The following is a 57,671-nucleotide window of genomic DNA, read 5'->3' on the forward strand; positions in this document are numbered from 1 at the left end:
ACAATCCTTACTGGCTAGATGAAAGAAAGTTTAACGAGCTTTACATTTTTCCAGCAAATTCATCTAAGTTGAGTTTTCCAACTCTTTTTTTCGTCTATAAAACTTCTATAATTAAACTTAATACGAAATCAATTGTAATTGTACAAGCAAAAAACGTATCTCTACCTATTATAATAGAGACTCACTTCGCACCTTTACTGTCTATTGCAACAGTCCTTATTATCATATACAAAATAGATTTTAATCCCACTTATATATTTCACCAATCGATGAAATATGTGATTTGTTTTTCCATCCCTAGTTTCTTTAAGATGTATAAGAAAGAGTTTTGCTTTTTCTTCATGAAAGGAGCTGCATCTTGAGAAATTTTCAAAATAACTTCATTACTAATACGGCTACGATTCGATGGCTGAAAATTTTAATGGCATTCGAAAAAAATCACCATTGCTCAACTGTCGGCTTAGCAAAAACATCAGGAAGTACGACTCGTACGATCATGACAGATATTACGAATTTAAAAGAACACTTCGGTGACTGCCTTATGATCGACTCTTCACACAAAGGGTATTTTTTTTCTATAAAAAATTCTTCTGATTACCTTACAAAAAAACGTGCTTTGATTGCCGATGAGATTTTATTCCATATCATTGAAAGTATTTTTCATCACGATTTACTTACTTCTTCTGAATGGGCAGAAAAATATCATATATCTGAGAGTACTGTTTTGCGGTATTTGCGAAAGGTTCAACCCATTTTTTCCTCTTATCGTTTGGAAATTCAAACCAACCCAGTCAGCTTTGTTGGGGAAGAAATCAACATTCGCAAATTTTTTCATGATTTCTACTATGAATCCGAGATTACTGGCCATACGATTTTTCCGCCCATCGCGATTCAAAACATCACTGCCAGTGCATTTTCAAAGTGCTATCAGCTGAATCAACATACTTGCTCTTTCGGTGAGTTTAATTACTATTTGTATATCACCTTCGAACGGCATTGCATTGGTCAGCCTATCTCCTTACCAAAGCCAGTCAAAGCTATGTTCGAAAACTACAATGATTTCAAGTTATTTTCCGAAATCAACGAATCCATCGAGGAGCAATACCAAAGAGATCTTCCTTATGAGGAAATGCTCTATTTATTTTTATTAGTGAAAACGCGACGATCGATCAGCAACCTGACCATTGAACATACGTTTTGCAAAGAATACAACCATTGGCCTGAACTCAAAAAACTTGCGGCATTATTTGTAAACGACTGCATACCAGATTCACCAGATCCTGCTCGCGATCAACTTTTGATCGAATCATTCTTTACCGTAGCAAAAATCAAACAATTATTATCGCCTTTGCTAAACCACATGATTTCTGATGCCATCCAATTTGTAGAAGATAGTTACCCGGATGATTTTCAATTATTTAAAACTTACTTGTTCACGCAACCTATAGCTCGTGATACTTGGGATAGTGAGACATTGAATCACTTGAGTACAAGTTTAACAATGTACATCTCCTCCATCAGATCGTTGTATTGGCAAGAAAAAAAGAATATTGCCTTTTTATTTGAAGGTCCTTATTATCTATGCCAATTACTAAAGTGCAAGTCTGTCCGTTATTTGCGCAGTTTTCGTACCTTTTATTTCCCGGATTCCAACGAATTGTCGCAAGCCTATTTAGAAAAGAATCAGATCGATTTGATCGTAACGAACTATACGGAATACATCACTGAGTACGCCCAGAACATTGATTACCTGCTCCTTAAAACCTTTCCGGATGACTATGACTGGGAAGCTTTAGAAGCGAAACTAAACACGAATTTCAATAGTTAATTTTGCTACTGGTGTCTTTCTTCTTTTCTCTTTGTTATTATTTGGCAGTCTGAGGTGAATCTATAATGATCGTTCTTGCCGGAAACGATCATCTATGGGAATTGAAGGGATTGTGATTTATTTAACATAGATATTTTGACTGACTAAAGATAATCAAACAGAGTGCTAGAAATGACCCAAAAATCAGGTATTTACGGCACTCTGTTTTATTGAAGAAAAGCCAAAAAAAAAGAAGCAGGCCTCTGCTTCTTTTTTATGATTAATCTAAGATCGTGACTTTTACTTGACGACGTCCCCATTGGATACATTGTGCTACATTATCAAAGTGAACATCGATAATGTGCCCTTTGATCGCGCCACCAGTATCAAGTGCTAGTGCTACGCCATAGCCTTCAACATTGACTAAAGTGCCTAGCGGAATCACGCTTGGATCAACGGCAACTGCCATTGGATTTTTACGTAAATCTGTACCACTTGCGGTAAAGAAGCTCGCACCAGCTTCTTTATACGAGTAGGCAGTTGATTCCATCATCAATGTCCGACCACTACTTGTATCGCTATTGCTAGTATTGTTGTTGCTTGTATTGCTTGAACTGCTATTCGAGCTACTATTACTGTTACTGCTTGAAGAGCTATTCGATGATGACGTGCTGCTTTGAGTCGTGTTGCTGCTAGATGATGCAGACGATTGTGATTCAGAAGAACTTGAACGTTCAGCCGCTTGTGCTGCTTCTTTTTCCTCTTTTTCTTTCGCTGCTTGTTCTGCCGCTTCTTTGGCTGCACGTTCTTCCGCTGCTTTTTCAGCGGCTAAACGAGCAGTTTCAGCTTCTTTGCTTGAAGCGATTTGAGCCAAGGTTGATTCATTTTCTTTCAACTGCGCTTGAAGATTGGCGATTTTTGAATCTAGCGCTTTGGCTTCTGATTCTAGTGCTGTTTGATTTTCTTTCAACGATTGCTGAGTAGATTGCGCTTTTTCTTCTAATGTTTCAAGCTTTTCTTTCTCAGCCGTCAATGAATCGATCTTTTCTTTTTCCAAGTTTTGCAGCATCGTCATGGCATAGGCACGATTGATGAAATCTTGGATGTTCGATGATTCTAATAGGACGGTCCAATCTCTGGTTGCCCCACCATTGACTTGGATATCTTTCATACGTTCCGCAACGACTGCTTCACGCTTTTCAATTGTTTCTTGTGCAGTTTTGATTTCTGCTTTGGTTGTTGCTAATGATTCTTCATTTTCAGCGATTTGAGCTTTTAACTCTTCTACTTCGCTGTATTTCGCATTCACATCAGTCAATGCAATCTGCACTTCCGTACTGATTTCCTGACTTTGCTGCATGACGGCACTTTCTTGCTCTTGCAATGATTCAAGTGACTCAGCCTGCGCAAAGATGGGAGAAACGATTCCTGCCGCAAAGACAGCGACAACGATTGTTCGTAGTTTCTTTGCCTTCAAAAAATTCCCTCACTTCTCACTATGGTTTCCAACATATCCTATTATACAAATTCTTAAGAAGAATTTTATTGCAAGACCTTTACAATTTGTTACAAATTATCGTAAAAGTGGGAGTTTTAACAGTCTTTTCCATTGGATTTCAGACAGAAGTGGGAAGAATCAGCTTTGATAAGGGTTTATTTTCTGTAACACTATCGTAACAATGCTATTTTTTTCTGCGAATAGCCTCGATGAAGCGCGACAATTCTTGGCTGCTTTTTATCTGATTGATTTCTAACTTTTGAAAGTTTTTTAAGAGTCTTCTTTGATGGAAATTCAACTTCGGTAGATTCTGTTTTAAGATGCGCCATTCTTCTGGAAATGCTGCAAATCGCCCTTGCCAATCATTTTTATATTGCTCAATGTTTTCAGCCAACTCTTTTTTGTGTTGTTCAAAGGCTTGATTGACTTGTTGCACAGCTTTCTGAAAGGCAACCAAATTTGCCAAAGTATACCCCATATCAAATGAAAGGATCATCAACAAGAAAACCGGCAATAAAAATCCTGTACGTTCTACTAATGTTTGAACAAAAACAAGCATCTGGGGATGAATAAATCGAACGATGATCACGCAGCACGCTCCCCAAAATACGGAGATTGGCAGTGCTACTCTCCCATTGATATTCAAAGGGACATTATTATAGTCCCACCATGAAGCGTGAAACAGTTTTTCCAATAGAAAACTCGTGGCATACTCCAAAATAGTTACTAGGATTGCGGCTGCAAAAAAAAGTAAGACAATATGTTGATGAATTGATCGTAATAGGTAGACAACGCCTAAAATACCAAAGCCATAAATCGGTGTGATGGGACCGACCAGAAAACCTCGATAAACAAAATGACCTGCTTTTATCGAGCAATAAATCGTTTCCCACAACCAGCCAATAAATGAATAGCAAAAAAACAATAAAATAATTCGTTCAAATTCGAACATACGTATTTACTCCTTTCAAAAAATGATGACGTATTATTGCGGTACTTTTCCTATTCATCATACCACAAAGTAAGCTATCTCATTTTCAGTTCAAAGTGACGTTCTCTCAGTGAACAGCTCATTTTATTGTTTCCTATGCTTTTATTGATTCCCAAAAATAATGGATGGATGGACTTGTTCCTTTAAACTATACCCACATAATTCTTTGTTGAAAGTAAAGTGATCTTGTTCTACGTTGGCAATGATTTCCTCCTCTGAAAATCCATGGAAATCGTAATCATTGATATAACTACGCAACAAGACCAATTTTGCATCAATCAGAAGTACTCTTTGGATATCTGTCCAAAAAGTTGTTTCTCGATTCTTTAAAATTTTTTTCAGTTCTGCTTCTTGTTCTAACCAATAAGAATAAACAACTGGCATATCCTCTCGAATATCAGCTGGCGATAGACCTTCACGCATTTTTTTTAAGTATTCATTAACTGATGGATATAGCAATTTCATTCCCCCTAAGTATATTATTGAACCAATTTTCCCCAATAGAGATGACTGTCGTTCTGCGATGTTCGTTGATTTCTCGGGGAAATCTTATTTTACTTTCGCTTGAAATTCCCCATATAAAGTAGTTTTTATGATAAGAACATAAAGCATATATTTTGCATCAATAAAGAAAAAGAATACGATCAATTTTTAGATGCGTTCCATGCAATTTTCAACTTCACCATTTTTTTTATGCTTCCTTTCTTATACTAAGCATATCAAAACTACTCTCATATTTATAATCAACTTTTGCATCCATCTAGGAAAAAAGTGAAAACAAGCCTTTATAATCTTTTATTTTTTGACTTTGTTTCATTATTTTCATCATCAAGAAAAAGAAATTTCACCTTATTCATGCAATAACTGAGAATATTTTATTGCGTTATTTTCTTTCCTATTATACGATTAACTAAATAATGTTGGTTATTTGAAAGCACATACGAAGGGAAAAGTGAGAATAATGAAAAAAAGTGTTGTTTTAAGTTTGTTGGGGTTTACACTTCTTTTTGCTGGATGTACACAAAAAAAAGAAAATTCGGCGGGAGAAAGTTCGCAAAGTGCAAGCACTTCAAGTATGGCCATGACATCTTCCACAGAAATGAATCAAGAAGCAACGGCCTCATCTAGCGAAGCTGCTTTACCGAGTTCAGAACAAACCATCACAGGGGTCAGTGGTACAAACTACAAGATTGCGTTACCTAGCAATTGGCAAGAAGTACCAGATTTTACTTCATTGAATCCTGACAATGATTTTATGTTGTCAGATGCATTAGAAACGAAGTACTTAGCTGCTGTCGTTGAATCAAAGCAAGATTTCGCCGATTTAGAAACTTATCTCGGGTTGGTTCAAGAAAATTTGGCAACGAGCTTTGATACGACTGCCACCTTTTTACCAATTCCTGACACCAAAGCCTATTTCGTTGATTTCCCAGCAACCGTTGAAGGACTAAATATCCACTATATTTATTATGTCCTTGAAACAGAAAATAATTATGTGCAGTTATACGGTTGGACATTGGAAAGTTTGTATGACTCCTCAAAAGATGAACTGACAGCGATCATGAATAGCTTCAAAGAAGAATAATTAAAAAACATCTGTAAACCACTTTTGCGTCCAATCGCAAAAAATGATTACAGATGTTTTTCTTTTTTATCTACTTACTACTAGTCGTTGCCCTACCACAATCAATGAACCAGAAAGATTGTTCCACTGCAACAACTGATTTACTGTTACACCGTACCGTTGCGAGATTCCCCACAAGGTATCTCCCGAACGCACCGTATGAGTGGTGCTACTTGAAGAGGTGTTATTTTCTCGAACATAGGCGGCACTTACCCACCCACGACCTTCAATTCGATACCAGATATTGTTGCCGTTGACACTCGTCCCGGTCTTTTGGGCAACGGCTCGAAAAGAAGCGTTGTTTGATAAGGAACCGACAATGTTGGCACTAGTAGAAGCGTCTGAACGGATGTTTAAGGTCGCCGTTGTTCGAAACTCTTTATTGATGCTTTGCTCGGTATTGTTACTTCCTGAGCTTACTTCGCTGACATAGGCGGCACTTACCCACCCACGGCCTTGGATCCGATACCAGACATTGTTGCCATTCACACTGGTTCCGGTCTTTTGAGCGACAGCTCGAAAGGTCGTATTATTCGCCAACGAGCCGACAACTGAGGCGCTAGTTGATGCATCTGAACGGATATTTAAAGCCGCCGTTGTTCGAAATTCTTTATTGATACTTTGTTCGGTATTGTTGTTATTCCCATTATTGTTATTACCATTCCCACCCGTATTTGATGAGATCTCTGTCACATGAGCGGCACTTACCCATCCACGACCTTGAATCCGATACCAAGTCGTATTACCGTTGACACTGGTTCCGCTTTTTTGGGCAACTGCTTGGAACGTCGCATTGGTAGCCAGTGAACCAACGATCGAGGCACTGGTGGAAGCGTCTGAACGGATATTTAGCGCTGCATTTGTCCTGAATTGCTTATTGATGGCTTGTTCAGAATTGTTATTATTGTTGTTATTATTCGAACCGCCACCGCTTGAGGTATCGTATTGGGTCAAATTGTAGGTTTCGATCAAGTTATTCAGCTTACTTGCATAAGACGTGTCGGTTGCATAACGTCCTTGCAGCCACTGTGTCGCATCACGATAAGAACTGGTATTAGACTTCCATGCCCCATGGTAGAAGAAAACACCTGGCGAAAATGAGGTGGTTTTCAAAACGTGGGCATTGTCTTGAAAGGATTCTTTTAGCGAGGGATATTTACGAAACTTAGCAATAATCGGATAAAGATTGCCATTCCCGTCATCTTCCATCGTTTGCATCTCTACAAATTGTCCATTGTAAGATCCCTTGATGCCAAACATATTATTCGCAAGAGTGGTCAGTGTGGACTGGCCCCAACCGGACTCTAAGATTGCTTGGGCAATCATGACCGAAGCATACAGATCATTTGCTCTCGCCACTTCTTGGGCCATCGGCCCTACTTGCTGAATAAAGGCTTGTTGATTGGTAGAACGTGCCATTGGATTGTTGTAGTTCGGCATCACCTTCGTTTCAATGGCAATCCGCTCTTCTTCTGAAAGAACCGGGATGTCGCTCCCTATTTCTGTCTCTTTTTGTTCGGAAGCCGTGTCATCTGCCGGTGCCCTTTCAGGTACGTCTTCGCTTTCTGGCACTCCCACAACGTCAACGTTTGAGGAATCGGAATTGTCTTGTGTTCCTGATTCAGCATTCGTTGCGTTGTCTTCTACAACGATCACTGAATCTTGTGTTGAGTTATCTTGCGATGAGTCAGCTGTTTCAACGACCCGAACGCCATTTTGCGCTTCTGTTGACTCAAGCGTATCAGCTAAGACACTCACTGGCAAAATATTCACCGTGCTAACAAGTACAGCCGTTGTGGCTGCACTTTTGCGGTAAAACACTCCTCTTTTTTGTTTCATCGCTCGTCTGCGAATCATTTTTCTTTCTTCCATTTGTCTCTCCTTAAAACCACATCCAGCTAAACCTTACATTCTCACTGCAAAACTAGGTGTAAAGTAAGCAGTGCTACCAACAGAAACGTTCTGTCCTGGTCGTGGTGCGTGAATATATTGACCACCGCCTAATGCAATGGCTACGTGATACGTACTTCCTGATGAACCCCAGAATAAAAGATCTCCTGGTTGCGCTTGGCTGACTGGAATCACTGTACCGGCTGTTTCTTGTGGTACCGTCCAACCGCCAATATCTCTACCTGTTACTTGTAAAAAGACATAGCGAGTAAATCCAGAACAGTCAAAGCTGTCAGGTCCTTTGGCACCCCAAACATATGGTTTTCCGATATGTTTATAGGCTTCGGCAACGATCGCGGCACCATTTGTTGAAGCTGGTGCGGAAGGCGCTGTCGGTGGCGTCACGATTGGTGTTGGTGCAGGTGTCGGCGCAGGCGCTGGTGTCACTGGCGTCGGTGCAGGAGTTACAGGTGCACTATCCGCTGGCGTCTCCGGTGCTGCTGGTGTTGTTGGTGTTTCTGGTTCTTGAATTTCTGGTGTATCTACTGGTGTTTCCTCTGGAGCCTCTGGTGTTTCAGCCGACTCAGATCCTTGCGTTTCCTCTGGTTGTGTTTCTACTGGCGCTTCTGGCTCTTCCACTGATTCCTGGCTTTCTGCTCCTATTTCAGGTTCCGTTGAATCCGCCTGAGCAGCTGCTTCATTCAAGGCTGCTTCTTCCGCAGCCGCTTGTTCTGCTTGCTGTTGCGCCGCTTGTTCCGCTTGGGCTTGTAAAGCAGCAACGCGAGCTGCTTCGTCACGAATTCTTGCTTGCTCCGCTTCATAAGCTTCTTTTTCCGCACGCAGCTGTTCTTTCTCTTCTTCTTTTGTTGCTTCTTCGTAGGCTAGGTTACTGACTAGCACATTCAATTCTGCTTGAGTGGCTTCCAAGACACCTTTTTGCGCTTCTAGATGACTCTGTGCTGCTTGCAATTCTGCGACTTTTTCTTGTGATTCTGCGCGCTTTTCTTCAACGGCTTTTTGGTCAGCTTTTTGCTGTTCAATCACTTCATTATTTGCTCGGATGATCGTCGTCATGGCATGCACCCGACCGACTAGGTCACTGACAGACTTCGCTTCTAATACCGCTGTTAAAAAATGATCGCCTTTGCCATTGATTTGTGTTTCTCTGGCTTGCTTTTCGATGTTTTCTGAGCGTTTGGCGATTCGCTCTTCTAATTGACTGATTTCTTGGTCTAATCCTTCTATCTCTTGCAGCAAATCACCTTGCTGCGCTAAAATGGTCGCTGCTTCTTGATTCAGTGAATCAATTTCCTCAGACAATCCGTCAATTTCCCCTTGTACGCTCTGGCGCTGCTGTCTCAACTGATCAATCTCGTTATTTTTTTGTTCGATCAATTGGTCATGATTCGTTGCAAAAACGGTCATAGGGCCGCCGAACGATGACAAGACAATGCCACACATACATACTGTTGCAAAGATTTTCTTCTTCATCTGATCCTCCAAATTCAATTTAAAAACTTTTTTTTCATTTATTTGACCATTTTCATTTTAACATAGTTCATCTACAAACCCAATCCGTAAGCGATTTACATTTTAGTTACACAAATATCAGATGTTTTTTTATTGATTGTTCCCCTGTAAAAAAAGTCGTTAAAGTTGAGTCAATCCCTATCTATCAACTCTTCAAGAAAACTTCATAGAAAATCTTCTTTTTCTTAAGAAAAAATAAATCATGTTTTAGATTTCACTTTTATTACATTAATTTTTTGCAAAATATGCTTGATTTACAAAATCTTATTCATAAGAAAAAGCTCTTTCCTAGTGTTTTCTAGAAAAGAGCACGTGTTTTTTGTCTGTGCTAGTTGCGATATGGTAGTAATTGCCGCATCACGGCGATTTGGTCATCAATGGTCTGTTCTGTGATATGACCAGTCAGAGCCAAAATTCCCAATCCTTCGATCACGAACATATAGTTTTCGGCAATCACAGCCAAGTTTTCATCTTTTAACACACCTTGCTGAACGCCGACTTGAAAGATCTCATGGATCGTCCGTTTCGTCTCAGAAAGTTGTGCTTGCTGCAGTGAACTGGAGGCTTCAGTTTTATGCGTATAGTAATACTCGTAGACGGCTCGCAGCATACCGTCAGAAATGCTGTGGAGTAGACGCTTGCGATGGTCGGAAAAATATTTGTTTAAAATCGTTTCAAAGGGTACTTGCTCCATAATCATCTCTCGTACATCATCAAATTTTCGTTTGGAACGCTGCTCTAACACTGCCAAAAAAATCTCATCCACCGAACGAAAGTACAAATAAATGCCACCGCGACTAATGCCGCACTCTTCGATAATGTCCTTCATTGTCGCATCGATCAAGCCTTTCTTACTAAAGACGACTTTGGCACTTTCAAGAATCAAATCACGCTTTTGTTGTTTTTTCTTTTCAGCTGTAGTCAATTCGCTCTGCTGCTTCTTCGCCATTTTTTTGGCTCCTTTCATCACATTATGAATGACACAAGTGTCATTTTGTTGTATAATCAACCTAACTTAAAAATGACACGAGTGTCATTATAAAAAAGGAGTTTTTACAATGAATACAAAAAGCAAAACCTATCGCCTTGTCATTCGTGCCATTTTGACAGCTATTATTATTTTACAGACGATGGTACCTTTCCTTGGATTTATTCCGATCGGTATCACTAGTTTAACGATCATCCATATCACGGTGATCGTCGCTGCCATCGTTTTAGGGACAAAAGACGGGATGTTCATTGGCTTAGTCTGGGGTATTTTTACCATGATTCGCGCCTTTACCTCTCCAACAACGCCCTTAGACATTGCCGTTTTCACCAATCCAATCATCTCGGTGATTCCCCGTGTGTTGGTTGGCTTAGTGGCTGGTCTCTTATTTACGATCATTTACAAGAAGACCAAAAAAGTCGTCGCTGCGTCGATTGTTGCAGCAATCTTTGGGACCATCACCAATACGGTTCTGGTCTTAACCTTAATGGGAACCTTGTATACTAGCTTAGTTGCTAATACCTATGGTGTCGATGCTTCGGCTTTGTTCGTGACCCTCGGCGGAATCGCTGTAACAAATGGAATCTCTGAGGTGATCACAGCTGCGGTCTTAACCCCAATTCTAGTAAAAGCCTTATTTGCGGCAACCAGTTTACGTCCAGAAAATCGTTAGTCCCTTCTCTTATCCTATCATTTTTTTCACGTTCTGAGTACTCTTTGCCCAAACATTAAAAGAACCCCGAACACAGAAAGCTTCTATTCTATAGAATAGCTTTCTATATTCGGGGTTTCTTGTATTATTGGTTAAAAAAAGGTGGACAGCAAGGCAAGGATCGCTAGACCGCCTTGGGTCAAAATAATTTTCTTGTCGCTAGTCAAACTGCCATATGCAGCCACTAAGATAATGTAGATCAACAGCAAACGACTGATTTCCAAAGGCGCTGAAGCAAAGGTGATGCTATACAGTAACCCCAAACCGATCAGCCCATTGTAAACTCCTTGATTTTTGAACAAGGTCACCACGATCGGTCGCTCAAGTTCTGTCTTCGTCACGTTGAAGACCCGCGCCGTTGCTTTGGACGTAGTAGCAAATGTTTCTAAATAGAGAATATAGAAAAACTCTAAGGCAACCAGTAGAATCAAAACCGTCGATAAAATCGTCATCTTTATTCTCCTTGATGAGCGACAACGATTTCGCTCGGTTTGGCTGCAAAGTCAGGCATTTGCTGGAATAATTGTTGCAGCAGCGGGTTTTGATTGTGGGCGGTGATCGCTTCTTGATTCGCCCATTTTTCGACCATGACAAACCGATTGTTCTCTTCCAATGATTCATAGAGATGATAGCCGTGGCAGCCATCCTCAGTTCTCGCCGATGCTAATAATGGGGTAACAGCGGCTAAAAAATCTGCTCGCTTTTCTTCTTTGATGTAAAACGTTGCATTGATGATTTCCATCGTTTTTCCTCCTCTTATAGGAATGTCGTAATTTGTTCTGCGTCCAACCGAACGGATTCATAGCCTAATTCTTTGGCTTTTCCGACTGAAAGGATCATGACAGGAACATAGCGCTCTTTGTCTAAGCCAAAAGCTTCTGCTAATTGATCCGCTTCAAAGCCACCGATTGGGTTGGTTTCATAGCCATGTGCCCGCGCGACTAACATAAATTGCATCGCTGCTAAACTAGCGTCGATCTTCACCACATCATTCATTTGTTCTTTTGTAAGATTTTCGTAATGCGGAATGATCGCTGCTAATTGTTGGTCACGAACCTCCGCTGGCATTTTGCCTTCTGCTACTGCTTTGTTATAAATTTCTTCTCCTAGTTCATGACAAAGCATATCGCCAAAAATCAAGACCATTGCAGAAGAGGTATCATTTTGACGGACGTTGAAACGAATCAATGGTTTCAATTTTGCTTTTTGCTCATCGCTTTCCACAACGACAAAACGCCAAGGCTGCATATTGACTGAGGAAGGTGCTGTCGTTGACTCTTGGATCATGGTCAACATTTCTTCATGGGGGATTTTGTAGGTTTCATCATAGACACGGACCGATTTTCGGCCAAAAGTAATCTCTGAAAAATTGTTGTTGCTGTATTCTGTCATGGGTTTGCCTTCTTTCATGGAACTAATTTCATAAGTAATGTTAGAAGCTGTGCTTCTTCTTCTTCGGTCAAATTGATGCCTAACGACTCCTCAGAGCTGGCATGCTTTGAAGCACAACTAGCCAAATCGGCTTGTGCTTTCGGTGTCAAAGAAACAAAAATCTCGCGGTTATTGTCTTTGTTTCGTTCGCGTGTCACCAATTGTTTTTCTTCGAGAATCTTCAAATGCCGCGTGACCGCTGCACTATCGATCTTCAATTCATTCTGTACTTGATTTTGGGTACAGCGTCCTTGCTCATTCAAAAACTGCAGCAACTGATAACGGGTCAGACTAAAACCGGTCTCTTTTTCAAAGATCGCCGTTAATTCTTGGTTCACGATTTTCATCCGATACAGCAATCCGCTTAGCTCACGTAAATTCATTGCATCAACCGCTCCTTTCATCATTGACTAGTCAACTGTTGACTAGTCAAGTATAAATCATTTTCTTTTGCTTGTAAAGAGTAAGCAAAAAAAGACCCGCAGTTAGGCGAACTTCATCAAGGATCGAATCAGAAATCCTTTGATAAAGGTGCACCATGAGGCTGCGGGTCTTCGTTACTCCAGTATTGAGTCAATACTGGAGAATTTATTTTATTTTAATTGGAAGAGTTTCTTCAAGCCCATGACGATCAATGTGGAGATCGCTGCAGCAGCGAAGATGATCCCCCACGTGCCGGCTTGAATTGGCATCGTGTCTAATAGCTCATTCATAAACGGTACATAGACCGCTGAAAGCTGCAAGCCGACGGAAAGGAGCAAGGCCCCCATCAACGGTTTGTTTTTCAAGAGGGTTTTGTCTAAACCAAAGCCGCTACTCTTACGAACATTGAAAATATGCATCAATTGCGCCACTGCCATAAAGGTAAAGGTCGCTGTTTGTGCATAAAGCAACTCGTGATCCGTCAACATCAAGAAATTAAAGAAGCCAAACGCCACCAAACCAATTACAACACCACTTAAAATGATACGTCCTAAGAAACGCTTGTTAACGAGTCCATCAGCTTTCGACCGTGGCTGACGCTTCATAATATCGTCTTCAGCTGGTTCAAAGGCTAACGCCATGGCTGGAGCAATATCGATAACTAGATTCAAGAAAAGGATATGCAGCGGTTGAATTGGCATTGGCATCAGGAAGATGACACTTAAAAAGATCGTCACGATCTCAACCATATTACATGAGAACAAGAAAGAAACATATTTTTTGATGTTGTCAAAAATGATGCGTCCTTCTTTGATGGCATCGACGATCGTTCCAAAACGGTCATCCGTCAAAATCATATCGGAAGATTCTTTGGCTACTTCTGTGCCGCGGATCCCCATGGCGATCCCGATGTCAGCGCCGTTGAGTGCCGGCGCATCGTTAACGCCATCGCCAGTCATTGAAACGATATCGCCTTCTTCACGCAAGGCTTCCACAAGCTGTAATTTATTTTTCGGTGAGACTCGCGCAAAGACGGCCACTTCTTCGATTTTTTCGTTAAAGCCTTCCTGTCCTGCCAATTCATCGATTTCACGACCCGTCATAGTTTTTTCGTGGTCTTTTAAGCCAATTTCTTTGGCAATCATGGAGGCTGTCTTCGGATGGTCCCCAGTGATCATTTTCACTCGGATCCCCGCTTCTTGGGCGACCTTCACTGCTTCTTTGACATCTGTTCGTGGCGGATCGACGATGCCCGCAAAGCCTTGGATCTTGATTTGCTGCAGTGCTGCTTTCAGCTCTGCTTCGTCCGTACCACCTTGATAATCCTTGATAAAACCGACAGCGATCACCCGCTGCCCATGACTGGCTAACGTGTCATTGTATTCATGGAGCTTTTCCTTTTCTTTGGCATCAGCATCGGCTAAATCAATCAAGACATCTGGTGCCCCTTTGATAATCAATGTCCGTTGCTCTCCTTCATACACGGTCACCATGTATTTGTTGTCGGAATCAAAAGGCATTTCTGCGATTTTCTTCAGCCCGCTGTCCTGCTCTTTTTGGCGATCAATGCCGATTTTTTGACCTAAAACGACGAACGCCCCATCTGTTGGATCACCGAGGATCTCGTATTGCCCTTCGTTTTCACGTAAAGTGGCGGTGGTACATAAAGCACCATTTTCGATCATCCCTTGCAGCGTATCATGATTGGTTGCATCGATCTCGGTTTCATCCTCCGAGTCTGCCTTGTAGAATTTTCCGTTGGGTTCATACCCATTTCCTGTCACTTTGAACATTTCCCCAGAACCTAAAATGATCTCGGCGACCGTCATTTGGTTTTCTGTCAGCGTCCCCGTTTTGTCACTGGCAATGATACTGGTGGCGCCAAGAGTCTCGACGGCTGATAACGATTTGACAAGGGCTTTGTGCTCGGCCATCGTTCGCATCCCACGAGACAATGTGATCGTCGAAACGGCTGGCATGGCTTCAGGAATGGCTGCGACCGCTAAAATAATCGAAATATGGATCATTTCGACAAATGGCTGATTCGTCAGTACCCCAGCGATCAGAACTGCCACTGCCGCAAAGAGCGCTGCAATAATGATTGCTTTTCCAAGCTTATCCAATTCGATATCTAATGGTGTTTGACGTTTTTTGTCACCGGTCAGCATGTCACTGATTTTTCCGACCTCGGTCTTCATGCCGGTTTCTGTCACTACTGCATAGGCATTTCCCCGAGTTGCCGCAGTTCCTGCAAAAACGACATTGCGGCGATCGCCTAGTGGAACATCTGCTTCGTAGGTTTCTCGAGCATCTTTTTCCACAGCTTCTGACTCACCGGTTAACGCTGATTCGATGCAGGCAAAGTTACTCGTTTCAAGTAAGCGGGCATCTGCGGCAATAGCATCCCCTTCTTCCAAAACGAGAATATCGCCTGGTACGATTTTTGCCGACTCAATCTCCATTACTTCTCCATCACGAATCACTTTTGCGGTAGTGTAAATCATGCTTTGAAGTGAATCAATTGATTTTTGTGCTCGTAATTCTGTAATGAAGCCTGTCATTACAGCAATCACCACGGCAATCAATACTGCAATTCCTTCAACCGTTTCCCCCATCGCAAAAGAGAGTAACGCAGCTGCTAGCAAGAGATAAACAATCAAGTTGTTTACGTTATGCCACAGCAATTCCCATACAGAAAGGGATTCTTGTTGCTGGATCGTGTTTTCTCCGTATTTTTCTAAGCGTTTGTCGGCTTCTTTCCCGCTTAGGCCTTGCTTGCGGTCACTTTCAAAATGTTTCAAGGTCTCTTCAGTCTTTTGCTGGTAAAATTTTTCCATCAAATTCCTCCTTTTAATTGTAAACTTCTTGCCGAGGGTTTTCACGTTTCTGAAGGGATAAATCGGTACAGATACCTTGCACAGTCACTTTTTTGATTTGAATCGGTTCAGGCGATCGCTGAATGAAGGGAAGATAACCAATAAGAAAAGCAAGCGCAGGTTGACTGGCTGAGGGAAAAGGCATGTGTGTTGAGCATCGATCATTTTGCGAGCAATGAAGCAGCTTCTTTTTGTAGTCGCAAGTGATCTTTCTATGTACGTACTTTGTGAAAAAACCATCCGGCCTACTTCTAACCTATCATGGATGAAGATGTTCTCAAAGGATTTTGCTTCACAAGTGGTGAAAAAAAACAGACGTGACCAAATGGGTAACACAACTATTGCTGTAGAATTTTGGTCATTTCAGCAATGCAAAAAGGCTCTTGTTACGGCATTTTCTTGAGAAACTGAGCGTTAGTTATGTTGTGATTTACATTGTTACAACTCTGCCAAAAAAATAACTCAAAAAATGAGCGCTCACTATCCTTACTTAATTTTAACAAAAAACAACAAATTTTTAAACAAAATTCTTTCTTTTTGCTATAAAAACGAAAAACAAGACTCCCCTTTGTTTGACGGTCTAGATTCTGGTTGTCCTCAAAGCTTGAAGCAAAAATAGATCATCGAACTGCGGCAGCCATCCACGAAGTCGGCAATACTAAAAAACATTCCTAGAAATGGTGAGAAATCAGCAACCGGCGAAATGCTTTTCAGTCTGCTAGTTTAAGAAGCAACTTCTTCGCTTTCGATATAACAATAGACCCTTAGTTCAGGCAAAGCCTGTTTGATCTGCTGTTCAATAGTATCGATAAACGAACTTGGTTCTTCATCCGGCGCTAGTTTCAAGCTAAGGTCGGCGACGATCAAAAGTTCTTCTGGACTTAGATGAAGGGTTCGCAAATCTTTGATTTGAATGATTGCAGGATCGGCTAAAATTTGTTTGATCGCCATTAAATCCGAAGTGGATGCCCCTTCGCCAATCAAGAGGCTATAAAATTCTTTGGCTAAGAAGACAGCGGCAGCAATCAACAACAGTCCACCTAAAATGCCTCCGAGGGAATCAAATATCGGATTGTTCGTCAAAGCGGTCAATAAGATTCCTGCAATGGCGATCGTTACACTCCCTAAGGCAAACAGATTTTCCGTAAAGCCTAAAAGTAAATCAGAATCCCGACTTTCTTTCAAAAAACGGACGAGGGGTTGTTTTTGTTTGTTTTGTTCTTTGACTTCTTGCCAACCTTCTTGAACCGCAGTCACTTCAATAAACAAACTGACGAATAAGATTGCTGCTACTAGCTGAATCTGCTCCACCTCATGGGTTGGATCCAGCAAATCACGGCTAGCTTCGACAACAGCTAAAATGCCGCCTCCTAAAAAGACCGTCATGGCAACCACGGTACTAAAAAAATAGGTCGCTCGTCCTTCACCAAACTGATGCAGCTCACTGCGCCCTCGCTGTGCTCGGTTTTCACCGATGGCAAGAAGCCCTTGATTGATGCAATCGATCATACTGTGGATACTTTCGTTCATCAAGACTGCACTGCCGCTAAGGAAATACCCAATGGCTTTCATGATCAACCCTAAGACATGGGTCAACAAGACGATTCTTCGGGCTTTTTGTTCTTGTTGTTTTTCCATCATGGTTCCTCCTCCGATGTCGGACTCGCTGCAACAAGCTGTCTCTTTTCTCAAGCATAGCACTGCGCTTCTTAGATGAAAACGAAAGTGACTTGAGAGACTGCCCTTGTTTTCAATCGATTGTTAGACGGACTGAGGGTATTAAAAAAGTCAGGATTGCTCCTGACTTTTTGTTCTTGTTTAGTAGCCGGTTCCGTCATCAACGACTTCCGAGCCGTATCCGTCACCAGTTCCTGCACCTGTTTCGGTTCCAGTTTCGTTTCCAACACCGGTTTGTGTTTCTGTATTGGCATCTACTTGTGAATCTGCTGGTGCTTGACCTAAGGCTTTCAGCATATCGTTACGAATTTCGTTGTAAGAATAATCTTGAATATATACGATCGATTGTCCATCATAAGATTCCCCATCGTACCATTCAAAGGTATGTTTTTGAATATCGAACCCAGACAACATATTCCCTGCTAAGGATACTAAGTCTTCGAACTTGAAGTTTGTATTGACGTCTTCACTGACTGAGTCTAGAATTTCTTGGTACTTGGTAACATTATTGATTTTCAAAGCTTGGTGGATCGCTGCTTCAATGACTTCTTGCTGACGGTTCCCTCGGTCCACATCGGTATCCATTTTCCGGATGCGGGCAAAAATCAAGGCTTGCTCACCGTTCAACAATTGACGACCTTCTGGAATCAATGTTTCCCCGGTGTTATCTGAAGTATATTTCTTATTGATATCATAAGGTACATCAACAGTAATTCCGCCAATCGCATCAATGATTTTCTCAAAACTCGTAAAGTTGATGTTTACGTAATAATCAATTGGCAATTGCAGGTAGTTTTGGACTGTTTCAATCGTTGCGTCTTCTTCGCCAATTGTGAATGCACTATTGATCTTGGCTGTAGTAGCAATTGTCCCAGTTCCTGTTCCATCATAAATGTTGGTCCAAATGTCTCTTGGGAGACTGACCATATCGATTTTCTTATTTTCGCCATCGTACACCATGTAAATCAAACTGTCGGTACGGGCACTGTCCAAATGTTCTGTCTTTTCACGTTCCGCGTCATTATCAACACCCATTAACAAGATCCCAAACTTTGAATTCACGTCAGAAGCTTTCAATGAGTTGTCCTCTTTGCTCTTATTGGAACTGATTACAGCGGATTCTTTAAACATTTTATCCACTGAATTCTTTGCTGCATAATACGTATAGCCGGCAAATAAAACGATGCCTGCAATGGCGAAAAGAAAGATTCCTCCAATAATCACGCGCTTATTGCGTGCTTTGTGGGCTCTTTGCTGTTTATATCTCGTCTTTCTATCCATAGTGCCTCCTTCATTTCTCCTGAATTGCTCTCCCCGATTGTACCAGAATTTTTACGATCCGCCTATTTTTTTAAGAAGTTTTATTCTTTTTCTGTGAAGTCCTTTAAACATTCCTAAAAAATAATTCTGACAATGAAAGAAAGTTGGATAAATAGTCAACTTCTATGGATATTTTATTAAAAAACGAGTTTTTCTCATTCGCCTTTTTTGGACGGATCAACTTCTTTCTCGACAGTAAGCTGAATAATTACACCAAAAGGATCCCGAACACTAGCATAAAAAAACGCAAATGGATTGTCACTAGGTGCTTGGATCATCTGACTGCCATTTTCCATTAGTCGTTGATAAAGCTTCTGAGCTATTTTGGTATCGTCTATCGTCAAACTCAAGGATAAGTGATTCCCTAGCTGAATGGCCTCTCCTTCAACTAATGGATTGTCTGCCAGCTGCAACTGGAAATCTCCGATCTGTAGGATGGAGTGAGAAAGATACTGTTCTTGTCCCGCAAGAATCTCCAGCGATGGATCAAGTCTCTCACGATACTCCTGGTTGGTGATGGCGAATAAGAGGGTCGCGTCTAATGTTTCCTGATAAAAGTGGATGGCTTCTTGGGCTTTGCCGTCTAAGGTCAAAAATAAAGCGATTTTTGGTTCGATCATTTGTTGGTTCCTCCTTTTCTTGTTACCATAAGTGTAACTGTGAATCTTGCCAAAACTTGGCACCATTGGAGAAAGAAATGAAAAAATCAGAACGCTTAACCCAAGAACTATTGTATTTACAAGGAAAAGCCACTTTTCATCTAGCCGATTTAATGGAAACCTTCGCGATCTCAAAACGTACAGCCGTCCGTGATGTCCAGTCGTTGGAAGAGCTGGGGTTGCCTCTCGTAGTAGAAGTCGGTCGATATGGCGGCTATCAGATTTTGAAAAATCAACTGACCCCGTTGTACTTTGACAAAAATGAACGGTATACCCTTTTCTTTGCTTTACAGCTCTTGCAAAAATTATCCGATTCTCCTTTTGATCGAAGTTATCAAGGATTACGGCGAAAACTGTTGCAGTCTTTTTACCAAGGAGACACCGAGTGGTTAGAAAAAATGGAGACGGCGGTTTCGTTTCAAGGAGTTCCTCAATTGACAAGTGCACCGATCCTCTCAGCGCTTTTTTCAGCGATCGTACAAGAACAAGTCATCCACTTTAGCTATCAGCGGTATCAAAAAACGAACAAGACCGTACAACCCTATCAGCTGGATTTTCGTGCTGGCTACTGGTATTGTTTGGCCTTTGATTGTCAAAAGCAGGCTTTTCGCCGCTATCGCTGTGATGCAATGCAAGGACTTGCTCCGACTGAAAAAACAGGCTATACCTTGCAGCAGTTAGCTGAAAAACAGCTGCAGCAACAAGTGTTGACACAAACACTGGGCTATCACATCCGCTTTGATCTAGCGGCAAAGGAACGCTTGTGGCAAGAAAAATATCCTGATATGGCAGTGGTGGAACGTCCTAGTGAGCTTTGCTTAGAAGGACACATTGCCGACAATGAGCTTGATTTTCTAGCTGACTTTCTCTTGCAATTTGGGCCAACCATCAAAGAAATCGAACCATTAGCCCTCAAACAGGCGTATACTGAAAAAGTTCGGCGGATGCTGCAGCCATTTGCAACTGACTGACCTCTTTCCTAGATTGGTTGCTGAGTGCTTGCCTACACCGAAACTGATTCTAACTAATAAGGAGTTTTCTACCCATGTTTCTTTTAAATAAAAAAACCTTCCAAGCGTTAGCAGCCCCCTATATGACAGAAGGAGCTGTAATCGGCTATGCAAAATGGCAGTCCTTCAATGCCATCACCAGCCGTACTTTGCTCATCTTGGATGATCAGCAATTGACGATTTTGGCGTTGAATCTTTTCTCGACAAAAGTCCTGCAGCAAAAAATCGTGCCGCTTGCTGAGTTAACAAAAGAGCACAAAGATTCGGTGGTGGGCATGCTGGTTCCTATTCGTTTTATTTATAGAGGGGAAACCTATCGTTTTCAAATGCAGCGAGTGATCTTGCCTTTAGGCGATTGGCAAAAAACCTTTCTTGCCCGCTGGCAGGCGCGGTAAATGGGTAGCAGCTGGCAAGTTCTATTTTTAAAAGAAAGAATTTTCATGAAATTTACATACTTTTACAAGAATATTGTTGTATTTTTCTGATAATGTTTTCGGCTATTTCGTTCTATGGTAAGATGTCCCTAAAGAAATGGAGGCTGTCTATGGTATGTATGGAAAGTGAACGGTTAACGATCCGCCCGTTCCAAGAAAGTGATTTTGCCGATACCTTTGCTATTTATCAGCAAGCGGAAGTTTGCCGTTTCTTACTCCATGAGCCTTGGCAGACAGAAACGGCAGCGGCGGTTTTTGCAAAAAAATGCCAACAGCACGCTTTGACGGACCAAGCAGGTCTTTCTTTGGCGGTACTACACGATCAAACGGTCATCGGCGATTTGTCGGTATGGTTTACTGGTCAGCCATCTTCCGTTGAAATTGGCTATGCTTTCCATCCGTTTTTTGGCGGACAAGGGTTTGCTCAAGAAGCATTGAAAGAGTTGTTGGACTGGTTGTTTGCCAGTCAGAAGATCCATCGGGTCCAAGCGACGCTAGATGCCCGCAATCAGGCCTCAGCCAAGCTTTGCCAACGGATTGGATTACGCCAAGAAGCTCATTTTATCCAAGACTGGTGGAACAAGGGGGAATGGACCGATAGTTTGGTTTTTGCCTGTTTAGCCAGTGAATATCTTGCTGAAGTTCACTCATAAGCTCAGGAGGATGAACGAGTCCGCTCATCCGAAATAATTTAGGAGGTTTTTTATGATTAGCTTGTTACGCTATGCCAAGGATTATCGCAAACAGATTATTCTTGGTCCGTTTTTCAAATTTTTAGAAGCGGTGTTTGAATTGGTTCTGCCTTTACAGATGGCCGCTTTAGTCGATGAGGGTCTACGGCAAAACAATTGGTCGAAGGTCGTTGAAATGACGATCTGGATGATCGTGATGTCCGTGGTAGGCATGATCTGTGCCGTCATCTGTCAGTATTATGCTTCCGTCGCTTCTCAAGGATTCGGGACGGAATTACGCAATCGCTTGATGAAAAAAATCAACACCCTTTCCCATAGCGAACTAAACTTATTCGGTACGGATACCTTGATCACCCGAATGACCAACGACATCAACCAGATGCAGATTGCTTTGGCGATGCTGATTCGGCTGGTGGTCCGGGCGCCCTTCTTAAGTATCGGTTCCGTGATTATGGCCTTTGTCATTGATTGGCAAGCTGGCTTGATTTTCCTACTCGTCTTACCGCTCTTTTGTATCGTCTTATTCTGGATCATCGCCAAAACCGTGCCATTATATAAGAAAGTTCAAGTCCATTTAGATGAGTTGAATGAGTTAGTGAGTCAAAATTTAAGCGGGATTCGGGTGATTCGAGCCTTTGCCCGCACAAAAACGGAAACAAAACGCTTTGATAAAGCAACTGATGATTTAAGTGATGTCTATTTACGGGTCACAAATCTGTCCGCTTTATTGACGCCTGCCACCACCTTGATCATGAATGTCGGCATCATCGCGTTGTTTTATATCGGTGGATTCAAAGTCAATATTGGCAATTTGCAGCAAGGACAAGTGCTGGCACTGGTCAATTACATGAATCAAATGCTCTTAGCGTTGATCGTAGTTTCCAACTTAGTGATCATCTTTACCCGTGCAGCAGCATCAGGTTCACGGATCAACGAAGTGTTAGCCACTGAGCCGTCGATCGGCGATGAACTTTCAGAAGTCTTTATGGATCAGCCAAAAAACAACGTCGGAGCGATTCGCTTTGAACATGTGGATTTCCGCTTTTCAAAAGAATACGGGTTAGCTTTGAAAAACATTGATTTCCAAGTCGCACCGGGGTCTATTTTAGGTATCACTGGACCAACCGGTAGTGGGAAATCTGCCTTGACCCAATTGATCCCCCGCTTCTACGATGTGGCAGATGGCAAAGTGATCGTTGACGGGCACGATGTGCGAAAATGGCCTTTACAGCAATTACGCCAAAAAATCGCCATGGTGCCTCAAACCGCCGTGCTGTTTACGGGAACGATTCGAGAAAACTTGCAATGGGGCAAAAAAGATGCTACCGATGAAGAATGCTGGCGCGCACTCGAAATCGCTCAAAGCCGTGACTTCGTTGAAGCCTTGCCGCAGCAACTGGATACCCCGATTTTTGAAGGTGGCAAGAACTTTTCTGGGGGACAAAAACAACGGTTAACAATTGCCCGAGCATTGATCGCTAAACCAGATATCTTGATTTTGGATGATTCTCTAAGCGCCCTTGACTATCAAACCGATCTTGATTTGCGGATGGCTTTAAAAGAAAGCATTCGTGGTACGGTCATCATTATCTCGCAACGGGTACGCTCTATCCAAGATGCGCAGCAGATCTTAGTCTTAGACCAAGGGAATTTGGTAGGCAAAGGGACCCATGAAGAGCTGTTGGCATCTTCAAAAGAATACCAAGAAATCGTGGCATCACAGGCAGAGGAGGAAGAAGCATGAAAAAGAAATCATTCGATTGGTCGGCCTTTCGTCGCTACCTCCCTTATTTGACTGCCTACGCGAAGGAAACTTGGGCGGCAGTTGTCCTCGGGATCGCTGCTGGTGTCTCCTCGGTTTATATGACGTATCAGATCGGTCAAGCCGTCGATCAGCTGATAGGTGCCGATCAAGTGCAGTTCAGCGCCCTCTATCGTATTTTGCTTTTGTTTGCCGGAGTGGTCTTAGTAACTGTGGTCAGTCAATGGTTGATCCAGCGACTAGGGAACCGCGTGGCGTATTTATCCGTCGCCGATTTGCGTAAAAAAGGCTTTGCCCATCTCAATACATTGCCGTTGCGCTATTATGACCAAAACTCCCACGGCAACATCGTCAGTCGTTTTACCAACGACATGGATAATATTTCCATTGCCGTCGCTGCAGTCTTTAACCAGTTGTTCTCTGGTATTTCGGTCGTCTTGATCGCCTTAGTCGTCATGCTGCAAATGAGTGTGCCCTTAACGTTGGTCGTATTGGTTTCGACCCCGATCATCTTTTTGGTCAACTGGATCGTGGCACGAACGTCTCAATCGCATTTTGCTCGCCAACAAGAAATCGTCGGCGAAATTTCAGGCTTTGTTACGGAAATGATCGGCAATCAAAAAATCGTCAAAGCCTTTGATCGAGAAACCATCAACCAAAACCGTTTTGAAACGATCAACCAAGAATTGAATGTCCGAGGGCAAAAGGCACAGTTTTCTTCTTCTTTGACCAATCCCCTTTCGCGATTCGTCGATCATTTGGCGTATCTGTCAGTCGGCTTTGTCGGCGGTCTGCTTTACTTTTCTGGTTCAGGTGCCGTCACGGTTGGGGTGATTTCCAGCTTTACGATCTATTCCAGTCAGTTTTCGAAGCCATTCATTGAATTGTCGGGAATTACCACCCAGATCCAAACGGCGTTGGCTGGACTTTCCAGAACCTTTGAGCTGTTGGATCAAGAGCCCGAAACAGCCGATGACCAAGAATCTCAATCACTGGGGGAGATCAAAGGTGAGATTGCCTTTGAGGAGGTGTCTTTTGCTTATGATCCTGGTCAAAAATTGATTGAAGATTTCACTTTTACCGCAAAACCTGGAGAAACCGTCGCGATCGTCGGAAAAACTGGTGCCGGTAAATCGACGTTGGTCAATTTGTTGATGCGTTTCTATGATGTCGATAAAGGCGCGATCAAGATCGATGGCACCGATATTCGTCAGTTGAAACGAGAAGAATTACGGCAAAGCTTCGGAATGGTCTTGCAGGATACGTGGCTCTTTGATGCCTCTTTACGAGAAAACCTGCAATACGGCAATGACACTGCCACAGATGAAGAAATCTACGATGCCTTAAAGCATGCCTATATGTATGAGTATGTGATGCGCTTACCAGAAACACTAGATACACCGATCGGTCATCAAGGGATCAAGATCTCTGACGGGCAACGGCAGCTATTGACGATCGCCCGCACGATGATCAGCAACCCACCAATGCTGATTTTGGATGAAGCAACCAGTTCGGTTGATACTCTGACTGAGAAAAAAATCCAAGATGCTTTCTTGAAAATGATGGAAGGCAAAACCAGCTTTGTGATCGCCCATCGATTATCAACGATTCGAGCAGCAGACAAGATCCTTGTAATGGATGCCGGTCAAATCGTGGAGCAAGGAACCCATGAAGAATTACTGGCAGAACAAGGCTATTACTATCGCCTGTACCATGCTCAATTCCAACATTGATCATCCATACAACAACCCCCACCAGCTCAAAGAAAGACTCTTGAGTTGGCGGGGGTTGTTTTGGTTGATTTATTGGTTCCAAACATCGGCATATTCTGGTTTGCGTTCAAATTCTTTTTTGGCAAAGGGACACAAAGGAATGATTTTCTTTTGTTCTTTGCGGGCTTTTTCCACCCCTTTTGCCACTAATTTTTCTGCCAATCCTTGCCCCCGATAGGCAGGATCGACAAAGGTATGATCAATGATCAAGCGCGTTTCACCGGCTTTTGACCAGGTCATTTCACCGATTTCTTTGTCACCGTCTTTTAACACAAATCGAGCATTTTCTTCTAAGATTTCCATGATTGTTCCTCCTTTAACACATACTTTAATGCACCGCTTGGACAGGTATGGATCACTTGGGCCGCTTGGGCTGCTTCCCCATTATCAGGAATCACCCAGGGACGCCGTCCAACTTCAAAAATGGCGGGATTGCCCCGCACACAATTACCGCTGTGGGTGCAGATCTCTTTGTTGTAATAAATATCGATCGCTTCGCCACGATACTTCCGATATCCTGCCGCGATCAACCCTTCTTCTGTTTCATTTGCTAGTGGCTGTTCGTCCATGTTGAACACCCTCCTCTTACTGATTGTCAGAAGCAAACTGCCTGCCTCCTCCTTCATCATACGACTTCTCGAGAAAAAAATAAATCATTTGTTCTAAAATAGCCTCTCAGTTGCCGATCATTAATTAAAAGCTTGCGTTAACACAATAAAGCGCCCCGTCAAAACTTGCTACTTTGACAGGACGCTTTTTTTATTCATGAGGCGCTTTTGCAACAAAATGAAACCGCTGCGTGGCATAATCCCCGGCTAAATGAGGATCGATATACAACCCGAGTTGCATCAATTCATCGCCACCGAAGCTCTCTCCCCCACTTTGATAGGTGAGGTCAGGATCAAGACCAGCCAGCTTTAAAGTAACCAATGGTGCAGAGGCTTCGGCTAAGACTCGGAAGTAAAAGACGATCGCTTCTTTTTTATCTGGAGAAACATACAGCCAGGCGGCGTCATTGCCTTCATAAGGGCTGAGTAGTCGAGCAAAGCGGCCCAACTGCAGCAGGCGCCGATGTTTTTTATAAAAAGTGATTTGTTCTTTGATCTGTGCTTTTTCTTCTGCTGTCAGTTGTGTCAAATCAAGCTCATAGCCCAGCAAGCCGGACATCGCAGCATTGCCGCGAATCGCTAAATCCGTTGTCCGTTGGGTCTGATGGTTCGGGATCGCCGAGACATGCGCACCCATGGTGGATGGCGGATAGACCAGACTGGTTCCGTATTGGATCTTCAGGCGGGCGATGGCATCGGTGTTGTCGCTGGTCCAAATCTGCGGCATATAATACAAGAAGCCAGCATCAAAGCGCCCACCGCCACCAGAACAGCCTTCAAACAGGATCGTTGGATAGGCAGTGGTCAGTTTCTCGAGGAACTCGTACAAGCCCAGCAGATAGCGATGCGCGACCTCCCCTTGCTGGGCAGGATCGAGGAGCAAGGAATAGACATCCGACAGACTGCGGTTCATGTCCCATTTGATATAGTCGATGGCAACCGTATCAAACAGTTGGGTTAACTGCTGATAGAGATGGTCTCTGACATCTTGTCGAGAAAAGTCCAACACATACTGACTGCGGCTTAGCGCCGGCTTGCGATTTGGTACTTGTAACAGCCAATCAGGGTGTTGTCGGTTCAGTTCACTGTCGCCCGAAACCATTTCTGGTTCCAGCCAAAGCCCGAATTGCAGCCCTTTGTCATGGACTTTTTGGGCAAATCCTGCCAAACCAGAAGCTAGCTTGCCTTCGTTTTCAAACCAATCGCCTAATGAGGTTTGGTCATCTTCTCGCTGACCAAACCAGCCGTCATCCAAAACAAACAGTTCGATTCCCAGCTCCTTGGCTTCATCAACGAGGGCATCTAGCTTTTCTTCATTGAAATCAAAGTACGTTGCTTCCCAGTTATTGATTAGGATCGGCCGTTCTTGCTTTTTGTATTTGCCCCGAATCAAATGCTCATCATAAAAATCATGATAGGTGGCTGACAGCTGGTTCAAGCCAGTCTCACTATAAGCAATCACGGCTTCTGGGGCTTGAAAGCTTTCAGTTGGCGGCAATTGCCAGGCAAATTGATGGCTGTTGATCCCCATGATTACACGAGTCTGGTGGTAGGGATCTTTTTCGATGATGGTTTCATGGTTGCCACTGTACAGCAAGCTAAAACCAAAACACTCCCCAGTAAACTCCGTAGCATTAGGTTCCAGCAAGACGGCAAAAGGATTTTGCTGATGGCTGCTGGACCCCCGCTTGCAGTCCAAACGCTTGATGCCGCGATTGATTGGTTCTCGGGTGACTTGGCGTTCCTTCGCCCACGCCCCCGGCAAGTGGATCAAATCAAAGGGACGGTTAGGAAAATCCAGCGCTTGACTCGCTAGCTGTTCGATGGTAACAGGCTGGTTTCCGTGGTTGATCACTTTACTAGAGCGGACGATCACTGCCGCATCCTCAAAAATCGTGTAAAACAGCTGCAGCTCAAGTCCCGCCACATCATCTTTTAAGGACAGAATCAGTGTTTCGATCCCGTCGTCGGCCCCATGGGTCTGAGGCAATCCTGCTAGGGCGGGTTTGCCTTGTTGAATCTGGTAATCACTAAAGACAAAATGGCTGACTCGGCTGCCGTCAGACTGGCGAATCGCATAGGCAGCTTCTCGAAAGTCCCCGAAGCCATTACCAGGAAACTCCAGCATCAAGGTATCTAATGAAAAAAGCCGATCGCTGCTGTCTGGGGGATTAGGTGAAAAGGACCGATCAAGGCGTGGGTAGCGATAGCCACCAGAATAATGGGCGATTTTTTTCCCAAAATAAAGGTGTGCCACATTGCCCCCTTCTTCTATTTGTATGAGATAGCTGATTTGATCGTTGCTTAAATGAAAGACGTTTAATTGTTTGTCAAAAAGAATCATATCGTACCCTCTACTTTGTATTTGTTTGCCGATGTCCCGCTTATTTCACGGAACCCAGCATCCCTTGGACGAATTGTTTTTGTAAAACGAAGAAAATGATGGCCGTTGGCAGTGTGGCGATAACGATACCGCACATCATCATGCCATAATCAGGTGTATAAGAGGCACCCATTGCCGAAAGAACCAGTGGAACGGTCCGTTTGTCTGGTGATTGCAAGGCAACTAATGGCCACAAATAATTGTTCCAGCTGCCCATAAACGTAATGATCGCGGCAGCTGCGTAGGTATTTTTAGCCGTCGGCATGTAGACTCTAAAGAAAATGCTCAGTTCATTCAAGCCATCGATCCGAGCAGCTTCGACTAATTCTCTAGGAAATGCCTTGATGTTTTGGCGGAAAAAGAAAATCAAAAAGGCGGTACAGACTGAGGGCAAAATCACGACAGCGAAGGTATTGATCCCGATCGGCGTGCCGCTAAGCTTGCTGAACATCCGATAGAGCGGGATCATTAGCGCGGCAAAAGGTACCATCATCGACAGCAGTAGAATATTAAAGATGCGGTCTTTGGTTTTCGTTCGATAAATCTCAAAGCCATACCCTGCCATGGAGGAGAACAACAGCGCAAAGACGGTCGTAATCACGGCAATCACTGCGGAATTTCCTAATGCCCGAGTAAAATTCAAATCGGAAGAAAAGAGATTTTGGAAGTTGATGACCAACTGATCGCCAATCATGATTTTTCCAGCAACGATATCAAAGGTTTGATTGGTCATCCCTAGGATCATCCAAACAAATGGAAAAATAGAGATGAAAGCCAAAATCGCCAGAAAGACGTATTTTAAAGTGAGTGAGATTGTTTTCAATTTTCTTTTCCTCCTATTTTCGTTTGGATGATCGATAGGATCACGATCGCGATCACAATGACAAAGGAAACCGCGGCAGCATACCCAAAGTTTGGCGTGAATTTGTAACTCAAATTGTAGATGTATTGTGACAAGGTCGTCGTAGCATTGGCTGGTCCACCGCCAGTGATATTTTGAACTTCATCGAATAATTGCAGCGTACCGATCGTTGAGGTGATCGTGGTAAATAGGATGATTGGACGCAAGTTGGGAATCGTGATTTTGAAGAATTGATCCCATTTTGAAGCGCCATCGATCTCTGCCGCTTCATAAATACTTGGATCGATATTTTGCATGCCTGAGATGAAAAAGATCATATTGTAGCCGGTCCAACGCCATGTGATGGCAAAAATGATCAGTACTTTTGCCCAAAAAGGATCCGTCAACCACTGGATCGGTGCATCGATCAGGTGTAGCTGCGTCAAAAAGTTATTGACTAACCCGTTTGCCGAAAAGAGACTTTTCATGATCAAGGAATAAGAAACCAAGGATGTGATACATGGTAAGAACAAGGCGGTGCGGAACAGCCCTTTAAACTTCAATTTTTTGTCATTCAATATGTTCGATACGATCAGCGCCAAAAAGAGCATGATCGGAACTTGGACTAATAAGTATAAAAACGTATTGCCAAAGGCTTTTTTAAAGGTTGAGTCGCTCAACATCCGCTGATAGTTGCCAAGACCGTTAAAGGTCATCGCTGTTGGTGGTCCTGATTGGAATGACGTGAACAATGCCGAGACCATCGGGATAAAGACCAGCATCGTGATCAAAATGACGGGTAAGGTAATAAAGGCATTGCCGTTTGCAAACCAATTTTTTGTTTTGTTTTTCATTGTAATTCCCCCTTAACACAGAAACTCGCGATCGCTCACGAGTTTCTGCAAAGTTGTTCGATTAGTTTGCAATTTGTGCTTCCACTTGTGATTGTGCTTCTTCTAATACTTTATCGATGTCTTCGCCGTTGATTACTCGTTGCAAGCTTTCAGTCAAGACAGATTCAATGGCATAGGTGTGATTGCCGTAGTTCACGGCTGGAATTTCTTGTGACCATTGAGAGAAATCTTGGAAGACTTTTTGACCGCCATAGAAATCAAGACCCGACGTATATTCTTCCGTTTCTTCTGCAGCATTCATGGTTGAAACCAAACCGATCTCGGTAGCTAATGTACCCATCAATTCTTTGTTCGAAGCAAAGGTATTGGCTAAAAAGTCTTTGGCATTTTCTTCACCGTCAACCCCTTTGATCACGTACCAGCCTGCTCCACCGATGCTGGAGGCATTGACTGAATTGCTGTTGCCAGCGATAGATGGGATTGGAGCGATCGCCCATTTGCCACTTTGATCTTCAGCGCCTTGAATCGTGCTGGAATACCACGCACCGGTTGGGGCAGAGGCGACATTGCCTGATTGAACGGCATTGACCCCGCCATCCCAATCAGAAACTTGTTCAACTAAGCCTTCATTCAACAATGTTGCCAAGACAGTTAGACCGGCTTTGAAGGATTCATTGTCTTTGATGGTCACAGTGGAGCCATCTTCACCGGTATACCATTCGCCTGCCGATTGCATAATGATTCGTGCCAAGCCAAGATCGCTTGGGTCTAACGACATCATAGCGTGACCCGTTTTTTCTTTGACATCTTTGGCAATACTGATAAAATCATCCCAAGTAATATCTTGGAGATCCGCTTGCTCATAGCCTGCATCGGTCAAATAGTCTGTGCGGTAAAATAGTCCTGCGACGCCACTGTCAAATGGCACCCCATAAATGACATCGTCGACTTTATTGACCGCAAATTTATAGCTGGAGAAATCCTCCTCATTCACGATACCCGTTAGATCACTAAACGCATCGGGATAAGAAGAAAGGTATCCTTGAATGCGGTAGTCTTCGATCAAAACGATATTTGGTAGTCCGTCCGTATTTCCAGATGCCAGACTCGTATTTAATTTTTGGACGATATCATCTTGCGACATCGTCACGACTTCCACATCGACATCTTGATTTTCATACACTTTTTTGGCTTCATTGACTGCCTTGATGTTGAAGGTCTCATCCCATGCCCAGACCGTGACTTTGTTTGAGGACTCGCCGGAATCACCAGAGCTTGTGTTGCTATTTCCGCAAGCCGCCAAAGTCAGCACTGCAGCCGCCGTTACCATCGATGCAAGTAGTTTTTTCATTTTTATCCCTCTTTCCTTTTATTTACATGGCTAACTATACACTGATTTTGTAACCGTATTCAATGAATATGAAAGAGCTTACTAAATTTGTCCAAAAATAGAAAAAAGTTACAATACCTTTCTTTTTTGAAAGCGTTTATAATAAAGAAGAGATATAGGGGGGATACCATGACGATTTTACGCACGGTCTTAGTCGTTGATGATGAGGCAACGATCCGAGATGGATTGAAACATATGATACGTTGGGAGCAAGAAGGATTCCGTCTCTTAGGCGATGCAGCGAACGGGCAAGAAGCATTGGCGCTGATCCATGAGCTGAATCCCGACATCGTGATCACGGATTTGAAAATGCCACAAATGGATGGTCTTCAACTCACAACGATCATTCAACAACAATATCCAGAAGTCCATTTTTTGGTCTTGAGCAGCTACGATGATTTCCAATACGTCAGTCAGTCTTTTAGAAATGGTGCCGTAGATTATCTTTTAAAACCGACACTGACACCGACACTCTTGTTGAAGACGCTGCACAACATCTCACAAAAGCTGTCACATACAAAAGGCTCCGTGACTGAGGAAACTCAGCTGCAAGAATCGTTGAATCGCTATTTAGCAGGGTATGAAGAACCGTTGGCTCCTTTGGCGGACTACCTTGCATTGGATCAGCCGCAACAGCAAGCCCAAATTTTGACCACCAATTTTAGCGGCTTTCGTGCCAATGATCAGCTGCTGCATGCATTGACGGAATTTACTCAATCACAACCGCAGGTAAAGACGCTCTTTTTTCAAACCAGTAACAAAGATGCCGGCTTAGTGATCAGTTATCCAGAAGGAACGGATGTTTATTCCTCTTTGAAAGAAACGTTGGAACAATTGCGTTTTACTGAGCCGGATGCCTTCTTTACCCTCAGTGTGCCCTTTCGAAAGATTGAACAGTTACGGGACCATTTTGTGACCCTTAAAGCCAAAAGCCAAGGACAATCGTTTTTTTATAAACGCCAACGGTTGGTGCAAGAACACGAACTCTTTTTGTACATTGAAAGTGATCGCTTTGATACCAAGAAGTTCTTACGGGCTTTGTTAGATAACAACTTTTTGTTAGGAATCACCAGAATCGAGGAATATTTCAATGACATGATCTTATCCAATGTCGATCCGACATTCTTAAAACAGCAGGCCAGCAGTATTTTTTACACGTTACTTTCCCGCTTGGAAGAAGAATTCCCCACTGCTCCACGCTTTAGCCGCTTAAAAGCTGAATTTTTGCATGCCATCGGTCACGTGCAGTATTTGGAAGATTTTTCTGATTTGTTGTTGGCGACCATTGATGATATTCGTCAACAGCTGACGACCTTATCACCATTGGATGAAGATGATCTACTCGTTGCGATTCAGCGCTTTATTCAAGACAACTACACCAAAAGCCTGTCTTTGTCTGAACTAGCTGAGACCTTTCACTTTAGTTACACCTATCTTTCGGCTTTTCTTTCTGCGAAACTGAAAATGAGCTTTTCTGAGTACGTAAAGAAAACCCGCTTGGATAAAGCCAAAGAACTACTGACACAATCTGATCTGAACCTATCTGAAATCAGTGAAGCGGTCGGGTATTCAGATATCAGCTATTTTTCTCGCATCTTTAAGAAAGAATGTCAGGTCACCCCATCGAAGTATCGGCGGTTGAATCAATTATGAAAATCAACCAATGGATTCAGAAAAATGAATTATTCAGTCGGATCTTCCTCTTTGTTGTCGTCGGGGTCATCAGTGTTTGTCTGCTAACCGTCATCGTGATCTATGGTCGTTCGAAAGATGCCTATGTTGCTTCGTACCAAAGCTCCAATCAGCTACTGCTGGAAAAAATCCAAGAAGATTATGAGCGTCTGAACGAGAATATCCATCGGATTTTTGATATCGTTGATGAAAGCAAAGCCGTTGAAACTTACTTAGAAGGCGACATGAATCAAGGCCGTACGATTTTAGAATTAAACGAGCAATTAAAAGACACTCGCTCTTTGTTTCAAGACATCCCCTCGAATTTAGTGTTGATTGGGGTCAACGGGGGCACTTTCTTTCAAAACGATGCGGTTCGCAACCAATCGGTGGATGAGTTTCTCGCCAGTGCCTTTGTCCAGCAGATCAATGACAATGAGGCTATCAGTCAGTATTATTTCTTGGACCAAGGCTTAAGTACTTCCACCAGCGACTCCCCTGGCTTGATGTACGTGCGCAAATTAATGAAAGAAGAAACGATTTTCGGCTATGCCCTGATTTTCTTAAAGGAATCTGATTTTTCTTCGATCTATCGTCAACTGTTAGATACCAGTCTTCACTCGATCTATATCGTCAATGAGCAAAATCAAATACTCTCTACTTCTGATCCGAGCCTTTTAGGCAAGCCGTTTGAGGATCATCTCGTCACGGTCAAAAGAGATACTAGCATCAATCAGCTGCCCCTTTATTCGTATCATTTTACTTTTTACGATGTTTTGGATGAATCGCATCTGGTACGCAATATGAATCTGATTAAACCGGCCCTTTTGATTTCTGTCGTCAGTATTTTACTCTTTAGTCTGCTGGCATTTTGGATCATCCGTAATATCACCCAACCGATTTATCAGCTGATCGCCAAACTGCCGGCAGTCACACAAGGCGATTTCAGCGATAAGGTCACCATCAACGGGACGTATGAAACGCGAGAATTGGGGCGTGCCTATAACTTGATGCTGGAGGACTTGGAATCTTATGTCGATCATTTAATGGTCACAGAAGCTGAAAAACGCAAGTTCGAGATTCGTTCACTGCAAATGCAGATCCAACCGCATTTTGTCTATAACACATTGACTGCTATCAAGTTTTTGATCTGGCAAAACGAACAAGAAGCCGCCACCCAAGCGATTGAAAGTTTTGTCCAATTGTTGCGGCATACCTTTAACCGCAAAGAGATCGTCCCTTTAAAGGATGAGCTAGCGATCGTGGAAGAATACCTCGTTTTAATGAACGTACGTTATGGCAATCGCATCCAATCGACGATTTTTTCAGAAGAGGGCTGCGAAGATGTTCTCGTACCGAAGATGATTTTGCAACCGATTATCGAAAATGCCTACCTGCATGCCTTTCCCGAAGAGGATTCAGGATTGATCCAGATTTTTTCTCGCGTTAGTAAGGAAGGCCTAAAAATTGAGATCATCGATACGGGCATCGGGTTCAATGAAGTGCACCCAACCAGCACCGCCAACCACTTTGAACACTATTCGGGTATTGGCTTAGACAATATTGATCAGCGTATCAAGCTGCTCTATGGGGAGAAATATGGATTGACTGTAGAATCACGCATCAACGAAGGAACCACCGTTCGCTTGCTGCTGCCGATCCAACGGGAGGAAAAAAACTGAAGCAAAGAACTGCGTCTGCACTTTGCCTTTAGCTTTTCAATGCTTCGTTCACTACAAAAAACCTACCGTTTTTGATGGATATCCATCAAGAACGGTAGGTTTTTTTTCCTTATTCAAAGACGGTCATTTCTTGTCCGTCCATGGTGATCAAGCTGCCAAAAGGATGTCGTTGAGCATTTGCAAAGCTTCGATTGCGAAACAGTACCTGAACCTTTTCCACCCCTTCCATACAAACTCGATAACCGCGTTCCTCTGGTTCAATAGAAATTTTTCCAGCTGGCACGCCCTGCTGATCACAGACTTCAGCAGAAACTGCTTCCGTTATTTCAAAGGCATGAACGGTCAGGTTTTTGGTGTAGTCATAGGCGGCGGTCTGTTCAACGCTTCCTTCAATGATCAGTGAATTCGGTCGTACCATCAACGGAAGATGGAAATAGTCATAGCTTTCTTCCCACCATTTTTGGCCTTCATAGCGTTTGTTGTCTAAATAATTTGTCCAAGTACCCGCTGGCAAATAGAACGGAACCTTTCCTTGCTCATTAAAAATCGGCGCAACTAGTAAGCGATCCCCTAGCATATACTGCTTATCAATGGCATAAACCGTCGGATCCTCTGGAAACTCTAGCATCAATGGACGCATCAGGGGAATGCCCGTTTTTGCAGTGGCTGCTGCTTGACGATAAATATAAGGCATCAGGCGGTTTTTCAATTTTGAAAAAGCTTGACTGACTTTTGCTGCTTCTTCGCCAAAATTCCATGGTACCCGATATTCAACATTGCCATGGTAACGACTGTGGGTCGACAATAATCCAAATTGCGTCCAACGTTTATACAGGTCGGGGGTCGCTTGTTCTTCAAACCCGCCGATATCATGGCTCCAAAATCCGAAACCAGATAAGACAAAGGATAAGCCACCACGCAGAGACTCTGCCATCGAAGAATATTCAGATAAATTGTCGCCTCCCCAATGGACAGGAAATTTTTGGGAACCGACAGAAGCAGAACGGGCAAAAAGAACGGCTTGATTTTCCCGCATTTCCGCCAGCAGTTCAAAGACGGTTTCATTGTATAGATAGGCATAATAATTGTGCATTTTTTTCGGATCTGATCCGTCATAATAGACTGCATCTTCAGGAATCCGCTCACCGAAATCCGTCTTAAAGGAATCAACACCTAATTCAATCAATTCCTTTAAGCGATCTTTATACCATTGACGAGCCTCTGGGTTGGTAAAATCAATGATCCCTTGTCCAGCTTGCCAAAGATCCCACTGCCAGACTTCACCTGCTTGGTTCTTAATAAAGTACCCTTTCTCTTTGCATTCTTGATATACAGAGGCTTTTTGCCCAATGTAAGGATTGATCCATAGACTGACTTTTAATCCTTTATCATGGACTTTCTTTAGTAATCCTTTCGGATCAGGAAACAATTCGTTATTCCATTCAAACCCACACCATTCAAATTCCTTCATCCAGAAACAATCAAAATGAAAGACATCAAAAGGAATATCACGCGCTTGCATTTCATCGATAAAGTGCATCACTGTTTCTTCACTATAATCAGTCGTAAACGAAGTGGATAGCCATAAGCCAAAAGACCATGCTGGCGGTAAGGCGGGTTTTCCTGTCAAGTCGGTGTATTTTTCTAGAATGGCTTTCATATCTGGTCCATAAATGATGTAATAGTCCAGACGATGCCCCTCGACACTGAATTGCGTGCGGGAAACGTTCTCAGAAGCCACTTCAAAGGAAACCGCTTCGGGATGATCAACAAAAATACCGTAGCCTTTATTCGTCAAATAAAACGGAATATTTTTGTATGCCTGCTCGCTACCCGTACCACCGTCTTGATTCCAAATATCAACGGTTTGACCGTTCTTGATAAAAGGAGTGAACCGTTCCCCTAATCCGTAAACAAGTTCATAAGGATCTAGCGAAAGCTGTTCTCGCATATACTGCTTGCCGTCATTTCCCGAAATTTTTGCCTGTGCTTTAGGCATGGAAGAAGTCAACAATCTGTCTTCTCCAAAAAAGTCGATTTTAAAAGCCGCTTGTTTAGGGACTTTCGCTTCCAGTGATCCAGATTTGAAGATATACATGTCTTCGTTATCGGTATCGATTTTCACGTCTGCCGGTTGGGTATCCACTGCAAACGACGGAGCGTGCATCGTCTTGTCATGATGCACCAAGCTGACTTTGATCACATCGTTTTGCGGAGTCGAGAACGTGAGTGTGGTTAAACCAAGGTTTAAGGTATCACCACGCCGCTGAATCTCTTGATAGGGCAGATAAAGGGTCAATTGCTCCTTTTCGACCTTATGATCATAAGCAATTCGGGGATGCTCAAGTTGAACGCCTTCTTTTGCCAGCCAATAGCCATTTGTAAATTTCATCTTCTTTTCCTCCTACTTTACTGCACCATCTGAGATACCTTTCACTACATGTTTTTGCAAAGCAATAAACAACAGAATGATTGGCAGAACAACGATCACCAGAGCTGCTAGCGCTAAATGCCATTGCTTGTTAAATTCGCCGAAGAAATAAAACATCCGCAAGGGAATCGTATACATTCCTGCTTTATTAATACTTAATGAAGGCAATAAATAGTCATTCCAAAACCACAATGTATTCAAAACAATCACCGTTACCGTCGTTGGTTTCAACAAAGGCAATATTACTTTCCAATAAATCTGAAAGGTATTCGCCCCATCAATGATCGCTGCTTCATCCAGCGAACGTGGAATGCCTCTTAACGCACCATAATACAAAAAAGTCGACATACTGACAGCCAATCCCAAGTACATTATCATTAGACCCGGCTGATTTAACAAATTCATTCGTCCAAAAAGAGAAATCAGTGGAATCATGATCCCTTGAAAAGGGATCAGCAAGCCGATGGCAACAACAAAATAGAGGACTGAACTTAAGCGGCTGGTATTTCTCGATAAAGCGTATGCTGCCATTGAAGAAACAAAGACCACCAAGATCAAAGAACCGATAGTAATCAACAATGAATTCATTAAACTTCTGATGAAATCCAGTTTTTCTAACGCCTCTTGATAATTCTCAAAAGACAATCCGCCAGGCAGCGACAACGTACTCTGAAAGATCTCTGCTTTTGTTTTAAATGAATTGATCACAATCAAGAAAAACGGGTAAAACCATAAGCACGCAAGTAAAAGACCACTTACGATCAGCAGACTGTGCTGCAGCTTTTTTTTCTTCTGCCGTCTACTTTTTGTTTTTCCCTTTTTAGTAGAGAAGTGACGAGTCTCTATCATGCGTTGATCTCCTTTCTGCGGGTAATTGAGATTTGAATAATGGAAATAATGACAATGATCACCAGAAATATCATCGCTTTCGACTGAGCAAAGCCCATTTTTCTCATTGAAAAAGCTTCATTGTAAATATTCATGGCTGCCATCTGAGTCGAATTGAACGGTCCGCCCTGTGTCAACGCTAAGTTTTGATCATAGATTTTAAAGGCATTTGACAGCGTCAAAAACAATGTCACGGTAAACGCGGGCATCAGCATGGGTAGTTTGATTCGGAAAAAGACTTGTAGCGGATTGGCGCCGTCCATATCTGCTGCTTCTAAAATTTCTTCTGGAATATTATTTAGAAACGAAATATAGATCAACATCATATACCCACTCATCTGCCAGACGAACAAGATAACCAAACCCCAAAAACCTGTTTCTGGTGTATTCAACCAGCCATTAAAAAAATTGATCCCAGTCAAATCGGCGATACTCTCGAATGCTTTGTTAAAAATAAATTGCCATATAAATCCTAGTATGATCCCACCAATCAAGTTCGGCATGAAAAAGACGGTCCGAAATAGAGTGGTCCAGCGTCCTAGTTTTTGCGTGACTAAAGTTGCTAACAATAGCGCGATGACATTGATCAAGATCACACTGTAAACAGAAAATTTCGCCGTGAACAACAAGCTGTTGATGAACGCCTGATCTTTAAAAGCGCGCAAGTAGTTCTCCAATCCGATAAAGTCGCTGATCGTATTGCCGTTCCAGTTGGTCAGTGAGTAATATCCCCCTGTAAATAAAGGAATAAACAGAACGACCAATAATGCGATGAATGCCGGTGCAAGCAGCAGCCAAAATGATTTTGAACGATTTGTTAACATACAGCTCCTCCTATGATTTCCTTGATTTTGCCTATCCTGCGCATCACTGCAGGATAGGCATCTCTTTGGTTACTGACGTTCTTGCGCCCAGCTGCTTTTCAGCTGATCAGTGAACTCAGCCCATGAGATTTGATCAGCTGCATAAGCCTGAAATTGAACCCCAAAAATATTTTGTCCGTATCCATCTGGATAAGAATTATGGACCCAAGGAACCGTTTGACCATTCGTTAAATAAGTATAAATGTCATTGGACAACGGATCAGAAATATCATCACTGGAAAAGTTCGTATAAGCTGGAATAAACTCAAAATCATCGATGATCGCTGTCATCGCCTCTTCATCGGTATACATCCATGTCAAAAATTGTATGGAGGCATCGATCACTTCTTGTTCCTTATCTTTGTTGACACCCCAATACCAAGCTGGTCCGGCCACGATTTTGCTGCCGTCTCCCACTTCCATTGGGACGATTGCCAATTTTTCTTTTGCAAACGTATCATCCAAGCTGTTTAATGTAGGAACGATCCAATTGCCTTGATGAATGATGGCAACCTTCTCACTGGCGAATAATTCTTCGACTGACGTGCTGTAATCCATTGATTCCAACGGTTGAGCATTGTATTGGATCGCCAGATCAGCGTAGTCTTTCAGTTGTGCCTCATAAGTTAAGTGAAGCTCTTTGGCTTCCGGTGTTTCTTTCAAGCTATCATTAAATTCAGGTGCAAAAAAATTCGAACTGAATTGACTGGAAACCCATGTTTCACCACCGCTGAAGCCGAAAACACCGTCTAATCCTAACTCTTCTTTTTTACTATCTAACGTTTCCACTGCCTCCTTAAAATCGGCAAATGTTTCAATCGCTTCACTATCGATTCCCGCTTGCTGAAACAGCTCTTTATTGATCAGCCAACCGTAGCCTTCAATATTCATCGGCAAGCCGTAGACTGTTTCATTTAGTGTTGCCCCTTCCAATGTTCCCTCAATGGCTTTTTGGGCTAATTCAGTTTCCCCAAGATCATATAGCTTGTGTTCCCATGTTTGCGTATCTGCCAGTCCTCCCAGCATAAAAATGTCCGGTTCATCGCCAGATGAAAATTTTGATTGTAGAGCCGCTGTGGCGTCCGTTCCTCCACCTACAGTAGTCATATTGATTTTTATGTCCTCATGGCTTTCTTCAAAAGCCGCAACCAATCGATCCATCTGTTCTGCAGTCTCTGTCTTGATGTTAAAAACTTCTAGTGTTACACTACCATCATCTGAGGTACCGCTTCCAGAATTTCCGCAACCAGCAATTCCGATCACACTTAACATAGTAGCAGCCGTCAACAAAATTCTCTTTTTCATCATTGTTCCCTCCTCAATCAATTCGATCACAAATTGATTATATTGATATTTTGGCCCTTCTGTAATCGTTATCTTAGCCGAAATACCTTGTAATATTGATGAAAACGGAGGAGACAGATGGTAACCCAACCCTATATTTTTACGCCAAACCCTAGTGAATATGATATTGATACTTCTTTAAAAGAGATCACGGAACATGGTGACAGCTTGTTTCCAGTCAGTGTTTATTTGACCAATCATCCTGCTGATCAAGCAAATATGATCCATACCCATTGGCATCGCGAGCTCGAAATTCTGTATATTTTTCGAGGAAAGATGGAAATAAAGGTCGAAGGTGTTTCTTATATCGCTAAAGAAGGCGAGCTTGTATTTATCCCTGCCAATCAGCTACATGAGGCATTAAATTATCAGCAAACAGCTTGTACTTTCTTTGCTATCGTCTTTGACGCGACCTTTATTGAGAGCCGCGTCTCTGATTTGATCCAGCAGTCCTATCTAGACCCGTTGCTTCATTCCGCGGATCAGCAAGCGATTCACATCACAAGTGATTTCGTTTCTCATATGAACATTCAACAGGCATTGACTCATATTATAGATTTATTTGCATTAAAGGAACCATTGTATGAGCTGGCAATCAAAGCGGAACTCTTTTTATTTATAAAATATCTTTGTCAAAACACCCAATACATTAACCGCAATAAGAAACCAATCGACAGTAAAAGCAAACTCAATACGTACAAATGCAAAAAAATCTTACTTTTTATTGAAGAAAATTATCAACGTCCAGTGACACTTGAGGAAGTCAGTCAGTATATTGGCTATAGCAAAGAGCATTTCTGCCGTTTTTTCAAAAGAAATTTCCAGATGAGTTTTTTTACTTATCTAAATAAGTTTCGCATCAAAAAAGCGGAGTATCTCTTACTCCACACGGATTTAAAAATCATCGAAATCGCATTGGAAACTGGGTTTGATGATCCGAATTACTTTACGACACTTTTCAAAAGGGAGACTGCTTTGACCCCTTCCAACTATCGCAAACGACCGAGCAATACCACGAGTTTATAACTCTAAAAATCAATAAAACAAGGGTATTCCGCTAGTTGAAAAAGCGGAACACCCTTGTTTTATTTTTTATAAATTAACTGGCTTAAGCCAAATCTTCTCCATTTGAGGCAATCACTTTTTTGTACCAATAAAAAGATTGCTTCTTGCTGCGGGCTAATGTGCCATTGCCTTCATTGTCGCGATCGACATAGATATAGCCATAGCGTTTCTTCATTTCTCCGGTTCCTGCTGAAACCAAATCGATACAGCCCCATGAAGTATAGCCCAACAGTTCAACACCATCTTGGTCAATGGCTTCTTTCATCGCAGCGATATGCGCACGTAAATAGTCGATGCGATACACATCATTGATTTTTCCATCTTCGTTTGGTGTATCCACCGCTCCTAGACCATTTTCGACGATGAAAAGCGGTTTTTGGTAACGATCATAAAGATCATTCATCGTGATCCGTAAGCCAAGCGGATCAATCTGCCAGCCCCATTCCGACGCTTCTAAATACGGGTTTTTAATGGTCGGGAACAAGTTGCCTTCCGTTTTCTCAACACCAGAATCTTCTGAAGCTGCGACCCGAGAGGCATAGTAAGAAAAGGAAATAAAATCGACGGTATGGGCTTTTAATAAAGCCGTATCTTCGGCGGTTTGCTCCAAAGTGATTCCTTTTTCCGCTAGCATCTTCAAACCATAATTTGGATATTCTCCTCGCGATTGCACATCGATAAAGAAATAGTTGCCGCGATCGCTTTTTTTGCTTTCCCAGACATCTTTCGGATTGCAGCTGTAAGGATAATAACTAGCCGCTGCCAGCATACAGCCTACTTTGTTTTCTGGATCGATCTCGTGGGCGATTTTTGTTGCCAACGCACTAGCGACTAACTCATGATGAGCAGCTTGGTATTTGATTTGTTCTTCATTTTCGCCCTCAGCAAAGGTCAGCCCTGCACCGAGAAACGGGGCATGCAAGATCATATTGATTTCATTAAAGGTCAGCCAGTACTTCACCAATCCTTTGTATCGAGTGAAGATCGCCCGACAAAGGTTTTCGTAAAAGGCAATCATCTTACGGTTGCGCCAACCGCCATATTTTTTGATCAAATGGATCGGACAGTCAAAATGCGTGATCGTCACCAAAGGTTCGATTTGGTATTTTCGACATTCTAAAAACAGTTCTTCATAAAAGCGCAAGCCTTCTTCATTAGGGGTTTCTTCGTCCCCCTTCGGAAAAATTCTTGACCAAGCAATCGATAAACGATAGGTTTTAAAGCCCATCTCCGCAAATAAGGCGATATCTTCTTTGAAATGATGGTACATATCAATCGCTTCTTTTGCTGGATAGAAATACCCTTCTTCAAAGGCAAGCATCTCACGCTTGCCGGTAATGACTGCTCGTCGGTCCTTGCCAGTCGGAATCACATCGACATTGGCAAGTCCACGCCCCCCTTGATCAAAACCGCCTTCACATTGATTGGCGGCTGTAGCGCCGCCCCATAAAAAGTTTTCTGGAAATCCCATGTCTTATTCTCCTTTTTTAGCCGATCACTTTGATGATTTGATCGCCAAACGTAATCGGACCACTGTTTGCCGTCAAAATGTCGCCCACTTCTGCACTGTTGGTGATAACGATCGGCGTGATCACTGGATAACCTTTTTCTTTGATAAACTCAATATCAAACGTAATCAAAGGATCGCCAACTGTCACTTTTTGTCCTTTTTCTACTTGATAGGCATAGCCTTCGCCATTCAATTGCACTGTATCGATCCCCACGTGAATCAGCAGCTCAATGCCTTCCTCACTGGTCAATCCAATGGCATGTTTGGAATCAAAGACTGCTGTGACAGTCCCGTTGACTGGTGCTAGCACTTCTCCGACGGTTGGCTCGATCGCTACCCCTTGTCCAAGAATTTCTTCTGAAAACATGCCGTCATTGACTGCTTGTAGGCTTTTCAGTTCCCCTTTTAAAGGTGCTTTGATCTCCGCGCCGCTAATTTGATGGGTTGGTTCTTGTTCTTTGTCTGCTGGTGTTGCTTCAGGTGCTTCTTCTGTAACAGGGTCTTTGTATAAGAATAGTGTCGCAATAAATGTGACCACGATACTGATTGCCGCACCAATGCAGGCATTGGTCAAATGACGTAAGGTGTCATCGCCGATATAGCTTGGCAAAGTCAATAGGCCCGGTGAACCGCCTGAGAAATTGCGGACACGCATGATTCCCATAAACAGACCCCCAAATCCGCCACCGATCATTGCTGCATACAAAGGTGTTTTAAACCGTAAGTTGACCCCATACAACGCTGGTTCAGTGATGCCGAATAGACCTGTCAGACCTGCAGAAAATGCCAATTGTTTGATCGTAGAATCTTTTGATTTGAAACCAACGCCGATTGCTGCAGCTCCCTGACTGACGTTTGAAGCCAGCATGCCAGGATAGATCACTGTGTCATAACCTGTGGTCATTCGATTGTTGATACCGATAGGAACCAATCCATAGTGGGTACCTGTCGCCACGAACAATGGGGTGAAGGCACCGATCAATAATGGAACGATCCATGGGCTAACCGTTTCTAAGGCTTGGATCCCTGTAGAGATCGCTTCACTGATCATGTAGCCTAGAGGGCCTAAAGCAACTAATGCGACTGTCCCTACAACGAAGATCGTTAGCAACGGTTTGCTAAAGAATTTGATTGCTTTTGGTGAGACTTTATCGGCAATCGGTTCAACGTAAGACATAAACCAAACACTTAAGATGATTGGAATCACCGATGATGAATAACTCACTGGTGAAATCGGTAAGCCGAACAAATGGATGCCGCCGCCTGCCTCATTGACTGCTGTCACCATCGCAATAAAGTTCGGATGGAGTAAAATTCCCCCCACCATCATAGCTAAATACATATTGGCTTTGAATTTTTGTGCAGAAGAAGCAGCCAGCAAAATAGGCAAGAAGTAGAACGCAGCATCTGCCATAAAGTTTAGGATTTGGTAACTTTGACTTTCTGCCGTCAAGACATTGAAGACCACCAGCAACGAAAGGACCGCTTTTAACATCCCAGCTGCCGTGATGGCTGGCAAGATCGGGGTGAAGATCCCAGTGATCGTATCGATAATTTTCGCTACACGTCCCCGATCGTCTTCTGCTGTTTCTTGATCACTAGTCAAATTGGTTTGGGCAGTGATTTCGTTGTAGACATTGCCAACATCACTGCCGATGATCACTTGGTACTGTCCACCTTTGTTGACCACACCCATGATCCCTGGTGTATGTTTTAAGGTACTTTCTTGTGGTTTGCTGTCATCTTTCAAGTTGAAGCGCAAGCGGGTCGCACAATGGGTCAAGCTTTGGATATTTTCTTCCCCACCAACATTGGTGATGATCGTTTTTGCTAACTCTTTGTAATTCATGTCGTTCCTCCTATTTTGGTCCTTCGTTTGCTTTTCGTGTGTCAAAACATAAAAAAATACCTAAACGAACCCCTTGGGAGTTCATTTAGGTATAGCCTGCCAATCCAGTAACAATCCTAAGCACTTGTTATTCGTTTGATGTGTATAGTTAAATAGATCAATTCGTCTTCTTCTAACGGTCTACCGAACTCTTTGTTGATGTAGTCGCTGATTTTCAGCGCACACGCATATTCCTTCATATAGCGGTCTTTCAACATAAAAATAAAACTGCCGGTTCCTGCATCATCGAGCTTTGTTCCGCTGAATAAGCGCTGGACAAAAAATTTCAAATGGGTCACAAAGCGTTCGTAGTTCAATGAATACTCATCAAGCTCCATTGAAAAATGATATTTGACGATGTTTAGGATATGCTGAATGATCTTCGCCATTTCCGATACTTGACTGACCTGCGCCATATCCAACTCCGCATTGACGATGTGTAGCGCAATGAAGCCGGCTTCATCTTCCGGCAGCTCGATTGCCAAGCGATTTTTGATGATCGATAACGCTTCTTTGCCAATGAGGTATTCATGGTTATAAAAACGCTTAATTTCCCATAGCAAGGCATTTTTGATTTCCATGCCGTTTTGATAGCGCTCGATAGCATAATTGATATGATCGGTCAGCGTCAGAAACAATTTTTCGCTCAATTTTTTCCCAAGGGAAACTTTTGCAAAACTGATGATCTCATTCGCTGCTTGAATATGTTCGATAGGGATAGAAGAAAGTAATTGGGTTAGTTTTGTGACATTCCACTCTTGTGTACTGAGATAGACTTTTTCAATCTTGGTATCGTCGATCGCATCGCCCGGCTTTTTCTTAAAGCCTAAGCCTTTGCCCATGACGACCAATTCTTGTTTTTCCTCATTCTCAGAAATCACAATGTTGTTATTGATCACTTTTGTTACGTTCATTTTAACGACCCTATTCTTCTTTAGATTTCTTCACACAAAAAAATAGGTATAGCCCGCCTAAAGCGGTAACAATCCTCAGAGCCAGTGTAGCATGAGAAAAATCACTCGTCAATGGGGATTTTTAACCGCTTGTTTAAAAGCAGAAAACAGCGCTGCTGCCATTTGAGTCTTTGGCAGAACGCTGTTCACTGGTTTATGGATCCACTAACTCTCTTTGTGAGAGATAAATTAGATACGATTTTCGTGGTCAGCAGTTTTGACTAAGTTTGCACCCACCATACCACCGATTGACGTAAGAACGAGTCCTAAGACCATTGCCACAAAGCCCCAAATGGACGCTTTGGCTGTTGCATCACTTGCTTCTTCCGCTTTTTGACGAGCGTCTTCCACTGCTTGGTCAATGTCTTGTTTGGCTTGTTCAAGATTTTGTTGTGCATTTTCGATTTGTTTTTGTGCTTCATCAGAAGCATCTTGTAAGCCGTTCACGATATTGTTCGTTGCTTCTTCCGCTTCTTGTTGGCTTAGATCTGTGTTTTGAGCCACTGCATTTGAGATTGCTTCTTTATCGACTGAATCACCGATCGTTGTAGCACGGTCTTGCAATTTACTTGCTAAATCATCAATGATTTTATCAGCATCATTTGGATTCGTTGCAATGTCTTTGCCGGCATCTTTGATATCATTTGTCGCGTCAGATAATTGGTTTTGCAAGTAGTCTGGTTGCAATTCCGGAACATCGGTATCTTGTAAAACATCATTGACATTGGCTTGTAATTCATCTGTGTTGACGTCTTCCATGTTTCCTGTTATTTCATCGAAGGCTTTTGAAGCGACATCGCCAGCACCTGAGGCAACTGTTTCAACGCCACTGCCAACAGCTGAAGCAACGTTTCCTAAAAGTGAACCGACTACAGAGAATGCTCCGATCGTTAAGTAAGAGAGCATAACCATCATCACGATCATACTGGTTGCCCATGTTAAGAAACCATGAACCAATCCAACACGTCGAGCCGCCACACCTGAAACAAAACCTGCACCGAATAATGCCAAGACAAAGGTAATGACTGTCCAAATCAATAATCCTGTACCCACACCATCTAATGGATTATTTGATGTTGGTTCCACCAAACCAAAACCGATTGCTGAGCCAATCATTGACAGTGTCATGAACAATGCGATAAATGTTACGACCCCTGCAAAGATAGACCCCCAAGACAAATTGTAGCCTGCCTCCCGCTCATCTGAACCTAAATAATTTCTGAATCCTCTTTTCATCATTACATCCCCTTTTTGTTTTTTTAACCTGTATTCAGTCTAACAACTGATTGTTTTTTTATCAATCAACTCGACTTGCGCTATCTTTTTGTAAGAAAAATGAATGATTCTGAATTATTTGACTATTTATTAAAATAAAGCAAAAATTCATTCGTGTATTTTAACTAAAAAAATCTTTTCACGCTCTTTCTTTCGATCACAGGCTTGTTTCTCACAGTCTTCTGCTGATTCGTCATTTTGAAGCTAGCAGGGTTTCACTAGAGAAAAAACAGCTCTTCTCAATGTGTCACAAATGAGTAGCGATCACAAAAAACCACCTTCGCCCGAGGCAAAGGTGGTTGTCTACTTATTTTTCTTCATATAGTCGATCTGGCATCATGTTTTCCATAAAACCCCAAACGCCGTTTTGTAATACGAGTTCCTCACGTTCGTAAGTTGAAACCGTGGTGCGGATCAACTCATCTTGACCGTCTAAGACTTTTTGTCCCCAATGAGGATCGATCAACAATGCCCGACCCACTGCAACAAAATCTGCATGTTCTAGCAAGCCCGCGGCATCTTTCGATGTACGAACATCCCCTACACCAATCAAAGGAACTCGCTGAGCGATTTTTTCATAGACATACGCCAACATCGATTTTTCTTGGTACGCTTTTGAAATCGATTTGCGGGTATAATCCGCAAGAGAAATGTGCAGATAGTCTAATCCTTTTTCTGCCAGTTGGTCCACTAAGAACAACGTATCTTCAAAGCGAATCCCTGGTTCTTCGAATTCTTCCGGTGAAAACCGATAACCGACAATAAACTCCTTCACACCTGATTGCTCCACTGTTTCCAACACTTCATCGACAAGCTTCTCAACAAAACGATAACGGTTCTCTAGTGAGCCACCCCATTCATCGGACCGACGATTTGAATGAGGAGAAAAGAATTGTTGGATCAAATACGTATTGGCTCCATGGAGTTCTACGCCATCAAACCCCGCCTTGATCGCCCGTTCGGTAGCTTTTTTAAAGTTTTCAATAATCGTTAAAATCTCAGCCACCGTGACTTCCCGAGGAACCTGGGCATTTGGTCGTTCGGCAGCAACTGCGCTGGCAGAAATCGGTTGTGTCCCTCGTAGGACCGAGTCATCCGTCATCCGACCGGCATGAAAAATCTGTAAAATGGCTTTGGTCCCATTGGTTTTGATGGTGCTGGCCAATTTGCTTAATCCAGGTAAAAAGGCATCGTCGTAAGCGCCTAGTTCCCCTTCCCAGCCCTTGCCATCTTCTTGGACATTGGCTGCCGCTGTGATGACTGCTCCGACTTCTCCGGAGCGTAAGCCATAGTATGCCAACTCATCTTTCGTAATCACCCCATCAAAGAAGGACATCTTGGTCGTCATTGGTGCCATGATGATTCGATTTTTCAACTGCAATCCGCGCTTAAATGTTGCTTTATCTGTTACATTTCGCATGGGTTTCCCACCTTTTCCATTGGATTCATATCGCTTTGTAGATCTGATTGGCTTGGTTACCTAAAGAGATCCATGAAGCTGATTGGTGCATTTTCTTCTCTTTTGCCAAAATATACATGCACATGCATCTATATTACAAAAGAATCAAGGAGAAAACAAGTGAAACCTTCGTTAGTCCATCATTTCCTCCAAGACTTTTTCAAAAACGACTTTTGATCGCTGCAGTTTCTTTTCCCCTAATTGGGTCAAATCAATATAGATCCCTCGCTTATCATTTTGACAAGAATGCCGTTCAATCACACCGCACAGCTTGTCTTCCATGCGCATGATCATGCGTGACATCGCACTTTGACTCAAATCAAAATGAGCGATCAAATCATTGAGGCGCATGCTATGATTGGGGGTCTTTTCTAAGTAATAAAGTACGTAATACTCATTCAAAGACAGATTGCTTTCTGCTTTGAGAGCTTGCTCCAAGCGAGCTTCAATCGCTTGATGCTGATTCGTAAAGGCTAGCCATTGCCCCATCCGTTCTTTTTCCATCCTCTTCACCACCCATTCTTCTATACCAAGGTATTTTAATCTAGATCCCTGCGTTACGCAAGCCGCCAGAAAGTTTCGCCAGTATGGCTGACACTTTATTATACAAAACTAGCCAGCTGCTGCGGGCGTTAATGAGTTTTTTATGATAGCAAGGATGAAATATTCAGCAAAAACTTCCTGTTCTTTCTCAATATTCTATACTACAATAACTTTAACACCAAAGAATATTTCAACACTATATCAGCAAAATTGTGCATTCCGACACAATGATTTGCTTGTTTTAGATGTTCTAGTATTCTAAGGAAAGGATGAAGCAAACGATGAAAAAAACAATTTCTTTGATTGGGACACTGACGCTGGTCAGTTTGGGGCTTTTGGCAGGCTGTAACAACGAAAAAGATACTGCTCAGTCAACAAGCGAGCTAAGCCAAAGTCATGTGTCTACTGAAAGCAAGCAAAGCACGACGACGCAAACGACTGAAAGTAGCTCTTTAGAGTCAACAACTACTTCAAAACCTTCGACCACAAGCCAGCAATCGACGGACCACTCTGATTCGAGTCAAACGACGGCAAGCTCATCATCCATCAACGAGTTTCCATATGCCGTTGATCTTTCCCAATATGGCCCTTCACTGACTTTTTATTTCCATGGCGTCAATGTACCAGATGCTGTCACGATCAAAAATACGAGCCCATTGATCATTTCGATCGGCGACAGCGCAAGCTATGAAGCACAAGTTAATACGATCGCAACAAAAGAGATTCGCGTATTTTCTGCGAAAAACAATGAGATTCGCACCGTAAAAGTGAACACTCAGTTGACCTTTTCGAAAGGGATCACTTCCAATGGAAATCCTGATTTTAGCCACAACTTGTACCTATTTACAAATAAGGAGGGTGGTCTGTCTTTGATCACGCCGAACTATGCGGGGAATGTCAGCGATGACCAACGCGATGTGATGTTAGAAGTACTTCAATAAACGAAAAACAGGGAAACGAAGCGTGCTTCGTTTCCCTGTTTCGTTACCCAATCATTACGGTTTCATCAGGATATTTGTAGCCGGCTTCTTGTTTGTTGGCTTTTTTCATCAGTGAAAAAGCAACGGTCATGATGCCAACTCGACCAATGAACATCAAAAAAATGATCAATAGTTTGCCAAAAACCGACAAGTAAGGCGTCAACCCCATGGTCAACCCCACGGTTCCAAAAGCGGAAAAAACTTCAAAGGCAATGGTTGGTAATCCAAAGTTTGAGTTTTGTGGCATACGCTCAGTGATCGACAATAAGAAAATCGCTAAGAAGCATAACGTCAAAGTAAGGAAGAACAACGTAAAGGCACGCGATACGGCAGATTCTTTGATCGTGCGACCGAACACCTCCGCTCGACTGCGCCCTTTCAATAAGCTGCGGATCTTGATGATCAAGACCGCAAACGTCGTTGTCTTCAATCCCCCAGCAGTTGATCCAGAGGTCCCACCGATATACATGAAAATCATCGTCAACATCAAGCCTGCTTGACTCATTTGTCCGTAATCAATACTGAAAAATCCAGCAGTTCTTGGGGTGACCGCTAAGAAGAGGTATTGGAAAAAACGTTCAATGACCGAATCACCCGTGATCAACTGTGAATTGGCTTCGGTCAAAAAGAATCCTGCCGTTCCAAAAACCACCAAAACGATCATAGCGATCCATGCCAAGCGGCTATGCAGGGACCGTTTTTTGGACGCCGTATGCAGGAGATCGAACCAAACGAGAAACCCAAGACCACCGGCAATGATCAAGAAACTGATGACCCCCAATACAAACGGATCGTTTTGAAACCCTACCATGCTGTTGCCGAACAAATCAAACCCAGCATTACAAAAGGCCGAGATCGCATGAAAAACACTGTACCAAAGGCCTTGCTCCCAACCAAAACGGGGCACGAATGCAAAAGCCAGCAAAATGATCCCGCTGACTTGGATCAAAAAGGCGATCCGAATCAGGTACCATGCCAAATGGATCTCTCCAGACATCCGATCCAGATTCAATGATTCCCGCAAAATCATCCGGGTACTAAGATGGACTCTTTTTCTCGCCAAGATGTAAAAGAAGACGGGAATCGACATGAAGCCGATCCCACCAATCTCAATCAGCATCAGCAAGATCCCTTGGCCCCAATGGTTGTAATGGTCGGCTACTGTCAAGGTCGAAAGACCCGTCACACAAACAGCCGATGTGGCAGTAAACAGCGCATCTAAAAAGTTGGTGCCTTCACCACTTTGGGTGACAACCGGCAGCATCAGTAAGCCAGTTCCTGCCAATATCAGCAAAACGAAGACCAGTGTGACGATCTGCGGAATCAAAAAGCGTTGCGATGCCAGCTTTTTTTTCAAACGATTTCTTTTTTTCATTTTCATTTCCTCTGACCTTTTGCAAAAACGAATGGCTTGATAATCCTAGTTTATTGCAGTTGTTTTTCATTTATCATACCATTTTATTTTGATTTATTCTTCACTTTGATCATTCTTGTTACGTTTGCTCGTTCATTTTCTTCCAGCCGCATTTTGATTCCATAAATGGCTTCTTCCAGCTCGGGAATCGTCAAATATTCTAGGGCATTGACGCGTCGGCGCGTCCGTTCGATTTCCCCTGCCATCAGTTGACAGGTCTTTTCGATTTCCGTTAGCTCCAACAGCTTCGGCATGACGTCGGTAAAACGGGCGACCGCATGATCTAACGGAACATTCGAATTCAAAAAGCCATACTCGATCGGCGCTTGCATCACCGTATCGTCATAATCAAAATGCATCACTGGCACTTCCACACTCATGATATTTTTCGTGGATAACTCAAGGGAGACCTCAGTTGCTGGTAAAATAAACATTTTTTCAATGTACTTTTCATTGATCGTGGCATTGGCTAAGCGAAATGCCTTCATGGCACGCTGCAATTGTTCTTCTACTTCTTTACGCAAGTGGTCATTCTTTTTGATCAATTCAATAAATTGACGCATGAGTTCGTCTTGTTTGTCTTTTAATAATTTGTGTCCGCGTTTGGCTGTCGCCAATTGTTTGCTGAGGCGCGACAGCTCCATGCGGGTTGGATTAACGGTTTTTTGCGCCATTGTTCTCCTCTCCCGGTAAGTATTCCGCCAGTAAAGCATCGCTGATCCGCTTCAGCTCGACTTTTGGCAGCATCGCCAACAATTCCCACCCTAATTCCAAGGTTTCGATAATCGAGCGGTTGGTGCGATACCCTTGGTTCAAGTATTCATTTTCGAAGCGTTCCGCAAATTTGGCATAGGTTTTATCTACTTCCGACAATGCCGATTCTCCTAAAACGACTGCCAATTCCTTGGCTTGCTTTCCTTGAGCATAGGCAGAAAACAACTGGTTCATCGTTGCGGCATGGTCTTTACGTGTTTTGCCTTCGCCGGTCCCTTTATCTTTCAACCGTGACAATGACGGCAAGACATCGATGGGCGGCTGAATGCCGTTTTTATACAAATCACGAGACAAGATGATTTGTCCTTCGGTGATATAGCCGGTCAAATCGGGAATCGGATGGGTTTTGTCATCTTCTGGCATGGTCAAAATCGGCAGCTGGGTCACTGAACCTTTCAAGCCGCGAATCCGACCCGCACGTTCATATAACGTGGATAGATTGGTATAAAGATACCCAGGATAGCCGCGACGTCCTGGCACTTCACGCCGAGCAGAGGAGATCTCCCGCAAAGCTTCACAGTAGTTGGTCATATCCGTCATGATTACCAAGACATGCATGCCCTTTTCATAAGCCAAGTATTCGGCTGCTGTCAGTGCCATTCGGGGAGTAGCGATCCGCTCGATCGCTGGGTCATTGGCTAGATTCATAAAGACGACAGAATGGTCGATGGCGCCCGTTTGACGAAAATCTTCCATGAAATATTCTGCTTCTTCAAAGGTGATCCCGATGCCAGCAAACACAACAGCGAAATCGTCTTCTGAATTCAACACTTGTGCTTGACGCGCAATTTGCGAAGCCAATTCTTTATGAGGCAGACCAGAACCAGAAAAAATCGGCAGCTTTTGTCCCCGAACGAGCGTATTCAAGTGGTCGATCGATGAGATCCCCGTTTGAATAAACTCATCAGGATAATCCCGCGCTGCTGGATTGATCACTTCGCCGTTGATGTCCATAAATTTTTCTGGGACGATCTCTACTCCGCCATCTTTGACCCGACCTAAACCGTCAAAGACTCGCCCGATCATTTGCTCGGAAACGCCTAATTCCAAAGGATGTCCTAAGAAACGCACCGCAGATTCCCGCAAATTGATCCCGCCGGTTCCTTCAAAAATTTGGACCAACGCTTTGTCTTCTTGGATCTCCAGTACTTGTCCTTGCCGCGTTTCGCCGTTTTGCATGCGGACTTCGATCAACTCTTCGTATTTGACACCGGAGACGCGATCGACGGCCATCAATGGTCCGACGACTTCTCCAATCGTTTTATATTCCTTGATCATCAGTGCGGTCTCCTTTCTGTAAAATTTCTTTCATCGTTGCTTTGATCTCTTGATGCAAAGCAGGAATTTTTGCTAATTCTGCTTCAGGCAAGTACTTCATGCGTGCCACTTTGTCTCGCAATTCTTCGGTTCCTGCATAGATTTCTGAAAGATACGCACCTAGTGTCAACGCATCTTCCGCTTCTTTGTGGAGCAGCAAGATCGTCTCCAGCATTTTGAACTGCTTTTCACGAGAGGTAAACGTATCGACGTCGTCAAAAGCGTTTTGCTGCAAGAAATCTTCTCGCAAAGACTTGGTGGTTTCCAGCAATAACTGGTCTTTTTCGGATAAAGCGTCGATGCCGACAAGTCGAACGATCTCTGACAACTCAGATTCCTTTTGCAGCATCCGCATGGCTTCTGTTACTTGTTTGGACCAATCTACTTGCATTTGTTGGTCCAAAAAGGCACCCAATTCGTTTTCGTATAATGAATAGCTCCTCAACCAATCGATCGATGGAAAATGACGCTTTTGCGCTAAAGTGGCATCTAAGCCCCAAAAGACTTTTACGACCCGCAACGTATTTTGGGTAACTGGTTCTGAAATATCGCCGCCTGATGGTGAAACGGCGCTGATGGCAGTGATACTTCCTTCTTGATCAGAACCTAAGCAAATCGCTTTTCCAGAACGCTCATAATACTCTGCCAAGCGGCTGCCTAAGTAAGCTGGATACCCTTCATCCCCAGGCATTTCTTCCAGACGACCAGACATTTCTCGCAGTGCTTCTGCCCAACGTGAGGTGGAATCCGCCATGATCGCCACGGAATAGCCCATGTCTCGGAAGTATTCCGCAATCGTGATCCCAGTATAAATCGACGCTTCCCGAGCGGCTACCGGCATATTGGAGGTGTTAGCGATTAACACGGTTCTCGCCATTAAAGATTCACCACTACGAGGGTCGATCAACTCTGGAAACTCGTTCATTACATCGGTCATTTCATTGCCGCGTTCGCCGCAGCCGATATAGACGACCAGGTCGACATCCGCCCATTTGGCGATTTGGTGCTGAACGACAGTCTTCCCTGCACCAAAAGGTCCTGGAACGGCTGACGCCCCGCCTTTAGCGATTGGAAAGAAGGTGTCGATCACTCGCTGGCCAGTGATCATCGGTTCAACTGGATTCAGTTTTTGCTTTACTGGACGGCTATGACGAACGGGCCATTTTTGCAGCATTGTGAAAGACCGTTCTCCTTTGGGTGTATCTAAAACATAAATCGTTTCATCGATCGTAAATTCCCCAGCATAAACAGCCTTGACTGTTCCTGAAACGCCATGAGGAACCATGATCTTGTGATTGATCAACGGTGTTTCTTGCACGGTGCCGATGACCATCCCGGTACTGACTACTGCGCCGACTTCCACGGTCGGTACAAAGGGCCACTTTTTCTCATGATCCAACGCAGGCAATTGCACCCCACGCATCAAGAAGTTGCTTTGGGTGACAGACATGAAGGTTTCTAAGGGACGTTGGATGCCATCAAACATTTGTGACATGATCCCAGGCGCCAATTCGACGGATAGCGGTTCACCGGTGGTTTCGACTGGTTCACCAGGTCCGATCCCAGACGTTTCTTCATAGACTTGGATCGAAGCGACGTCGCCGCGCATTTCGATGATCTCACCGACCACGCCTAAATCTCCTACATAACAGATATCTTCTAAACTTGCATGGCCCATATTTTTGGCTAACACCAATGGACCAGATACTTTAATAATTGTTCCTTTTTCCACAACATCGGCTCCTCTCTATAGTATGTTTTGTCCAACTGCTTTTTCGACATTTTCTTGAATCATTCGTTTGCCGATTCCTCGGGAACCATCGTAATCAGGAATCAAGATGACTGCAGGTGTCATTTTTTGTTGGACTTTTGCTAATTCATCGGGAATCAGATCGGCACATTTTTCAGTCAGGTAGATGATCGTACTGTTCTTCATTAATTTTGCCAGCGCCTGCCTCACTTCTTTTTCTTCCGAGGCATAGCAGACCTGAAAGCCAAATAGTTGAAAAGGAATGACGGATTCTTTCTCGCCGATCACGCCGATTTTATGAGTCATAGTGCCGCATCCTTTCTCTGAGTTGTTCTTCCGTAAAGCCACTGCGTTTGCCTACCAGCAAGATACGCAGATTTTGCAGTTCCAAAACCTTAGCATTCAAAAATGCGAGTAAAGGCAGTGGTCCTAAAGCATCCGTTTGGGCTTGGCCATAGCTTTCTGTGATCAAATTGTCTTGTAAAAGTGCCAAGCCAGCAAAGTCGATCACCTGTTCATGAATCAAAGGCCGCAATACTTCCTGATAATCACTTTCTAATAAGAAGGCTAAAAAGTCGCTATAGGACGCATCCGCAAACGCTAAAAATTCTTCTTTCGGGATACTGCCAACACTCACTAAGACTGCCTCCATAAAACTGCGCGATCGTTTTTGAAGTACACAACGAGCGGCAATCGTTATATTGGTCAGATCGATCATCTTGATGACAGCTTCTTGCAGTTCTGGGATCTTGATTTCATCTGCCAGTCGCCGTTGTTCATGTAAATACCGGCGATCGTAAATGATATCGATGCCTTGCAGCACGGCGCCACCTTCTAAGTACTCCCGCACCTCTTGGATCGTAGTCACGATTTTCTCAGGCAATACCTCTGAGGTTCCCGTTTTGATGGCGGTCCGACACTCATCGATCGTGTAAAAACCATCTTCGATCAGTAGATGATCATAATCTTTTCCAGTCACTGACTCTTTGGTCAAGACTTTTAGATTATGGAAAGTAAAAGGCATCATATACAGTCGGAGGATCTCTTGATCAGGAACCAGCTCGGCCAATTCTTTGATCGTCTTTAACAATTCTTCATCGAGATAGGTTTCGAATCGTTCATGAAAATCCGGCTTCAAATAGCGCTGATAATGGGTCTGCTGCAAGACAGCTTCGACTTCAGCAAACCCTTTTGCCGCAATCATTTGCTCGACTTCTTGCGGCTTTAACAACGTCATCTCTTTCAGCCGAATGATTGGATTCAATTGATGATAGTTCCTCATGGATCAACCTCCTTGTTGTATGATCTGCAACCACCGTTCCCGGGTTTCTTTCTTGTATTCATCAAGCAGTACCTGATAGGTAAAATTGTATTGAATGCCGTTGTCATCCACTAAAAAGCCCGCTTCTGTCAATGGTACGCCTGCTTTGATTTGATACGGTAGTTTTGATTGACAAGACGTAAGCCAAGCGGCATCTAGATGGGCTGCTTGCTCAGGCCCAGCGTGGAAGGTCACCGTCCCGCTTATCGGCAGCTGTTGCAGCACATTTTCAGCAAATGATTGCAGCTCTTCTGGCGTCCAAGCAACCATTTGTTGATACGCTTGCTCAAAAAGTTGTGTCAGGTATTCGTTTTGTTTCACCATTTGCTGCTGCTTAGCGGCACTTGCTTGGCGATTCAGCGCTTGCTGATAATGTTTTTCGGCTTGCTTTTTTGCTTGCTGGGCACGAAGCTGCAAGTCCGACTCTTTTTTCGCCCAGTCACGTGCCATCGTTTCACTGATCCTAGCACGTTCAGCGGCAGCCAAACGTTCCCGTTTTGTCTGCGCTTCTTGGTCTAGTTCAGCAATCATTTTGTCGATTGCATCCATACCTTCGCCCCCTTTAAATCGTTCCTAAAAGTAAGAAAGAAATAACAAAGCCTAAGATGGCATACATCTCAACCATCACTGAGAACATGACCCCTTTAAAGAAATGCTCTGGTTTCTTCGCTAAAATTTGAATCCCAGCTGCAGCGACCTTCCCTTGGGCCATTCCTGAGAATAAGCCAGTAAAGGCAACTGGCAGTGAGGCCATCAAGTACGCCATACCAGTCACTGTCGACATTTCACCACTTAAGCTACCATAGATCATAAACGCAATAACGAATCCGTATAGTCCTTGCGTTCCGGGAAGCAATTGTAAAATCAAGGCTTGTCCAAACTTCTCCGGCTGATTCGTCGTTAAGGCTGCCGCTGCTTCACCAGTTTGGCCCACCCCTTTGGCTGAACCGATCCCAGAAAAGATCGTAGCGATCCCCATTCCGATAATTGCAAACACTATACCACCATTATTATTAATTAAGTAATCAATCATTTATTGTCTCCTCCATTTTCTTTATCAAAATCAACGTATTTCTCACTTGGCTTAAAGGTTTCAAATTGGCGCCCCCCACCAGTGAAAAATTTTCCGAAAAACTCTACATATTGTAAACGAGCGGCATGCACATACGCACTCAGTAACGATAAAAAGATGTTTAAAGCTTGTAGGACAACCAATAAGAGAATGCCGACAGAAAAACGAGCGGCTGGCGGCAAGTAGCCCACCAATAAGTTGAAGGCTGCGGCGATACTCCCACCAGAGATCCCTAATGCCATCAAGCGGCTGTAGCTGACAAAGTCGCCGATGTAACTGGTCACGCCGTACAAGTCATA

General features: G+C 43.2%; 50 protein-coding genes and 1 pseudogene (1 of these 51 running past the window's edge). 12 read left to right on the forward strand and 39 right to left on the reverse strand.

Annotation, left to right across the window (positions count from 1 at the left end; genetic code table 11):
• Positions 1–358: 358 nt before the first annotated feature.
• Positions 359–1,828, forward strand: coding sequence for an AcpB/EbpR/MafR family transcriptional regulator (locus ENLAB_RS02970; protein WP_244352522.1), 1,470 nt, complete (start codon positions 359–361; stop codon positions 1,826–1,828).
• 259 nt (positions 1,829–2,087) lie between these two features.
• Here ENLAB_RS02970 and ENLAB_RS02975 read toward each other — a convergent pair whose 3' ends face one another.
• The 3 genes from ENLAB_RS02975 to ENLAB_RS02985 all read right to left on the reverse strand — a co-directional run bounded on the left by ENLAB_RS02975 (position 2,088) and on the right by ENLAB_RS02985 (position 4,761).
• Positions 2,088–3,284, reverse strand: a complete 1,197-nt coding sequence (locus ENLAB_RS02975) for a 3D domain-containing protein (RefSeq protein WP_244352524.1) — start codon at positions 3,282–3,284, stop codon at positions 2,088–2,090.
• 205 nt (positions 3,285–3,489) lie between these two features.
• On the reverse strand, positions 3,490–4,257 hold the full coding sequence (locus ENLAB_RS02980; protein ID WP_244352526.1) for a putative ABC transporter permease: 768 nt from the start codon (positions 4,255–4,257) through the stop codon (positions 3,490–3,492).
• Between the two features lie 141 nt (positions 4,258–4,398).
• Positions 4,399–4,761 (reverse strand): DUF7006 family protein, encoded by a 363-nt coding sequence (locus ENLAB_RS02985; RefSeq protein ID WP_223272947.1) that lies wholly within the window; start codon positions 4,759–4,761, stop codon positions 4,399–4,401.
• Positions 4,762–5,257: 496 nt separating this feature from the next.
• On the opposite strand from ENLAB_RS02985, the gene ENLAB_RS02990 reads away from it, so the two are divergent.
• Positions 5,258–5,881, forward strand: coding sequence for a hypothetical protein (locus tag ENLAB_RS02990; RefSeq protein ID WP_244352528.1), 624 nt, complete (start codon positions 5,258–5,260; stop codon positions 5,879–5,881).
• A gap of 66 nt (positions 5,882–5,947) precedes the next feature.
• Here the strand turns inward: ENLAB_RS02990 and ENLAB_RS02995 are convergent, their stop codons facing one another.
• The 3 genes from ENLAB_RS02995 to ENLAB_RS03005 all read right to left on the reverse strand — a co-directional run bounded on the left by ENLAB_RS02995 (position 5,948) and on the right by ENLAB_RS03005 (position 10,289).
• Positions 5,948–7,792, reverse strand: coding sequence for a glucosaminidase domain-containing protein (locus ENLAB_RS02995; protein ID WP_244352530.1), 1,845 nt, complete (start codon positions 7,790–7,792; stop codon positions 5,948–5,950).
• Positions 7,793–7,825: 33 nt separating this feature from the next.
• Positions 7,826–9,301, reverse strand: coding sequence for a C40 family peptidase (locus ENLAB_RS03000; RefSeq protein ID WP_244352532.1), 1,476 nt, complete (start codon positions 9,299–9,301; stop codon positions 7,826–7,828).
• 367 nt (positions 9,302–9,668) lie between these two features.
• Positions 9,669–10,289 (reverse strand): TetR/AcrR family transcriptional regulator, encoded by a 621-nt coding sequence (locus ENLAB_RS03005; RefSeq protein ID WP_081118135.1) that lies wholly within the window; start codon positions 10,287–10,289, stop codon positions 9,669–9,671.
• A 109-nt stretch (positions 10,290–10,398) separates the two neighbouring features.
• Here ENLAB_RS03005 and ENLAB_RS03010 point away from each other — a divergent pair, with 109 nt between their 5' ends.
• The gene (locus tag ENLAB_RS03010; protein WP_081117009.1) at positions 10,399–11,001 is read left to right on the forward strand and encodes an ECF transporter S component; all 603 of its coding nucleotides are present in this window, start codon (positions 10,399–10,401) and stop codon (positions 10,999–11,001) included.
• Positions 11,002–11,132: 131 nt separating this feature from the next.
• On the opposite strand, the gene ENLAB_RS03015 is transcribed toward ENLAB_RS03010, so the two are convergent.
• The 8 genes from ENLAB_RS03015 to ENLAB_RS03050 all read right to left on the reverse strand — a co-directional run bounded on the left by ENLAB_RS03015 (position 11,133) and on the right by ENLAB_RS03050 (position 19,387).
• Positions 11,133–11,492 carry a DUF1304 domain-containing protein gene (locus tag ENLAB_RS03015; protein ID WP_244352534.1) on the reverse strand — a complete coding sequence of 120 codons (360 nt, stop codon included), beginning with the start codon at positions 11,490–11,492 and terminating at the stop codon, positions 11,133–11,135.
• A gap of 2 nt (positions 11,493–11,494) precedes the next feature.
• Positions 11,495–11,782 (reverse strand): putative quinol monooxygenase, encoded by a 288-nt coding sequence (locus ENLAB_RS03020; RefSeq protein WP_081117011.1) that lies wholly within the window; start codon positions 11,780–11,782, stop codon positions 11,495–11,497.
• 14 nt (positions 11,783–11,796) lie between these two features.
• Complete coding sequence (locus ENLAB_RS03025) at positions 11,797–12,432, reverse strand: nitroreductase family protein (protein WP_008378805.1); 636 nt, start codon at positions 12,430–12,432, stop codon at positions 11,797–11,799.
• Positions 12,433–12,446: 14 nt separating this feature from the next.
• Positions 12,447–12,854: a MarR family winged helix-turn-helix transcriptional regulator gene (locus ENLAB_RS03030; protein ID WP_140965033.1), complete on the reverse strand. Its 408-nt coding sequence runs from the start codon at positions 12,852–12,854 to the stop codon at positions 12,447–12,449.
• Positions 12,855–13,064: 210 nt separating this feature from the next.
• Entirely contained in the window at positions 13,065–15,731 is a 2,667-nt protein-coding gene (locus ENLAB_RS03035; protein WP_244352545.1) for a cation-translocating P-type ATPase, read from the reverse strand.
• A 762-nt stretch (positions 15,732–16,493) separates the two neighbouring features.
• Positions 16,494–17,411, reverse strand: a complete 918-nt coding sequence (locus ENLAB_RS03040) for a cation diffusion facilitator family transporter (protein WP_096741399.1) — start codon at positions 17,409–17,411, stop codon at positions 16,494–16,496.
• 177 nt (positions 17,412–17,588) lie between these two features.
• Positions 17,589–18,728: an LCP family protein gene (locus tag ENLAB_RS03045; RefSeq protein ID WP_081117015.1), complete on the reverse strand. Its 1,140-nt coding sequence runs from the start codon at positions 18,726–18,728 to the stop codon at positions 17,589–17,591.
• A gap of 194 nt (positions 18,729–18,922) precedes the next feature.
• Complete coding sequence (locus ENLAB_RS03050) at positions 18,923–19,387, reverse strand: VOC family protein (RefSeq protein WP_081118143.1); 465 nt, start codon at positions 19,385–19,387, stop codon at positions 18,923–18,925.
• A gap of 77 nt (positions 19,388–19,464) precedes the next feature.
• Here ENLAB_RS03050 and ENLAB_RS03055 point away from each other — a divergent pair, with 77 nt between their 5' ends.
• The 5 genes from ENLAB_RS03055 to ENLAB_RS03075 all read left to right on the forward strand — a co-directional run bounded on the left by ENLAB_RS03055 (position 19,465) and on the right by ENLAB_RS03075 (position 25,057).
• Complete coding sequence (locus tag ENLAB_RS03055; RefSeq protein WP_244352551.1) at positions 19,465–20,397, forward strand: helix-turn-helix transcriptional regulator; 933 nt, start codon at positions 19,465–19,467, stop codon at positions 20,395–20,397.
• Positions 20,398–20,471: 74 nt separating this feature from the next.
• On the forward strand, positions 20,472–20,831 hold the full coding sequence (locus ENLAB_RS03060) for a hypothetical protein (protein ID WP_244352553.1): 360 nt from the start codon (positions 20,472–20,474) through the stop codon (positions 20,829–20,831).
• Positions 20,832–20,980: 149 nt separating this feature from the next.
• Positions 20,981–21,523 (forward strand): GNAT family N-acetyltransferase, encoded by a 543-nt coding sequence (locus tag ENLAB_RS03065; protein WP_244352554.1) that lies wholly within the window; start codon positions 20,981–20,983, stop codon positions 21,521–21,523.
• A 52-nt stretch (positions 21,524–21,575) separates the two neighbouring features.
• A complete protein-coding gene (locus ENLAB_RS03070; RefSeq protein ID WP_077452695.1) occupies positions 21,576–23,306 on the forward strand; it encodes an ABC transporter ATP-binding protein in 1,731 nt (576 codons plus the stop codon).
• Positions 23,303–25,057: an ABC transporter ATP-binding protein gene (locus ENLAB_RS03075; protein ID WP_010747846.1), complete on the forward strand. Its 1,755-nt coding sequence runs from the start codon at positions 23,303–23,305 to the stop codon at positions 25,055–25,057. Before ENLAB_RS03070 ends, ENLAB_RS03075 begins: the two co-directional genes overlap by 4 nt.
• Positions 25,058–25,126: 69 nt before the next feature.
• Here ENLAB_RS03075 and ENLAB_RS03080 read toward each other — a convergent pair whose 3' ends face one another.
• From ENLAB_RS03080 to ENLAB_RS03105, 6 genes and pseudogenes are all read right to left on the reverse strand, one after another.
• Complete coding sequence (locus tag ENLAB_RS03080) at positions 25,127–25,399, reverse strand: GNAT family N-acetyltransferase (RefSeq protein ID WP_244352556.1); 273 nt, start codon at positions 25,397–25,399, stop codon at positions 25,127–25,129.
• A complete protein-coding gene (locus ENLAB_RS03085; RefSeq protein ID WP_008378829.1) occupies positions 25,387–25,665 on the reverse strand; it encodes a (4Fe-4S)-binding protein in 279 nt (92 codons plus the stop codon). The genes ENLAB_RS03080 and ENLAB_RS03085 overlap by 13 nt, the downstream gene beginning before the upstream one ends.
• Positions 25,666–25,855: 190 nt before the next feature.
• Positions 25,856–28,048: an alpha-galactosidase gene (locus tag ENLAB_RS03090; protein ID WP_244352558.1), complete on the reverse strand. Its 2,193-nt coding sequence runs from the start codon at positions 28,046–28,048 to the stop codon at positions 25,856–25,858.
• 40 nt (positions 28,049–28,088) lie between these two features.
• Positions 28,089–28,904: pseudogene (locus ENLAB_RS03095) on the reverse strand (carbohydrate ABC transporter permease); the annotation flags it as partial.
• 2 nt (positions 28,905–28,906) lie between these two features.
• Complete coding sequence (locus ENLAB_RS03100; RefSeq protein ID WP_005225588.1) at positions 28,907–29,782, reverse strand: carbohydrate ABC transporter permease; 876 nt, start codon at positions 29,780–29,782, stop codon at positions 28,907–28,909.
• Between the two features lie 61 nt (positions 29,783–29,843).
• Positions 29,844–31,133 carry an ABC transporter substrate-binding protein gene (locus ENLAB_RS03105; protein ID WP_244352560.1) on the reverse strand — a complete coding sequence of 430 codons (1,290 nt, stop codon included), beginning with the start codon at positions 31,131–31,133 and terminating at the stop codon, positions 29,844–29,846.
• 168 nt (positions 31,134–31,301) lie between these two features.
• Here ENLAB_RS03105 and ENLAB_RS03110 point away from each other — a divergent pair, with 168 nt between their 5' ends.
• Both ENLAB_RS03110 and ENLAB_RS03115 read left to right on the forward strand, forming a co-directional pair.
• A complete protein-coding gene (locus tag ENLAB_RS03110) occupies positions 31,302–32,825 on the forward strand; it encodes a response regulator transcription factor (protein ID WP_244352562.1) in 1,524 nt (507 codons plus the stop codon).
• On the forward strand, positions 32,822–34,525 hold the full coding sequence (locus ENLAB_RS03115) for a sensor histidine kinase (RefSeq protein WP_244352564.1): 1,704 nt from the start codon (positions 32,822–32,824) through the stop codon (positions 34,523–34,525). Before ENLAB_RS03110 ends, ENLAB_RS03115 begins: the two co-directional genes overlap by 4 nt.
• 109 nt (positions 34,526–34,634) lie before the next feature.
• Here the strand turns inward: ENLAB_RS03115 and yicI are convergent, their stop codons facing one another.
• The 4 genes from yicI to ENLAB_RS03135 form a co-directional block, all read right to left on the reverse strand.
• Complete coding sequence (gene yicI / locus ENLAB_RS03120; protein ID WP_244352566.1) at positions 34,635–36,917, reverse strand: alpha-xylosidase; 2,283 nt, start codon at positions 36,915–36,917, stop codon at positions 34,635–34,637.
• 12 nt (positions 36,918–36,929) lie between these two features.
• Positions 36,930–37,805 (reverse strand): carbohydrate ABC transporter permease, encoded by an 876-nt coding sequence (locus ENLAB_RS03125; protein ID WP_244352568.1) that lies wholly within the window; start codon positions 37,803–37,805, stop codon positions 36,930–36,932.
• The gene (locus ENLAB_RS03130) at positions 37,802–38,668 is read right to left on the reverse strand and encodes a carbohydrate ABC transporter permease (protein WP_244352570.1); all 867 of its coding nucleotides are present in this window, start codon (positions 38,666–38,668) and stop codon (positions 37,802–37,804) included. The genes ENLAB_RS03125 and ENLAB_RS03130 overlap by 4 nt, the downstream gene beginning before the upstream one ends.
• Before the next feature lie 69 nt (positions 38,669–38,737).
• Positions 38,738–40,012 (reverse strand): ABC transporter substrate-binding protein, encoded by a 1,275-nt coding sequence (locus ENLAB_RS03135; protein ID WP_244352572.1) that lies wholly within the window; start codon positions 40,010–40,012, stop codon positions 38,738–38,740.
• Positions 40,013–40,129: 117 nt separating this feature from the next.
• Here ENLAB_RS03135 and ENLAB_RS03140 point away from each other — a divergent pair, with 117 nt between their 5' ends.
• Positions 40,130–41,077, forward strand: coding sequence for an AraC family transcriptional regulator (locus ENLAB_RS03140; RefSeq protein ID WP_195264839.1), 948 nt, complete (start codon positions 40,130–40,132; stop codon positions 41,075–41,077).
• An 82-nt stretch (positions 41,078–41,159) separates the two neighbouring features.
• Here the strand turns inward: ENLAB_RS03140 and ENLAB_RS03145 are convergent, their stop codons facing one another.
• The 6 genes from ENLAB_RS03145 to ENLAB_RS03170 form a co-directional block, all read right to left on the reverse strand.
• Positions 41,160–42,587 carry a 6-phospho-beta-glucosidase gene (locus tag ENLAB_RS03145; protein ID WP_244352574.1) on the reverse strand — a complete coding sequence of 476 codons (1,428 nt, stop codon included), beginning with the start codon at positions 42,585–42,587 and terminating at the stop codon, positions 41,160–41,162.
• 16 nt (positions 42,588–42,603) lie between these two features.
• Positions 42,604–44,475 carry a beta-glucoside-specific PTS transporter subunit IIABC gene (locus tag ENLAB_RS03150; RefSeq protein ID WP_244352576.1) on the reverse strand — a complete coding sequence of 624 codons (1,872 nt, stop codon included), beginning with the start codon at positions 44,473–44,475 and terminating at the stop codon, positions 42,604–42,606.
• Between the two features lie 116 nt (positions 44,476–44,591).
• Positions 44,592–45,428 carry a BglG family transcription antiterminator LicT gene (gene licT, locus ENLAB_RS03155; RefSeq protein WP_005234912.1) on the reverse strand — a complete coding sequence of 279 codons (837 nt, stop codon included), beginning with the start codon at positions 45,426–45,428 and terminating at the stop codon, positions 44,592–44,594.
• A 228-nt stretch (positions 45,429–45,656) separates the two neighbouring features.
• Complete coding sequence (locus ENLAB_RS03160; protein ID WP_179190655.1) at positions 45,657–46,703, reverse strand: DUF2189 domain-containing protein; 1,047 nt, start codon at positions 46,701–46,703, stop codon at positions 45,657–45,659.
• Positions 46,704–47,049: 346 nt separating this feature from the next.
• Entirely contained in the window at positions 47,050–48,162 is a 1,113-nt protein-coding gene (locus tag ENLAB_RS03165; protein ID WP_244352578.1) for an NADH-dependent flavin oxidoreductase, read from the reverse strand.
• A gap of 171 nt (positions 48,163–48,333) precedes the next feature.
• Positions 48,334–48,705, reverse strand: coding sequence for a MarR family winged helix-turn-helix transcriptional regulator (locus ENLAB_RS03170; RefSeq protein WP_140965047.1), 372 nt, complete (start codon positions 48,703–48,705; stop codon positions 48,334–48,336).
• Positions 48,706–49,025: 320 nt separating this feature from the next.
• Here ENLAB_RS03170 and ENLAB_RS03175 point away from each other — a divergent pair, with 320 nt between their 5' ends.
• Positions 49,026–49,685 (forward strand): hypothetical protein, encoded by a 660-nt coding sequence (locus ENLAB_RS03175; protein ID WP_244352580.1) that lies wholly within the window; start codon positions 49,026–49,028, stop codon positions 49,683–49,685.
• A gap of 43 nt (positions 49,686–49,728) precedes the next feature.
• On the opposite strand, the gene ENLAB_RS03180 is transcribed toward ENLAB_RS03175, so the two are convergent.
• From ENLAB_RS03180 to ENLAB_RS03220, 9 genes are all read right to left on the reverse strand, one after another.
• Positions 49,729–51,105: a TrkH family potassium uptake protein gene (locus ENLAB_RS03180; RefSeq protein WP_244352584.1), complete on the reverse strand. Its 1,377-nt coding sequence runs from the start codon at positions 51,103–51,105 to the stop codon at positions 49,729–49,731.
• A gap of 77 nt (positions 51,106–51,182) precedes the next feature.
• Positions 51,183–51,812, reverse strand: coding sequence for a V-type ATP synthase subunit D (locus tag ENLAB_RS03185; RefSeq protein WP_244352586.1), 630 nt, complete (start codon positions 51,810–51,812; stop codon positions 51,183–51,185).
• Positions 51,793–53,190 carry a V-type ATP synthase subunit B gene (locus ENLAB_RS03190; protein WP_010747828.1) on the reverse strand — a complete coding sequence of 466 codons (1,398 nt, stop codon included), beginning with the start codon at positions 53,188–53,190 and terminating at the stop codon, positions 51,793–51,795. The genes ENLAB_RS03185 and ENLAB_RS03190 overlap by 20 nt, the downstream gene beginning before the upstream one ends.
• On the reverse strand, positions 53,174–54,961 hold the full coding sequence (locus tag ENLAB_RS03195) for a V-type ATP synthase subunit A (RefSeq protein WP_195264822.1): 1,788 nt from the start codon (positions 54,959–54,961) through the stop codon (positions 53,174–53,176). The genes ENLAB_RS03190 and ENLAB_RS03195 overlap by 17 nt, the downstream gene beginning before the upstream one ends.
• 15 nt (positions 54,962–54,976) lie before the next feature.
• Positions 54,977–55,285: a V-type ATP synthase subunit F gene (locus ENLAB_RS03200; protein ID WP_195264820.1), complete on the reverse strand. Its 309-nt coding sequence runs from the start codon at positions 55,283–55,285 to the stop codon at positions 54,977–54,979.
• Positions 55,275–56,261 (reverse strand): V-type ATPase subunit, encoded by a 987-nt coding sequence (locus ENLAB_RS03205; protein ID WP_060793071.1) that lies wholly within the window; start codon positions 56,259–56,261, stop codon positions 55,275–55,277. Before ENLAB_RS03205 ends, ENLAB_RS03200 begins: the two co-directional genes overlap by 11 nt.
• Before the next feature lie 3 nt (positions 56,262–56,264).
• On the reverse strand, positions 56,265–56,849 hold the full coding sequence (locus ENLAB_RS03210) for a hypothetical protein (RefSeq protein WP_244352588.1): 585 nt from the start codon (positions 56,847–56,849) through the stop codon (positions 56,265–56,267).
• 13 nt (positions 56,850–56,862) lie between these two features.
• Positions 56,863–57,333, reverse strand: coding sequence for a V-type ATP synthase subunit K (locus tag ENLAB_RS03215; protein ID WP_244352590.1), 471 nt, complete (start codon positions 57,331–57,333; stop codon positions 56,863–56,865).
• On the reverse strand, positions 57,330–57,671 hold the final stretch of the coding sequence (locus ENLAB_RS03220; RefSeq protein WP_244352592.1) for a V-type ATP synthase subunit I. The gene runs 1,620 nt beyond the window's last position; 342 of the gene's 1,962 nt are visible here — the last part of the coding sequence; the start codon falls outside the window, past its right edge; the stop codon is at positions 57,330–57,332. Before ENLAB_RS03220 ends, ENLAB_RS03215 begins: the two co-directional genes overlap by 4 nt.

The sequence above is a fragment of the Enterococcus innesii genome (assembly GCF_022846515.1).
GTDB lineage: Bacteria > Bacillota > Bacilli > Lactobacillales > Enterococcaceae > Enterococcus_D > Enterococcus_D innesii.

Excerpts from the sequence above, each read along its gene's own strand:
- ENLAB_RS03165 (WP_244352578.1), bottom strand. The coding sequence starts at position 48,162 with ATGCGAAATGTAACAGATAAAGCAACATTTAAGCGCGGATTGCAGTTG.
- ENLAB_RS03210 (WP_244352588.1), bottom strand. The coding sequence starts at position 56,849 with ATGGATGCAATCGACAAAATGATTGCTGAACTAGACCAAGAAGCGCAG.
- ENLAB_RS03090 (WP_244352558.1), bottom strand. The coding sequence starts at position 28,048 with ATGATTCTTTTTGACAAACAATTAAACGTCTTTCATTTAAGCAACGAT.
- ENLAB_RS03125 (WP_244352568.1), bottom strand. The coding sequence starts at position 37,805 with ATGATAGAGACTCGTCACTTCTCTACTAAAAAGGGAAAAACAAAAAGT.
- ENLAB_RS03140 (WP_195264839.1), top strand. The coding sequence starts at position 40,130 with ATGGTAACCCAACCCTATATTTTTACGCCAAACCCTAGTGAATATGAT.
- ENLAB_RS03080 (WP_244352556.1), bottom strand. The coding sequence starts at position 25,399 with ATGGAAATCTTAGAAGAAAATGCTCGATTTGTGTTAAAAGACGGTGAC.
- ENLAB_RS02980 (WP_244352526.1), bottom strand. The coding sequence starts at position 4,257 with ATGTTCGAATTTGAACGAATTATTTTATTGTTTTTTTGCTATTCATTT.
- ENLAB_RS03205 (WP_060793071.1), bottom strand. The coding sequence starts at position 56,261 with ATGAGGAACTATCATCAATTGAATCCAATCATTCGGCTGAAAGAGATG.
- ENLAB_RS03070 (WP_077452695.1), top strand. The coding sequence starts at position 21,576 with ATGATTAGCTTGTTACGCTATGCCAAGGATTATCGCAAACAGATTATT.
- ENLAB_RS03015 (WP_244352534.1), bottom strand. The coding sequence starts at position 11,492 with ATGACGATTTTATCGACGGTTTTGATTCTACTGGTTGCCTTAGAGTTT.
- ENLAB_RS03055 (WP_244352551.1), top strand. The coding sequence starts at position 19,465 with ATGAAAAAATCAGAACGCTTAACCCAAGAACTATTGTATTTACAAGGA.
- ENLAB_RS03200 (WP_195264820.1), bottom strand. The coding sequence starts at position 55,285 with ATGACTCATAAAATCGGCGTGATCGGCGAGAAAGAATCCGTCATTCCT.
- ENLAB_RS03130 (WP_244352570.1), bottom strand. The coding sequence starts at position 38,668 with ATGTTAACAAATCGTTCAAAATCATTTTGGCTGCTGCTTGCACCGGCA.
- ENLAB_RS03110 (WP_244352562.1), top strand. The coding sequence starts at position 31,302 with ATGACGATTTTACGCACGGTCTTAGTCGTTGATGATGAGGCAACGATC.
- ENLAB_RS03025 (WP_008378805.1), bottom strand. The coding sequence starts at position 12,432 with ATGACAGAATACAGCAACAACAATTTTTCAGAGATTACTTTTGGCCGA.
- ENLAB_RS03010 (WP_081117009.1), top strand. The coding sequence starts at position 10,399 with ATGAATACAAAAAGCAAAACCTATCGCCTTGTCATTCGTGCCATTTTG.
- ENLAB_RS02995 (WP_244352530.1), bottom strand. The coding sequence starts at position 7,792 with ATGGAAGAAAGAAAAATGATTCGCAGACGAGCGATGAAACAAAAAAGA.
- ENLAB_RS03105 (WP_244352560.1), bottom strand. The coding sequence starts at position 31,133 with ATGAAAAAACTACTTGCATCGATGGTAACGGCGGCTGCAGTGCTGACT.
- ENLAB_RS03190 (WP_010747828.1), bottom strand. The coding sequence starts at position 53,190 with ATGATCAAGGAATATAAAACGATTGGAGAAGTCGTCGGACCATTGATG.
- ENLAB_RS03145 (WP_244352574.1), bottom strand. The coding sequence starts at position 42,587 with ATGGGATTTCCAGAAAACTTTTTATGGGGCGGCGCTACAGCCGCCAAT.
- ENLAB_RS03180 (WP_244352584.1), bottom strand. The coding sequence starts at position 51,105 with ATGAAAATGAAAAAAAGAAATCGTTTGAAAAAAAAGCTGGCATCGCAA.
- licT (WP_005234912.1), bottom strand. The coding sequence starts at position 45,428 with ATGAACGTAACAAAAGTGATCAATAACAACATTGTGATTTCTGAGAAT.
- ENLAB_RS03020 (WP_081117011.1), bottom strand. The coding sequence starts at position 11,782 with ATGGAAATCATCAATGCAACGTTTTACATCAAAGAAGAAAAGCGAGCA.
- ENLAB_RS03045 (WP_081117015.1), bottom strand. The coding sequence starts at position 18,728 with ATGGATAGAAAGACGAGATATAAACAGCAAAGAGCCCACAAAGCACGC.
- ENLAB_RS02990 (WP_244352528.1), top strand. The coding sequence starts at position 5,258 with ATGAAAAAAAGTGTTGTTTTAAGTTTGTTGGGGTTTACACTTCTTTTT.
- ENLAB_RS03030 (WP_140965033.1), bottom strand. The coding sequence starts at position 12,854 with ATGAATTTACGTGAGCTAAGCGGATTGCTGTATCGGATGAAAATCGTG.
- ENLAB_RS03170 (WP_140965047.1), bottom strand. The coding sequence starts at position 48,705 with ATGGAAAAAGAACGGATGGGGCAATGGCTAGCCTTTACGAATCAGCAT.
- ENLAB_RS03100 (WP_005225588.1), bottom strand. The coding sequence starts at position 29,782 with ATGAAAAACAAAACAAAAAATTGGTTTGCAAACGGCAATGCCTTTATT.
- ENLAB_RS03075 (WP_010747846.1), top strand. The coding sequence starts at position 23,303 with ATGAAAAAGAAATCATTCGATTGGTCGGCCTTTCGTCGCTACCTCCCT.
- ENLAB_RS03060 (WP_244352553.1), top strand. The coding sequence starts at position 20,472 with ATGTTTCTTTTAAATAAAAAAACCTTCCAAGCGTTAGCAGCCCCCTAT.
- ENLAB_RS03085 (WP_008378829.1), bottom strand. The coding sequence starts at position 25,665 with ATGGACGAACAGCCACTAGCAAATGAAACAGAAGAAGGGTTGATCGCG.
- ENLAB_RS03040 (WP_096741399.1), bottom strand. The coding sequence starts at position 17,411 with ATGATGGAAAAACAACAAGAACAAAAAGCCCGAAGAATCGTCTTGTTG.
- ENLAB_RS03160 (WP_179190655.1), bottom strand. The coding sequence starts at position 46,703 with ATGAAAAGAGGATTCAGAAATTATTTAGGTTCAGATGAGCGGGAGGCA.
- ENLAB_RS03115 (WP_244352564.1), top strand. The coding sequence starts at position 32,822 with ATGAAAATCAACCAATGGATTCAGAAAAATGAATTATTCAGTCGGATC.
- ENLAB_RS03065 (WP_244352554.1), top strand. The coding sequence starts at position 20,981 with ATGGTATGTATGGAAAGTGAACGGTTAACGATCCGCCCGTTCCAAGAA.
- ENLAB_RS03035 (WP_244352545.1), bottom strand. The coding sequence starts at position 15,731 with ATGGAAAAATTTTACCAGCAAAAGACTGAAGAGACCTTGAAACATTTT.
- ENLAB_RS03150 (WP_244352576.1), bottom strand. The coding sequence starts at position 44,475 with ATGAATTACAAAGAGTTAGCAAAAACGATCATCACCAATGTTGGTGGG.
- ENLAB_RS03185 (WP_244352586.1), bottom strand. The coding sequence starts at position 51,812 with ATGGCGCAAAAAACCGTTAATCCAACCCGCATGGAGCTGTCGCGCCTC.
- ENLAB_RS03005 (WP_081118135.1), bottom strand. The coding sequence starts at position 10,289 with ATGGCGAAGAAGCAGCAGAGCGAATTGACTACAGCTGAAAAGAAAAAA.
- ENLAB_RS03175 (WP_244352580.1), top strand. The coding sequence starts at position 49,026 with ATGAAAAAAACAATTTCTTTGATTGGGACACTGACGCTGGTCAGTTTG.
- ENLAB_RS03000 (WP_244352532.1), bottom strand. The coding sequence starts at position 9,301 with ATGAAGAAGAAAATCTTTGCAACAGTATGTATGTGTGGCATTGTCTTG.
- ENLAB_RS03050 (WP_081118143.1), bottom strand. The coding sequence starts at position 19,387 with ATGATCGAACCAAAAATCGCTTTATTTTTGACCTTAGACGGCAAAGCC.
- yicI (WP_244352566.1), bottom strand. The coding sequence starts at position 36,917 with ATGAAATTTACAAATGGCTATTGGCTGGCAAAAGAAGGCGTTCAACTT.
- ENLAB_RS02985 (WP_223272947.1), bottom strand. The coding sequence starts at position 4,761 with ATGAAATTGCTATATCCATCAGTTAATGAATACTTAAAAAAAATGCGT.
- ENLAB_RS03215 (WP_244352590.1), bottom strand. The coding sequence starts at position 57,333 with ATGATTGATTACTTAATTAATAATAATGGTGGTATAGTGTTTGCAATT.
- ENLAB_RS03135 (WP_244352572.1), bottom strand. The coding sequence starts at position 40,012 with ATGAAAAAGAGAATTTTGTTGACGGCTGCTACTATGTTAAGTGTGATC.